This is a genomic window from Mesorhizobium sp. CNPSo 4689 (genome assembly GCF_057784325.1).
Genome location: NZ_JBWLUZ010000014.1, coordinates 1 through 56,326 on the forward strand (window position 1 = coordinate 1; position 56,326 = coordinate 56,326).

53 protein-coding genes and 1 tRNA gene (1 of these 54 cut by a window edge) are annotated in these 56,326 nt (G+C 62.6%); 24 read left to right on the plus strand and 30 right to left on the minus strand.

Annotated elements, in window-relative coordinates; genetic code table 11:
• Positions 1-1,095: 1,095 nt before the first annotated feature.
• Positions 1,096-1,632, minus strand: coding sequence for a hypothetical protein (locus AC04SI_RS18715; RefSeq protein WP_404276746.1), 537 nt, complete (start codon positions 1,630-1,632; stop codon positions 1,096-1,098).
• Between the two features lie 115 nt (positions 1,633-1,747).
• Between AC04SI_RS18715 and dusA the strand changes: the two genes are divergently transcribed.
• Complete coding sequence (gene dusA / locus AC04SI_RS18720; RefSeq protein WP_488474639.1) at positions 1,748-2,749, plus strand: tRNA dihydrouridine(20/20a) synthase DusA; 1,002 nt, start codon at positions 1,748-1,750, stop codon at positions 2,747-2,749.
• 6 nt (positions 2,750-2,755) lie between these two features.
• Here dusA and AC04SI_RS18725 read toward each other — a convergent pair whose 3' ends face one another.
• Both AC04SI_RS18725 and AC04SI_RS18730 read right to left on the minus strand, forming a co-directional pair.
• A complete protein-coding gene (locus tag AC04SI_RS18725; RefSeq protein WP_488474640.1) occupies positions 2,756-3,460 on the minus strand; it encodes a TIGR02281 family clan AA aspartic protease in 705 nt (234 codons plus the stop codon).
• A 13-nt stretch (positions 3,461-3,473) separates the two neighbouring features.
• The gene (locus tag AC04SI_RS18730) at positions 3,474-3,707 is read right to left on the minus strand and encodes a DUF1289 domain-containing protein (RefSeq protein ID WP_404276740.1); all 234 of its coding nucleotides are present in this window, start codon (positions 3,705-3,707) and stop codon (positions 3,474-3,476) included.
• A gap of 160 nt (positions 3,708-3,867) precedes the next feature.
• Between AC04SI_RS18730 and AC04SI_RS18735 the strand changes: the two genes are divergently transcribed.
• The gene (locus AC04SI_RS18735; RefSeq protein WP_404276738.1) at positions 3,868-4,866 is read left to right on the plus strand and encodes a nicotinate-nucleotide--dimethylbenzimidazole phosphoribosyltransferase; all 999 of its coding nucleotides are present in this window, start codon (positions 3,868-3,870) and stop codon (positions 4,864-4,866) included.
• A 1-nt stretch (position 4,867) separates the two neighbouring features.
• On the opposite strand, the gene AC04SI_RS18740 is transcribed toward AC04SI_RS18735, so the two are convergent.
• A complete protein-coding gene (locus tag AC04SI_RS18740; protein ID WP_404276736.1) occupies positions 4,868-6,388 on the minus strand; it encodes a sensor histidine kinase in 1,521 nt (506 codons plus the stop codon).
• A 75-nt stretch (positions 6,389-6,463) separates the two neighbouring features.
• Here AC04SI_RS18740 and AC04SI_RS18745 point away from each other — a divergent pair, with 75 nt between their 5' ends.
• The 4 genes from AC04SI_RS18745 (at position 6,464) to AC04SI_RS18760 (ending at position 8,989) form a co-directional block, all read left to right on the plus strand.
• Positions 6,464-7,087, plus strand: coding sequence for a thermonuclease family protein (locus AC04SI_RS18745; RefSeq protein WP_404276734.1), 624 nt, complete (start codon positions 6,464-6,466; stop codon positions 7,085-7,087).
• Positions 7,088-7,142: 55 nt separating this feature from the next.
• A complete protein-coding gene (locus AC04SI_RS18750; protein WP_404276732.1) occupies positions 7,143-7,754 on the plus strand; it encodes a glutathione S-transferase in 612 nt (203 codons plus the stop codon).
• An 8-nt stretch (positions 7,755-7,762) separates the two neighbouring features.
• Entirely contained in the window at positions 7,763-8,389 is a 627-nt protein-coding gene (locus AC04SI_RS18755) for a uracil-DNA glycosylase family protein (protein WP_404276730.1), read from the plus strand.
• Positions 8,390-8,497: 108 nt separating this feature from the next.
• Positions 8,498-8,989, plus strand: a complete 492-nt coding sequence (locus tag AC04SI_RS18760; RefSeq protein WP_006205209.1) for an Lrp/AsnC family transcriptional regulator — start codon at positions 8,498-8,500, stop codon at positions 8,987-8,989.
• An 11-nt stretch (positions 8,990-9,000) separates the two neighbouring features.
• On the opposite strand, the gene AC04SI_RS18765 is transcribed toward AC04SI_RS18760, so the two are convergent.
• The 13 genes from AC04SI_RS18765 to moaA form a co-directional block, all read right to left on the minus strand.
• On the minus strand, positions 9,001-9,573 hold the full coding sequence (locus tag AC04SI_RS18765; protein ID WP_488474641.1) for a DUF3299 domain-containing protein: 573 nt from the start codon (positions 9,571-9,573) through the stop codon (positions 9,001-9,003).
• A 47-nt stretch (positions 9,574-9,620) separates the two neighbouring features.
• Entirely contained in the window at positions 9,621-9,968 is a 348-nt protein-coding gene (locus AC04SI_RS18770; RefSeq protein ID WP_404277124.1) for a GNAT family N-acetyltransferase, read from the minus strand.
• A 204-nt stretch (positions 9,969-10,172) separates the two neighbouring features.
• The gene (locus AC04SI_RS18775) at positions 10,173-10,877 is read right to left on the minus strand and encodes a DNA alkylation repair protein (RefSeq protein ID WP_488474642.1); all 705 of its coding nucleotides are present in this window, start codon (positions 10,875-10,877) and stop codon (positions 10,173-10,175) included.
• Positions 10,878-10,886: 9 nt separating this feature from the next.
• Positions 10,887-11,756, minus strand: coding sequence for an NAD(P)-dependent oxidoreductase (locus tag AC04SI_RS18780; protein WP_404276717.1), 870 nt, complete (start codon positions 11,754-11,756; stop codon positions 10,887-10,889).
• A gap of 111 nt (positions 11,757-11,867) precedes the next feature.
• Positions 11,868-12,698, minus strand: a complete 831-nt coding sequence (locus AC04SI_RS18785) for an ABC transporter permease (RefSeq protein WP_404276715.1) — start codon at positions 12,696-12,698, stop codon at positions 11,868-11,870.
• Positions 12,695-13,408: an ABC transporter permease gene (locus tag AC04SI_RS18790; RefSeq protein ID WP_120016227.1), complete on the minus strand. Its 714-nt coding sequence runs from the start codon at positions 13,406-13,408 to the stop codon at positions 12,695-12,697. Before AC04SI_RS18790 ends, AC04SI_RS18785 begins: the two co-directional genes overlap by 4 nt.
• Positions 13,409-13,524: 116 nt before the next feature.
• Positions 13,525-14,307, minus strand: coding sequence for an ABC transporter substrate-binding protein (locus AC04SI_RS18795; RefSeq protein ID WP_404276712.1), 783 nt, complete (start codon positions 14,305-14,307; stop codon positions 13,525-13,527).
• 214 nt (positions 14,308-14,521) lie between these two features.
• Positions 14,522-15,028, minus strand: a complete 507-nt coding sequence (gene mobB, locus AC04SI_RS18800; RefSeq protein ID WP_404276710.1) for a molybdopterin-guanine dinucleotide biosynthesis protein B — start codon at positions 15,026-15,028, stop codon at positions 14,522-14,524.
• Positions 15,025-15,651 carry a molybdenum cofactor guanylyltransferase MobA gene (mobA, locus tag AC04SI_RS18805; RefSeq protein ID WP_404276708.1) on the minus strand — a complete coding sequence of 209 codons (627 nt, stop codon included), beginning with the start codon at positions 15,649-15,651 and terminating at the stop codon, positions 15,025-15,027. Before mobA ends, mobB begins: the two co-directional genes overlap by 4 nt.
• Before the next feature lie 50 nt (positions 15,652-15,701).
• Positions 15,702-16,622 (minus strand): DMT family transporter, encoded by a 921-nt coding sequence (locus AC04SI_RS18810; RefSeq protein ID WP_404276706.1) that lies wholly within the window; start codon positions 16,620-16,622, stop codon positions 15,702-15,704.
• Positions 16,623-16,739: 117 nt separating this feature from the next.
• The gene (locus AC04SI_RS18815; protein WP_404276704.1) at positions 16,740-17,099 is read right to left on the minus strand and encodes a hypothetical protein; all 360 of its coding nucleotides are present in this window, start codon (positions 17,097-17,099) and stop codon (positions 16,740-16,742) included.
• A 120-nt stretch (positions 17,100-17,219) separates the two neighbouring features.
• Positions 17,220-17,693: a hypothetical protein gene (locus tag AC04SI_RS18820; protein ID WP_404276702.1), complete on the minus strand. Its 474-nt coding sequence runs from the start codon at positions 17,691-17,693 to the stop codon at positions 17,220-17,222.
• Between the two features lie 55 nt (positions 17,694-17,748).
• Entirely contained in the window at positions 17,749-18,744 is a 996-nt protein-coding gene (gene moaA, locus AC04SI_RS18825; protein WP_404276700.1) for a GTP 3',8-cyclase MoaA, read from the minus strand.
• Between the two features lie 199 nt (positions 18,745-18,943).
• Between moaA and AC04SI_RS18830 the strand changes: the two genes are divergently transcribed.
• Both AC04SI_RS18830 and AC04SI_RS18835 read left to right on the plus strand, forming a co-directional pair.
• Complete coding sequence (locus AC04SI_RS18830; RefSeq protein WP_404276698.1) at positions 18,944-19,297, plus strand: gamma-butyrobetaine hydroxylase family protein; 354 nt, start codon at positions 18,944-18,946, stop codon at positions 19,295-19,297.
• Positions 19,298-19,366: 69 nt separating this feature from the next.
• Positions 19,367-19,978: a pyridoxamine 5'-phosphate oxidase family protein gene (locus AC04SI_RS18835; RefSeq protein ID WP_404276696.1), complete on the plus strand. Its 612-nt coding sequence runs from the start codon at positions 19,367-19,369 to the stop codon at positions 19,976-19,978.
• Positions 19,979-20,129: 151 nt separating this feature from the next.
• Here AC04SI_RS18835 and AC04SI_RS18840 read toward each other — a convergent pair whose 3' ends face one another.
• Positions 20,130-20,582: a MarR family winged helix-turn-helix transcriptional regulator gene (locus AC04SI_RS18840; RefSeq protein ID WP_404276694.1), complete on the minus strand. Its 453-nt coding sequence runs from the start codon at positions 20,580-20,582 to the stop codon at positions 20,130-20,132.
• A gap of 47 nt (positions 20,583-20,629) precedes the next feature.
• Between AC04SI_RS18840 and AC04SI_RS18845 the strand changes: the two genes are divergently transcribed.
• Positions 20,630-21,541: an alpha/beta hydrolase gene (locus AC04SI_RS18845; RefSeq protein WP_404276692.1), complete on the plus strand. Its 912-nt coding sequence runs from the start codon at positions 20,630-20,632 to the stop codon at positions 21,539-21,541.
• Between the two features lie 3 nt (positions 21,542-21,544).
• On the opposite strand, the gene AC04SI_RS18850 is transcribed toward AC04SI_RS18845, so the two are convergent.
• Entirely contained in the window at positions 21,545-21,940 is a 396-nt protein-coding gene (locus AC04SI_RS18850; RefSeq protein WP_404276691.1) for a rhodanese-like domain-containing protein, read from the minus strand.
• A 480-nt stretch (positions 21,941-22,420) separates the two neighbouring features.
• Between AC04SI_RS18850 and AC04SI_RS18855 the strand changes: the two genes are divergently transcribed.
• Positions 22,421-24,304 (plus strand): L,D-transpeptidase family protein, encoded by a 1,884-nt coding sequence (locus tag AC04SI_RS18855; RefSeq protein WP_404276689.1) that lies wholly within the window; start codon positions 22,421-22,423, stop codon positions 24,302-24,304.
• A 36-nt stretch (positions 24,305-24,340) separates the two neighbouring features.
• Here the strand turns inward: AC04SI_RS18855 and AC04SI_RS18860 are convergent, their stop codons facing one another.
• Both AC04SI_RS18860 and AC04SI_RS18865 read right to left on the minus strand, forming a co-directional pair.
• The gene (locus AC04SI_RS18860) at positions 24,341-24,814 is read right to left on the minus strand and encodes a hypothetical protein (RefSeq protein WP_404276687.1); all 474 of its coding nucleotides are present in this window, start codon (positions 24,812-24,814) and stop codon (positions 24,341-24,343) included.
• 103 nt (positions 24,815-24,917) lie between these two features.
• Positions 24,918-25,175, minus strand: a complete 258-nt coding sequence (locus tag AC04SI_RS18865; protein ID WP_192181213.1) for a PepSY domain-containing protein — start codon at positions 25,173-25,175, stop codon at positions 24,918-24,920.
• Positions 25,176-25,606: 431 nt separating this feature from the next.
• On the opposite strand from AC04SI_RS18865, the gene AC04SI_RS18870 reads away from it, so the two are divergent.
• Both AC04SI_RS18870 and AC04SI_RS18875 read left to right on the plus strand, forming a co-directional pair.
• On the plus strand, positions 25,607-27,388 hold the full coding sequence (locus AC04SI_RS18870; RefSeq protein ID WP_488474643.1) for an adenylate/guanylate cyclase domain-containing protein: 1,782 nt from the start codon (positions 25,607-25,609) through the stop codon (positions 27,386-27,388).
• 130 nt (positions 27,389-27,518) lie between these two features.
• Positions 27,519-31,850 (plus strand): cytochrome P450, encoded by a 4,332-nt coding sequence (locus AC04SI_RS18875; protein WP_488474644.1) that lies wholly within the window; start codon positions 27,519-27,521, stop codon positions 31,848-31,850.
• 16 nt (positions 31,851-31,866) lie between these two features.
• On the opposite strand, the gene AC04SI_RS18880 is transcribed toward AC04SI_RS18875, so the two are convergent.
• A complete protein-coding gene (locus AC04SI_RS18880) occupies positions 31,867-32,553 on the minus strand; it encodes a Crp/Fnr family transcriptional regulator (protein ID WP_404277123.1) in 687 nt (228 codons plus the stop codon).
• Between the two features lie 482 nt (positions 32,554-33,035).
• Here AC04SI_RS18880 and AC04SI_RS18885 point away from each other — a divergent pair, with 482 nt between their 5' ends.
• The 3 genes from AC04SI_RS18885 (at position 33,036) to AC04SI_RS18895 (ending at position 39,259) form a co-directional block, all read left to right on the plus strand.
• Positions 33,036-36,713, plus strand: a complete 3,678-nt coding sequence (locus AC04SI_RS18885) for a S8 family serine peptidase (RefSeq protein WP_488474645.1) — start codon at positions 33,036-33,038, stop codon at positions 36,711-36,713.
• On the plus strand, positions 36,706-38,241 hold the full coding sequence (locus AC04SI_RS18890; protein ID WP_404276680.1) for an MBL fold metallo-hydrolase: 1,536 nt from the start codon (positions 36,706-36,708) through the stop codon (positions 38,239-38,241). The genes AC04SI_RS18885 and AC04SI_RS18890 overlap by 8 nt, the downstream gene beginning before the upstream one ends.
• Before the next feature lie 445 nt (positions 38,242-38,686).
• The gene (locus AC04SI_RS18895; RefSeq protein WP_404276678.1) at positions 38,687-39,259 is read left to right on the plus strand and encodes a hypothetical protein; all 573 of its coding nucleotides are present in this window, start codon (positions 38,687-38,689) and stop codon (positions 39,257-39,259) included.
• Between the two features lie 148 nt (positions 39,260-39,407).
• Here the strand turns inward: AC04SI_RS18895 and AC04SI_RS18900 are convergent.
• Both AC04SI_RS18900 and AC04SI_RS18905 read right to left on the minus strand, forming a co-directional pair.
• Positions 39,408-39,482 (minus strand) — tRNA-Val (locus AC04SI_RS18900).
• A 136-nt stretch (positions 39,483-39,618) separates the two neighbouring features.
• A complete protein-coding gene (locus AC04SI_RS18905; RefSeq protein ID WP_488474646.1) occupies positions 39,619-40,302 on the minus strand; it encodes a phosphoglycolate phosphatase in 684 nt (227 codons plus the stop codon).
• A 462-nt stretch (positions 40,303-40,764) separates the two neighbouring features.
• Between AC04SI_RS18905 and rpiA the strand changes: the two genes are divergently transcribed.
• The 3 genes from rpiA (at position 40,765) to gor (ending at position 43,608) form a co-directional block, all read left to right on the plus strand.
• Entirely contained in the window at positions 40,765-41,496 is a 732-nt protein-coding gene (gene rpiA, locus AC04SI_RS18910; RefSeq protein WP_404276674.1) for a ribose-5-phosphate isomerase RpiA, read from the plus strand.
• Positions 41,483-42,097: a DUF2059 domain-containing protein gene (locus AC04SI_RS18915; RefSeq protein ID WP_488474647.1), complete on the plus strand. Its 615-nt coding sequence runs from the start codon at positions 41,483-41,485 to the stop codon at positions 42,095-42,097. The genes rpiA and AC04SI_RS18915 overlap by 14 nt, the downstream gene beginning before the upstream one ends.
• A 119-nt stretch (positions 42,098-42,216) precedes the next feature.
• Positions 42,217-43,608, plus strand: coding sequence for a glutathione-disulfide reductase (gene gor, locus AC04SI_RS18920; RefSeq protein WP_488474648.1), 1,392 nt, complete (start codon positions 42,217-42,219; stop codon positions 43,606-43,608).
• Between the two features lie 63 nt (positions 43,609-43,671).
• On the opposite strand, the gene mgtE is transcribed toward gor, so the two are convergent.
• Together mgtE and AC04SI_RS18930 are read right to left on the minus strand one after the other, a co-directional pair.
• Positions 43,672-45,036 (minus strand): magnesium transporter, encoded by a 1,365-nt coding sequence (gene mgtE, locus AC04SI_RS18925; protein ID WP_404276668.1) that lies wholly within the window; start codon positions 45,034-45,036, stop codon positions 43,672-43,674.
• Between the two features lie 387 nt (positions 45,037-45,423).
• On the minus strand, positions 45,424-47,322 hold the full coding sequence (locus tag AC04SI_RS18930; RefSeq protein ID WP_404276666.1) for an ABC transporter ATP-binding protein/permease: 1,899 nt from the start codon (positions 47,320-47,322) through the stop codon (positions 45,424-45,426).
• A gap of 582 nt (positions 47,323-47,904) precedes the next feature.
• On the opposite strand from AC04SI_RS18930, the gene AC04SI_RS18935 reads away from it, so the two are divergent.
• Complete coding sequence (locus tag AC04SI_RS18935) at positions 47,905-48,339, plus strand: hypothetical protein (RefSeq protein WP_404276664.1); 435 nt, start codon at positions 47,905-47,907, stop codon at positions 48,337-48,339.
• A 1-nt stretch (position 48,340) separates the two neighbouring features.
• On the opposite strand, the gene AC04SI_RS18940 is transcribed toward AC04SI_RS18935, so the two are convergent.
• Together AC04SI_RS18940 and AC04SI_RS18945 are read right to left on the minus strand one after the other, a co-directional pair.
• The gene (locus AC04SI_RS18940; RefSeq protein WP_488474649.1) at positions 48,341-49,021 is read right to left on the minus strand and encodes a DsbA family oxidoreductase; all 681 of its coding nucleotides are present in this window, start codon (positions 49,019-49,021) and stop codon (positions 48,341-48,343) included.
• Between the two features lie 24 nt (positions 49,022-49,045).
• On the minus strand, positions 49,046-50,866 hold the full coding sequence (locus AC04SI_RS18945; protein ID WP_488474650.1) for an extracellular solute-binding protein: 1,821 nt from the start codon (positions 50,864-50,866) through the stop codon (positions 49,046-49,048).
• A gap of 290 nt (positions 50,867-51,156) precedes the next feature.
• Here AC04SI_RS18945 and AC04SI_RS18950 point away from each other — a divergent pair, with 290 nt between their 5' ends.
• Positions 51,157-51,786, plus strand: coding sequence for an invasion associated locus B family protein (locus tag AC04SI_RS18950; RefSeq protein WP_006199773.1), 630 nt, complete (start codon positions 51,157-51,159; stop codon positions 51,784-51,786).
• A 62-nt stretch (positions 51,787-51,848) separates the two neighbouring features.
• On the opposite strand, the gene hspQ is transcribed toward AC04SI_RS18950, so the two are convergent.
• Together hspQ and AC04SI_RS18960 are read right to left on the minus strand one after the other, a co-directional pair.
• Positions 51,849-52,172: a heat shock protein HspQ gene (gene hspQ, locus AC04SI_RS18955; protein WP_192181119.1), complete on the minus strand. Its 324-nt coding sequence runs from the start codon at positions 52,170-52,172 to the stop codon at positions 51,849-51,851.
• A gap of 218 nt (positions 52,173-52,390) precedes the next feature.
• Positions 52,391-53,602, minus strand: a complete 1,212-nt coding sequence (locus tag AC04SI_RS18960) for a UbiH/UbiF family hydroxylase (protein WP_488474651.1) — start codon at positions 53,600-53,602, stop codon at positions 52,391-52,393.
• Positions 53,603-53,704: 102 nt separating this feature from the next.
• Here AC04SI_RS18960 and AC04SI_RS18965 point away from each other — a divergent pair, with 102 nt between their 5' ends.
• The 4 genes in view from AC04SI_RS18965 to AC04SI_RS18980 are tightly spaced (at most 41 nt apart) and all read left to right on the plus strand, a layout consistent with a single transcriptional unit that may run on beyond the window.
• On the plus strand, positions 53,705-54,592 hold the full coding sequence (locus AC04SI_RS18965) for a DUF2182 domain-containing protein (RefSeq protein WP_488474652.1): 888 nt from the start codon (positions 53,705-53,707) through the stop codon (positions 54,590-54,592).
• Between the two features lie 15 nt (positions 54,593-54,607).
• Positions 54,608-55,222, plus strand: coding sequence for a DUF1326 domain-containing protein (locus AC04SI_RS18970; RefSeq protein WP_488474653.1), 615 nt, complete (start codon positions 54,608-54,610; stop codon positions 55,220-55,222).
• Positions 55,219-56,061 (plus strand): phosphatidylcholine synthase, encoded by an 843-nt coding sequence (gene pcsA / locus AC04SI_RS18975; RefSeq protein ID WP_404276652.1) that lies wholly within the window; start codon positions 55,219-55,221, stop codon positions 56,059-56,061. Before AC04SI_RS18970 ends, pcsA begins: the two co-directional genes overlap by 4 nt.
• A gap of 41 nt (positions 56,062-56,102) precedes the next feature.
• Positions 56,103-56,326: the start of a quinone oxidoreductase family protein gene (locus tag AC04SI_RS18980; protein WP_488474654.1), read on the plus strand. Its footprint extends 754 nt past the window's final position; 224 of the gene's 978 nt are visible here — the first part of the coding sequence; it begins with the start codon at positions 56,103-56,105; its stop codon lies off the right edge, out of view.

Sequence of the window (56,326 nt, forward strand, 5' to 3'; positions counted from 1 at the left end):
GGAAGTGGCTGGCGCCTAAGGGGAACGTCGGCGAGCGACGTTCGGATCGGCTTGACGGCAGCAGTGGATTGAGCGGCGGCCACACGCCTGGTGAGCAGCGCCGCCGACATTTTGGCGAGCTTCGATTTTATACCCAAGGACTCCTCCCGAGAGACCTACTCCAGCAGTTCATTTCTACCACAGGTGGCGCTGCGCTCGCATTTAGATTTGCTAATTCAGGAACGATGGCAGTGGCGGGGGTCGATCCTCATGAGTTGCGCTCTGGCTTCGCCCTGGTCGGTCGACATGGGTGAGCGAAACAACCCCGCCGACACCATGCGCGCAATAGCCCCGCGCCTGGAGCGCTCGCGATTGGATGCAAGATGAGGTGATCGAGAACGCACCGGCGAGGGCTGCGACAAGGCCAGGGACTTGCTCCGCAGCAACGGCCGGCGTCTACGACCGGAAGGCTAGTTGACGATCGTCGGGCCGGCATTCCCGATGTTCTGGCGCTGCAGATTTGCAGCATTGGCCCGCTGCTCGGTGGCGGGCATTCTTTATCTTGTGGCAGAAAAGTCACGCAGCTTGAATATGCGGAGCTTCAACCGGCGCGAGCTTATTATCCAGATAAGCGAGGCGTACCGTTGTTCACGGGCAAAGGGACTCTCCTCCCGAACTAGCGCCCGCTGCCTATCCCTGGGTGGCGGGCTTTTTGTTGGGAACATGGCGGGAACAAACTGGCTCGTCCGTGTTGCAGTCATGTTGCACGGACAGCGAGGGACGGGACGGGACAGGCCCAGAAAGTGACGGTTTGAGCGTTACAGGACGTGAAAACCCATGCAACTCGCTTCCGTCACTACCGGGCCAACTAACTGCATGATTTCATTGCGTAAATAGCTGGCTGGGGTTTCTGGAAGCTTTTCGAACTTTCTGGGTCGCGCCTCAGCCGGAATTGCGTGTGATTATGGGACAAATTGGGACATTAGATGCGGTTTTAGAAAAAAAGTTGATGAGGCATCGACTTTCTGACGCGTGCCCTCTTTGGTCGTGAGTCAGCGCGCCGAGCCGGTTAGGAACGAGCGAAGTGCCCTGAACTACGAAGCTTCGCGAGCAAAGTTACGGCCGTGCCGTGGTAGTCAACGCGCGCTTGATGGCCTTTCCCAACGAGGCCAGCCTCTTCAGGGCGATACGCGCCAGATCAACCGGTTCGACCTTGACAGGCAGGTCGTGAACGGCGGCAGCATGAGACAGGATAAGTTTTACCAAGCCGATGTCGATGCCGAGAGTCATCGGTCCGGCACCTTGGGCGGCGCAGTCGCGACCAAAACGAATGAGCCGTTCGCGATCAAGCGCCGCTATGTTGCACTTCCCAGATGTCTTTGGAGCATATCGAGGGCCTGCAGCCTTGGAGCGGCGAGGGGACTTGCCTACATCGCACATGTCGTCGATATGAAGGTCGATGAGTTCGCCGAAAGTTTTCAGGCGCGCTATACGGGACTTGGTCGGAGTTTCACCGCGATCGACTTGGCGCTCGGTTTCGGTTGCCCAGCGCCGTGCGTCGTCTCGGCGCAGGAAGGTCTCGCTGATGTAGCGACCTTTGCGACGGACTTGGACACGCCAGGAACCGGATGAGAGCTTTGTATAGGTGGCCATTTTTTCGTGTGCGCTCCGTGTGCACTGAGAGATCGGAACGTGGCGAAAAGGGTCGTATTCTGGCGTAAATTCGCGTGCACTCGGCAGGTTCTAACGATTTGATGTCAAAGAAAAAATGCTGAAAAATCAAAAGCATAGAGTGGCCATTGCGCCCATGATGGACTGGACGGACCGGCATTGCCGGTTCTTCCACCGTCAGTTGACGCGTCGTGCGCTGCTCTACACCGAGATGGTGGTGGCCGATGCGATCATCCAGGGCGCGCGTGAGCGGCTGCTCGGCTTCGATGAGACGGAGCACCCGGTGGCGCTGCAACTCGGCGGCTCCGATCCCCAGAAGCTGGCCGAGGCGGCGCGCATTGGCGAGGCCTTCGGCTATGACGAGATAAACCTCAATGTCGGCTGCCCGTCGGATCGCGTCCAGTCGGGCACGTTCGGCGCGTGCCTGATGAAGACGCCGGCACTGGTCGCCGATTGCGTCGCCGTGATGAAAGCCGTCGTCAAGATTCCCGTTACCGTCAAATGCCGCATCGGCGTCGACGAGCAAGACCCCGAGCCGGCGCTCGATGCGCTGGCGGACGGCGTTTTGGCGGCCGGCGCCGACGCGCTGTGGGTGCATGCCCGCAAGGCGTGGCTGGAGGGGCTGAGCCCGAAGGAAAACCGCGACATCCCGCCGCTCGACTATGACAGGGTCTATCGGCTCAAGGCCAGAAAACCGAATGAATTCATCGGCATCAATGGTGGCATTCAATCATTGGACGTGGCACGTCTCCATCTCGACCATGTCGACGGCGTCATGCTAGGCCGCGCTGCCTACCACACGCCGGGTATCCTGACCGGAGCCGATGCCATGTTCTACGGCGGCGATGCGTCGGGCGCGTTCGACCATGCGGCGCTGATCGACGCGATGGCGACCTACGCTGCCCGCCATATCGAGAAGGGCGGACGGCTCGGCCATGTCACCCGCCACATGGTCGGCCTGTTTCACGGCCTGCCTGGCGCGCGCCGCTACCGGCAGATCCTGTCGACCGACGCGACGAGGCCGGGCGCTGGACCGGATGTGCTGAAGAAGGCCTTTGCCGCCGTCGATTTCAGCGGTGCTGCCGCGGAAGCAGCCTGACGGGTTTCAGTCCCTGAGGATCATCCGGTCGCCGCGCACGTCGAAGCCCGACAGCGAGCCAATGAAGTTCATGCCGAGCAGGCTCTGGCCGAGCATGCCGGGCGCCGCGATCATCACCGGCATGTCCTTGCGCACGATGCCGCCGATCGCCACTTCGTCGGTCTTCACGGCGGCGGCGCGTGCCATGCCGTTAGCGGTCGAGACCGGTATGGTGAAGTTGAGGGTGGCAGGGTTGAAGCCCGCGGCCTGAGCGTCTTCCGCCGTCAGCACGATGCTGGTCGCGCCGGTGTCGACGACGGCGCGGATCGGCGCGCCATTGATCATGATGCGGGCTTCGAAATGGCCATTGTCGGCCTTGTCCAGTGTCACCGTCGCGTGGCCGTCTTCCACGCCCAGCGCCAGGGGGCTGCCGGGAACGAGACCGGCGGTCACCCGGCTGGCGATATCCTGCAACTCGTAGCGGTACTGATAGCCGGCGACCAGCGCCAGCGCGATGGCGGCCCAGGTGCCGAGATTGCGGGCCATGTCACCCAGTGGCCGGCCTGAGCGAATGAGGCTGGCGCCGATCAGCGCAGCGATCGCGCCAAGCCAGATCAGCCGGCTGAAATCATAGTTTTCGACACCGAAAGTGCTGCCAGCCGAATCGTTGATCATCAGCAGGATCAGTCCCGCGCCGATCACGACCATCACTATCCAGAACAGTCGGCTCATTGGCTTTGCCGTTTCACGAAAGCACATCGCGCTCGCGCGCCATGCGCGTGCGGCGCGTTTCCCGGCGCGGCCGCCGCTCGACCGTTTCCAGCCTTGCCTGCAATTCGGCCATGACGCTGCGGCGCGTTTCCGGGGTCATGCCGATCCAGGCGCCAATCTCCTCGCGCGTGCGGCCACAGCCGAAACAGAATCCGGTTTTCATGTCTATCGAACAAACCAGGATGCACGGGGATTCGATGGCCGTCATGACATTCTCTTGCCTAGCTTCCACATGGTGCAACGCCGGGGCCAATGCAAGCCCTCCAGATTCCGCCGTCGGCAAACGCGTTCGCGTCAACGCTGGCGGTTGTGCCGGCCAGGGAAGGCGGCTATGCCGCTGACCAACTCCAGCAACGATCGCCACCGACATGACCAGCGCACTGCCTTTCGACGATTTTCGCAACCTGCTGGCAAACCTGCCGTCGGCCGATGCGCAGGCCGAGGCGCGTGTCCGCACACTGTTTGCCAAGGCCGACAAGCCCAGAGGATCGCTTGGCCGCGTCGAGGACATCGCCGCCTGGCTCGCAACCTGGAGTGGGCGCGCCCCGCCGGCAGTGAACCGGCCTTTGGTCGCGATCTTTGCCGGCAACCATGGCGTCACCCGTCACGGCATTTCGCCGCGGCCGGTGGCGGCCACAGCCAATGCCGTCGAGCTTTGCGCGGCCGGGGGTGCTGCGATCAACCAGGTCTGCATCGCCAATGATCTCGGCCTGAAGGTTTTCGACCTCGCGCTCCATATGCCGACCGAGGACATCACCGACGACGCCGCACTCGACGAGCGCGGCTGCGCCGCCACCATGGCCTTCGGCATGGAGGCGATTGCCGGCGGCAGCGACCTGCTTTGCCTCGGCGATCTCGGCGTCGGCAATTCCACCGTCGCCGCCGCCCTGTGCGCCGCGCTGTTCGGCGGCGGCGGCGCCGACTGGGTTGGAGCGGGATCGGGCGCCGATGCCGCGATGCTGGCGCGCAAGGCCGAGGTGGTCGACACGGCACTTGCTTTCCATGCCGACGCCTTGCGCGATCCTCTCGAGGCCTTGCGCCGGGTTGGCGGCCGAGAGTTCGCGGCAATAGCCGGCGCCATCCTGGCTGCCCGCATGCAGAACATCCCGGTGCTGCTCGACGGCTTTGCCGCGACCGCCGCGGCGGCGGTGCTGTATGCCGCGAACGAGGCTGCGCTCGACCATTGTCTTCTTGCTGGCCTGTCACCGGAGACAGGGCACGCAAAGGCCGCCGAACGGCTAGGCCTTCGGCCGCTGTTCGACCTTGGCGTCAGCCACGGCGAAGGGGTAGGGGCCGCACTTGCCGCCGGTCTGGTCAAGGCCGCCGCACTCACCAGCTCGGGCATGGCGGCGGCTGTTCGAAACTGATTCAGCGCCTGCGCGCGGCAACCGCCTTGGTGGGCAGGGCCGGCAGTTCCTCCATCACCCGACTGAGCGGGAAGATGGCGATCGCCTCGGTGCCTTCGCGCAGCTTGGAATGAAGCTCGAACTCGCCGCCATGCATGGCCAGCAGGCCCTGCACGATCGGCAGACCGAGCCCGGTTCCCTGTTCGGCGCTCTTGATGGCGATCGAACCCTGGCCGAAGGCGGAAAGCACCACCGGAATCTCCTCTTCCGGTATGCCCGGGCCGTTGTCCTTGACCGAGATGTATTGCCCGCCGCCGGCCGTCCAGCCGACCCGCACGCGGACCTCGCCGCCAGATGCGGTGAACTTGATGGCGTTGGACAAAAGGTTGAGCGTGATCTGCCTCACCGCGCGCTCGTCGGCAAATAGCCGCGGCAAGGTGGTTTCGAAATCCTGGACGACGCGGATGTCTTTGTTGCGCGCCTTCAGCTCCATCATGTGGCAGCAATCCTCGACGACGCTGAGCAGCATCACCGGCTCCTCGTTGATCTGGTAGCGACCCGCCTCGATGCGAGAGAGGTCGAGGATCTCGTTGATCAGATCGAGCAGATGCTGGCCGGACTCGTGCACGTCATGAGCGTAGTCGCGGTAGGTCGGGTTGCTCATCGGTCCGAGCACCTCGTTGGCCATCACCTCGGAAAAGCCGAGAATAGCGTTGAGCGGGGTCCGGAGCTCATGGCTCATCGAGGCAAGAAAGCGCGACTTGGCCAGATTGGCATCCTCGGCCCGCCGCCGCGCTTCGTCGGACATCGATTTCGCCGTCTCGACCTCGGCGATCAAAGCGTCCTTTTCGGACCGAAACGACAAAAGCATCACTGACGAACGGTTGAGATTACGCGCGACGTAGATGAAGAAGGGCAAGGCTGCGACCAGCAGCGCGGCCATGATCACCTCGATCGGCATCCAGAACCGCGCGCCGGCATAGGCATAGACCGCCACCGGAACGGCAAAGGTCGCCAGCAGGGCGCCACCCAGCGACGAGGCCATGACGGAAGTCGCCGCCATCGCAACCAGCAGCACCATCGCCTTGACCACCTGGAGCTGGTCGATCTGGCAGGTTGCGCAACCGAGCCAGGCGAACCAGGCCCAGCCGAGGCCGCACAGCGAGTGGCCGATAAGGAAATCCCTTTGCGTTCGCGACGGGTCGAGTTCGGAAGCTTCGGTGCGATCGACGCGCCGCGCCATGAATGAAACGACGGTGTAGCAGATGAGCATGAACAGCGCCCAGACGGCGATCTGCTTGTCCATTCCGGCAAGCAGGCCTGCTGCCGCGATCGCCAGCACAAGCAGCGGAATGGCGATCACTCCACCCATCATCGAGCGAGCGTGCAGCTTCAGGAGTTCGCGGTCGAAGTCGAGATTGCCGGCCTGCTGCGAGAGACGGTCACGCGTCCTGCGCACCGCGCGCGCCACATCGCTGTTGCGATGCGGTTTCCTGCGGTCCACAATGAATTTGTCCGCTGTGTTCGAGCGTAGCAAAGGCATGATAACTTCGATTTATGCGCGCAGCGATTTCAATTCGTTAAGCTACGTTCGAATGATTAAGAGACTGTTTGCCATATGAGCCGTTCGTGGTCGCCGAGGCCGCGTCGGCGCTATGCTCCGCCGCCGCCGCGAAGCCTGTGGCGCAGGCTGCTGGACTACGGACTGACGGTCATCCTCCTTGGCTTGCTGATCCTGCTTGCGGCGCGCCTCGACCGGTTCGAGACCCGCAAGGCCGAAGGTGCCGCCATCGTCAACGATGGCGATTCGATCACGCTCGGCAGCGAGCGCATCCGCATGCGCGGCATCGACGCCCCGGAATACCAGCAGGTCTGCCGCAAGGATGGCGCCGACTACCCTTGCGGCAAGCTCGCGCGCCAGTCGCTGGTGCGGCTGATCGGCGGCCGGCCCGTCTCCTGCAGTGGCTGGCAGCGCGATCGCTACGGCCGGCTGCTTGGCGACTGCAAGGCCGGCAGCACGGATCTCAACCGCGCCCAGGTCGAGGCCGGTTGGGCGGTCGCCTTTGGCGATTTCGAGACCGAGGAGGCCGGCGCCCGCGCCGGCAAGTCCGGCATCTGGGCCGGCAGCTTCGACGAACCGCAGGACTGGCGCCACACCCACGGCCACGATCTGGTCGAAAGCAAGCACGGCACCCTCGCCTCGATCGGCGACGCCATGCGTGAGTTTTTCCGCTTCCGGTGATGGCGAACAGCTGCATGAACCCTATAGTCTGTCAGAACAAATCGGGAGGGATGGGATGAAACTGTTCGACGGCGGCCGCGCGCCCAATCCGCGGCGGGTCCGCGTTTTCCTCGCCGAGAAAGAGATCGAGGTTCCCTTGGTGCCCGTCGATATGGGCGCGCTTGGGCACAAACAAGAGCCGGTCAGCTCACGCAACCCGCTGCGGCGCCTGCCTGTGCTCGAACTCGACGACGGCACCATCATCACCGAATCCGTCGCCATCTGCCGCTATTTCGAGGAGCTGCATCCCGAGCCCGCTCTGTTCGGGCGCGGCGCGCTCGGCAAGGCCAGGGTCGAGATGTGGCAACGGCGCATGGAGTTCAATCTGCTCAGTTGCGTAGCGCAGGCCTTTCGCCACATCCACCCGGCGATGAAGGAATGGGAGATCCCGCAAATCCCGGAATGGGGCGAGGCCAACAAACCGAAAGCGCTCGAATTCCTGAAGCTGCTCGACGGCGAACTGGCACAACGGGAATTCGCCGCCGGCGACGCTTACTCGATCGCCGACATCACCGGCCTGATCGCCATCGACTTCATGAAGCCGGCACGCATCAAGGTGCCGGAAGAGTGCTCCAACGTGCTGCGCTGGCATCAGGCGATCTCCAGCCGGCCAAGTGCTGCTGCGTAGGTTCTGTCATGGATCTGGTGAGCGAAGACCTGGAACGCTTCACGGCCAAGGTCCGCGCCTGCCGCATCTGCGTCGAGCACCCGCTCGGCCGGCCGCTGCCGCACGAGCCGCGCCCGGTGCTGCGGCCGTCGTCGAGCGCCCGCATCCTGCTTGCCAGCCAGGCACCGGGCACCAAGGTTCACATCACAGGCATGCCCTTCACCGACGCCTCCGGCGACCGGCTGCGCAGTTGGCTCGGCGTCACCAGCGAGGAGTTCTACGACACGGAAAAATTCGCCATCGTGCCGATGGGCTTCTGCTTTCCCGGCCAGGACGCCAAGGGCGCGGACCTGCCGCCGCGCCGCGAATGCGCGCCGGCATGGCGCGCGCCGCTGATGGCGCTGATGCCGCGCATCGATCTCGTGCTGACGATCGGCATCTACGCGCAATCCTGGCACATGGGCGCCACGCGCCGTTCCTCGCTGACCGAAACGGTGAAGGACTGGCGCGCCATATGGGAGGCGCCGGCCGGCCCAAAAGTGCTGCCGCTGCCGCATCCGTCCTGGCGCAACTCTGGCTGGCTGAAGCAGAATCCATGGTTCGAAATGGATTTGCTGCCGTTCCTGAGGTCGGAAATCCGCTATCGCCTTGTTTAGCCATCCTGCAAGAAATCACTCGCTTTTGCGGCGGTTGGGAGAATTTTGTTCTTGTGAAAGCCTCGGATAAAAGGGAATATAGCCAAACTATTCCTCTGGGAGCATCCAATGGACCGCCTTGACAGAAAAATCCTTCGCCTCCTGCAGGAGGACGCGACGCTCGCGGTCGCCGATGTCGCCAAGAAAGTCGGGCTGTCGACGACGCCGTGCTGGCGGCGCATCCAGAAGCTCGAGGAAGAGGGCGTCATCAAGCGGCGCGTCGCCATCCTCGACCACGAGAAGGTCAATGTGCGCGTCACCGTCTTCGTGTCGATCCGCACCAATTCGCACAGCCACGAGTGGCTGCGGCGCTTCTCCGAGGTCATCCAGGAATTTCCGGAAGTGGTCGAGTTCTACCGCATGAGCGGCGACGTCGACTATCTGCTGCGCGTCGTCGTGCCCGACATCGCCGCCTACGACGCCTTCTACAAGCGGCTGATCGCCAAGATCGAGATCCGCGACGTGTCGTCTTCTTTCGCCATGGAGCAGATCAAGTACACAACCGAAATCCCGCTCGACTATATGGTGCTGGACAAGGAATCGGGCGCCAACGCCGCCTGAGGCTCAATGAGTTAGTTCTTCTTTTTGTTGAGGAAACTCCAGGGCGAATTCACAGGCAGCGTGATCGTGTCCGGCACGCTGTCGACACTTGCCACCTCGGCCTTGTGCACGGTGTAACCCGACTGGATGACACTGACGCCGTCGAGGATGAACAGTTGGCTCTTCTCCAACCCCGGTTGCAGCGTGCCGGTGACGGAAACCGGCTGGTAGGCCTCGGCCATCTTGTAGGGATGTGCCGGCGTCACCAGCACGATCTGGTTGGGCGGTGGCGTCGGCATGTGGCTGCAGGCGCCGGTCCACGGCACCAGCAGGAACTGGTAGACGAGGTCACCCTCGCGATCGACCGGAAGTGCATAGCCGGCTAACTGAATAGTCTTGTCCTGCAGATTGATGGACAACGTCTCGCCGTGGTCGGGCAATTTTGCCGCGATCATCGGCAGGCCGGCGTCTTCGGCGATCGCTTGCGTCGCCGGACGCAGGTCCTTCCAGAATATGTGCGCGGTTTCAGGGGACGCGTTTGCCGACGCAATGGGCAGGAGCAGCACGATTGCCAGAGCCACGGTCGATCTTAGGCAAATGCGCATTGGTTGCTTCCCTTTGACATCAAGTAAAGCCGCCGTCGTCGGTAGCGTCAACGCTCCAGCCGCATCACATGTCTGCGAGAGCCGGCCATGCCGGTCTCGTGGAAGCCGCGGGCGACGAACATGTCGCGAAAGCCCATGAATCGGTAGGTCGGCGATGCCTCGTCGACCGGGTAGGCCTCGATCGTGTCCGCACCTTTGGTCAAGGCGTGATCGATGGCCGCGTCGAGCAATGCCGAGGCAAAACCGTCGCCGCGCAGCGCCCTCGGCACGTAGAAGCAGACGATCGACCAGACACCGGCCTCGCTGTCGTCCTGCTGTTGCGAGAGCTTGCGATAGGTCTGGCGCGGCGCGACCGAGCACCAGCCGACGGACTTGCCTTCGAGTTCGGCGAGAATGCCGACCGGCGTGCCGCCTCGATGAGCGCCATCATCGCCCGCTTCATCTCATCGTTCTGGACATGCTCGCGGCTGCGCACATGGCGCCAGGCCGTGCACCAGCAATATTTCGGTCCGCCCGGCGCTTCGAACAGGTTCTCGAAATCCGCGCGCGTTTCCTTCGTCACCTCGATGAACCGCAGTTTGGCGAGATCAGGCTTGACTTCAGCCTTTCCTGGCAGCGATCCGCTCGAGCGTCTTGGCATTACTCAGTTCCCTCACTGCGTCCTTGCCGATCCAGCGCGCCGTTTTGTCGGTTGACTGCGCCAGCCGTTCAGCGACGGCAAAGGCAGCGCCGTGCATCTCCATCGATCGCTTGCCGATCGAACGAAGCGCCCAGTTCACAGCCTTCTTCACGAAGTTGCGGCCGTCGGTGGCATGCGCTTCGATGACCGGCAGGAAGCCGAGGAACGTCGCTGCTGGCTCTTGCTTCCGGTGGACGACCGACCAGGCCATCATGGCAAAGGCCGTTCGTCGAACGAACTCCCGTTCGTCGGCCGCGAAATCGTCGATCAGATCCCTCCAGGACTCCGTGTCGACAAAGAGATCGGAGACGCCGTCGACGATATCCCACGAATCGAAAGACGCCGCCCATTGCCTCGCATCCGCAGCTGAAAACCGCTTCGGGTCGGCCGTGACGGAAGCGATGAACTGCGCCTCCATGATACCGGTCTGCCATAGTTCGAAGGCGCGTTCATGGTTGCGCTTGATTTTCCTGGCAATCTGCCGCTGCACGCCGTGCGGAATGCCGAGCGCACGTTCGATCTTGATGCCGTAGCGCAGCATGCCACGGCGATTTTCCTCCGACCCGATCGAGCGCAGATACGCGACGATTTCGTCGGCACTGGATTGGGGCGAAAGCTCGGCCACCGCGCTATCCTACTTCTCCAGGCGCGCCAGCAGCGAGGACGTATCCCAGCGCCGGCCGCCCATCGCCTGCACATCCTTGTAGAACTGGTCGACAAGCGCCGTCACCGGCAGCTTGGCGCCATTTCGATCGGCCTCGGTGAGGCAGATGCCGAGATCCTTGCGCATCCAGTCCACGGCGAAGCCGAAATCATATTTGCCGGCATTCATGGTCTTGTGCCGGTTCTCCATCTGCCACGAGCCGGCGGCGCCCTTGGAGATCACCTCGATGACCTTCTCGATGTCGAGCCCGGCCTTCTTGCCGAAATGGATACCCTCGGCCAAGCCCTGCACCAGCCCGGCAATGGTGATCTGGTTGATCATCTTGGTGAGCTGGCCGGCACCTGCCGGCCCCATCAGCCCGACCATGCGGGCGAAGGCATCGATGACGGGCTTGGCCTTGTCGAAGGCTGCCTGCTCGCCGCCGACCATGACGGTCAGCACGCCGTTCTCGGCGCCGGCTTGGCCGCCGGAGACCGGCGCGTCGAGGAAAGAGAAGCCAAGTGCGCTCGCCTTCTCGGCCAGTTCGCGCGCGACCTCGGCCGATGCGGTGGTGTTGTCGATATAGACCGCGCCTTTCTTCATCGCCTTGAAGGCGCCATTGGCACCAATCGTCACCGAACGCAAATCGTCGTCATTGCCGACGCAGGAGAAGACGAAATCCTTGCCCTCGGCCGCTTCGGTCGGCGTCGCGGCAAAACGACCGCCATGCTGGCCGACCCATTGCTCGGCCTTCGCCGTGGTGCGGTTGTAGACGGTGACGTCGTGGCCGCCCTTGTTCCTGAGGTGCCCGGCCATCGGATAACCCATGACGCCAAGACCGAGAAATGCCACCGATGCCATAGGCCTACCTTCCAGCGGAAACGAGAATTTGCCGTGGAACGTCTAGGCCTTGCGGCGGATTCGTCAAGATGCCGACGCAGGTGGTGCCTTGGGCCTAAATCCGGAAACGCGTCAGCGCTTGAGGTGGATGGTGATCCGGCGTTCGATCCATTCGATGCCATGACGCAATATCTCGACAATCACCAGATACACGACGGCGACCCAGATATAGGCCTGGATATCGAAGGTGCGGGAGTAGGTAAGCTTTGCCATGCCCATGAGATCGTACACGGTGATGATGGCGACGATCGCGGACGCCTTGATCATCAGGATAAGCTCGTTGCCATAGGGCCGCAGCGCGACGACCAGCGCTTGCGGCAGGATGATCTTCCACAACGTCTGCAATTTATGCAGGCCGAGCGAAGCAGCACCCTCCCACTGGCCTTTCGGCACGCTTTCGATGGCGCCGCGCAGGATTTCGGCCTGATAGGCAGCCGTATTCAGGGCAAAGGCAAAGACACCACAGTTGAACGCCTCACGGAAAAAGCCCCACAGCCCAACCATCTCGAGTTGCGGCCTGAACGAGCCGACACCGTAATAGACCAGGAAAGTCTGGACGAGCAGCGGCGTTCCGCGGAAGAAATAGACATAGCAATAGGCAAGACCGGACAGGATCCGGTTCTTCGACATGCGCGCATAGGCGACCGGAAGCGACAGGATGGCGCCCAGCACAATCGAAATGCCGACGAGCGAAAGCGTGACGCCGAGGCCTTCTACGTAGCTCGGACCATATTTGGCAAAGAGTTCGCCGTTCCAGGCCCAAGCCAGATAGGCGACGATGCCGCCGCCGGCGGCAATCCAGATGCCTATCAGCACATAGCCGATGATGCGTGAACGCGGCCAACCACGTGCACGCGGGGGAGGCCGTTCTACAGCGGTCTTGGCGTCGGCCGCAACGCTCATCGCCGTGCCTCCCGCCGGCTAAGCGAGCGCTGTATGGCGCCGGTTGCCAAGGATGAAACGACCGCCAGGATAAGAAACACCACCGCGGCCACGCTGAAGAACAGGAAAGTGTGTTTGGTGACGCGTGCTGCCACGCCGGCTTGACGCAGTGTCTCAGCCAGGCCGACCACCGACACCAGCGAGGTGTCCTTGAGCAGGCTCAGCCAGCAATTCTCCAGGCCTGGAAACGCGATGCGGACCAACTGCGGCAAGATCACCTTGCGCATCGTTTGCGCATAGGAAAGGCCGACAGCGTAGCCGCCTTCATATTGGCCCTTGGGGATGGCCCGGAAAGCCGAAAGGAATACCTCGCTGGCATAGGCCGAAAAGATAATGGCTAGCACGATCATGCCGGCAACGAAGGCGTTGACGTCGATGGTCGCTTCGGGCCTTACCAATCTGATGAGATATTGCAGGATCAGCGGGCCGCCGAAAAAAAACAGAAACAGCGTCACCAGTTCGGGCAATCCACGGAAGATCGTCGTGTAGATGTTGGCCGCGATGCGCAGCGAAGGCTCCTCGGACTGTTTGCCCAGCGCTATGAAAAAGCCGATCGTCAGACCGATTGGAAGGGTTGCCAGCGCCAGAAGAACCGTGACTGCGGCACCAGAGACGATGTCGTCGAGCCAGCCATCGGGTCCCCAACTGAGAAGCGTCCAAACGCTCAGCATCCGCTCGCCTGTTCTCCCAAATGCCTTTGGAGAGTCACGCCGCTGCGCCCTGGTGCGCGGCATCCTTATGAGAACGGCGGGACTATCCCGCCGTTCTCTCGATCAGAAGGCCGCGATCAGGAATCGCCGCCGTAGACGTCGAATTTGAAATACTTGTCGTTGATTTCCTTGTATTTTCCATTTGCGCGAATGGCGTCGATCGCTGCGTTGAACTGGTTGACCAGGTCGGTCTCGCCCTTGCGTACCGCAATGCCGGCGCCCGGACCGTGGATTTCAACAACCGGCTTGATCGCACCGATCAGCTTGCAGCAGGCGCCGTCAGGCGAGTCCAGCCACTGCTGCAGCACGACAATGTCGTCATTGGCGGCATCGAGGCGGCCATTGGCGAGATCGAGCTGGTATTCCTGCGCGGTCGGATAGGGCTTGACCGTGCTGTCGGTGTAGATCTTGGTCGAATAGTTGAAATGCGTGGTCGAAGCCTGCACGCCGATCGTCTTGCCGGCCAGGTCTTCCTTGGTCACGCCCTTGATGTCGCTGTCCTTGGGCGCGACGATCGCCGGTGGCGTGTTGTAGTATTTGTGGGTGAAGTCGACCTTTTCGGCGCGCTCCGGCGTGATCGACATCGACGCGACGATGGCGTCGAACTTGCCCGCCTGCAGCGCCGGAATGATGCCGTCCCAATCCTGGGCGACGAAGGTGCACTTCACCTTCATCTCATCGCAGAGAGCCTTGGCGATGTCGATGTCGAAGCCGACGAGCTGCCCGTCGGAAGTCAGGTTGTTGAATGGCGGATAGGCGCCCTCCGTGCCGATCTTCAGGGTTTTTTCCTGAGCCTGGGCGACGCCCAAAGTCAGCAGCGCAGCCGATGCGGCGAGCGCGATACGCAATGCAATACGCATGATGATCCTCTCATATTGTCCCGGCCGCTGTTCCATGCGGCTCTGAGGGCGGCGCGTTTTTGACCGCCCGCTGGCGGCGATACTCCCACTCTTTCTCCGAAAAAAGCAACTGCAAAACAGTGGCCTCGGGGATTTGCATTCCCGGCCAAAGATGACGCAAGGTTAGAACCTGGAAACACGTTTGGCCGCGGTGAAAGATGTTTCGCCGGCTCGCTCAGCGCTTCAGGCCTGAGACGCCTTCAACGAAGTCGGCTATCGACTTCACGTCGTCGAGATCGAACGCCGGCAGACCTTCTCCATCGGCCGCGAAGTCGGCGGCGATGGCGACGATGTTGGGATCGCTGGCTGCGAGCGGCGTGCGGTCCTTCGCCTCAAGCCGCCGCGTTTCGATCTTCTTGTGCGCCTCGCGCTTGTACCCTTCGACCAGCACGATATCGGACGGCGCCAGCCGCGACAGGATGGCGTCCAGCGTCGGCTCGTCCTCGCCGCGCAATTCGTGCATCAGCGCCCAGCGTCGGCCGGACACGATCGCAACCTCCATCGCTCCAGCCTGGCGGTGGCGAAAGGAGTCGGCACCCTCCTTGTCGATGTCGAAATCATGATGGGCGTGCTTCACCGTCGACACGCTCCAGCCTCGCCGCACCAGCTCGGCGACCAGCTTTTCGGTCAGGGTGGTCTTGCCGGAATTCTTCCAGCCGGTGATGCCGAAGACGCGTCTCATGGTTTGATGCTCCGCAACAGACGCTCGGCCGCCGCAAGGTCATCGGGCGTGTTGATGTTGAAGAACGGATCGATCTCGTGCTCGCCGGAACTCCACATCGGAAACTCGACCTCGACAAAGCCATGCCGTTCGATGAAGGCGGAAACCCGTCGATTGTCCTCATCGACCAGGAACCGGCGTAAGGCGTCATGCAGGCCAAGCGGCCAGAGCGCGAATGTCGGATGCCGCTTGCCGTCCGAACTGGCAACGGCGATGGCCCCGGGCTGTTCGGCTGCTGTCGCAGCAAGCCGTTCGACCAGGTCCTCGGGAAGGAACGGCGTATCGCCGGCGGCGGTGACCACCCCGCTGCAAGCCATGGACGCCCATTCCAGACCGGTCAGGATCCCGGCAAGCGGTCCCGCGTAACCTTCCACCGTATCGGCAAGCACCGGCAGCCCGAACCTGGCAAAGCGCATCGGATCACCATTGGCGCTCAGCGCCATCGGTCCGACCTGCGGAGCAAGGCGGGCGACGACATGGTCGAGCAGCCTGCGACCACCCAGCACAAGCAGCGTCTTGTCGCCGCCGCCCATGCGCCGCGATTGGCCGCCGGCCAGAATGATCCCTGCAATGTCCCGGTCCATGGTCCGCCGTCTTCTCTTCAGCCCGTAAAATCGCGGGGTCTCGGGACGATCTATATGCCGTCCGGCGCCATGTCAGGTCCAGCGCTTTCGGCGGCGGTTTGCCGCTTGCCGACGACCCGTTCGCGGTAGAGCGCATAGAGCCCGGAGCCGACGATAATCGACGCGCCGGCGATCATCGGCAGGTCTGGGATGTCGCCGAAGACGACCAGGCCGAGCAGGATCGCCCAGAGCAGGGCGGTGTAGCGAAACGGCGCGATGAAGGCGATGTCGCCCGAGCGCATCGCCATGATGATGAACTGGTAGCCGATGAGCACCAGCACCGCCGCCAACGCCAGCAGCGCCGTGGCTTCGCCGCTCATCGGCGTCCAGCCGCCCATCGGCGAAAGCAGTGCCGCGCCCAGCACCGTCATGGCCAACGCCGTGGCGGTCGAGACAAGCAAGGTCGGGATTGCCTGCGGGACGCGCTTGGTAGCAAGGTCGCGCACCGCACAGCAGGCAACGCTCGCCAGCGCCAGCAGCGAATAGACGCTGAACCCTTCGAAGCCCGGCCGCACGATGATCAGCACGCCGGCAAAACCGACGGTAATCGCCAGCCAGCGCCGCCAGCCGACGCCCTCGTTGAACACAAGTGCTGCCCCCATCGTCACCGCCAGCGGCAGTGCCTGCAGCACGGCCGAGACATTGGCGATCGGCAGGTGGGCAAGCGCAAGGAGGAACGACACCGTGGCGCCGGCCTCGCCGGTGACGCGCAGAGCCACCATCGGCTGCAGCATCGAGGCAGGCCGGGCCAGCGCGCCACGCTGCCAGGCAAGCAGGCCGACGAACAGAGAAGCGAAGGCGCCCCGGATCAGCATGACCTGCGCCATGTTCATCGATTCCGAGGAGAATTTCGTGATCGCATCATTGAGGGTGAAGCCGACCATGGCCACCACCATGAACAGCGCGCCGCGAAGATTTGGCGAAAGAGGCAAGGGCGGTCACCGGTGTGCTTTGCGTCAGCCTGTATCAGCCCGCCGCAAAACAGCAACGTCAAAGGAATGGGCCACGGCTTTCCATTGTGGCCCATTCCGCAGAGGATCGGTGGAGCCTTACTTCTTGGGCGTCAGCACTTCGGTGCCGTTGCCGTCCTTGCCGGCGATCGTCCACAGGCCGTGCAGAGAGCCATCCTTCTCAACCTTGTAGACGACAAGGCCGATTTCCTTGCCCATCGCGTAGCCGGCGGAAAAGGCATTGTCGTTGCGCATGCAGATGCCGTCCGAGGATGAGCCGCCGGTTTCCCAATGGATGGTGCAGGTCGTCTCGCTGGTCAAAGTGATGGTTGCCTCGCCACCATAGGCCGAGCCGTCGAAATTGGTGCCGGCCACCGTGTACTTGCCGCCGATCGACTGCGCCGTTGCCGGCGCCGCCGCGAGGCCGAGCAATGCAAGAGAAAGAATAAGTTTGCGCATGTTGTATTCCCCCTGTGAGTGAAGAACCACTCCGGGCGAAGGCTTAGGCCGGAACATCGAGTCGGTAAATCCGATGCAACTTGGCGGATAAGGATTATTTCGTGGTGTGGCGCAAAATGCTCACGGCCCCTTGAGGCTGCCCGCAATAGCGCCCACCAGCGGATCGTATTTAGACTTCAGGGCTGGCGGATAATCGATCCAGACGGTGCGGATGACGCCGTCTTTTCCAAACAGACGGCGCTCGTAGAAAATGGCCTCGCCCTTGATGCCCGACAGCACCGCCCAGTCCTTGCCACTCTTGCTGTAGGTAATCTTGTAGCTCGGCTCCTTGCTCGCTTTCTCAGCGGCGACAAAGCTCTTCGGCGTGTCGTCATCGATATTGAGGATGCCCGAACAGATCAGGCTGGCGCCGTCGGCGCTGAGCCATTGCTGCCCGTCGCCATTCTCCGGCTCGGGCTGGGGCAAGGTGAAAATCTCGTCGGGAAAGGTGCAGACGGTGCCGAAGCGCGCATTGGTATAGGTGAATGGAGCCGCGATCGCTGCGGTTGTCACAAACGACGCCAAGGCGATCGAGATGAGCTGAAAGTGCCTCACGGTGCCTCCCGCGGCCTGTTGCCGGAGGCGATCTTGCACCAATCCCGAGAAAAAATCAGCCGCCGGTGACGCTCATATGACGCGAGACCGAGGGGCGGCTGGTGCGGCGGTCGATGATGAAATCATGGCCCTTCGGCTTGCGGCCGATCGCCTCGTCGATTGCCGCGCTGACCAGTTCGTTGCCTTCGGATGCGCGCAGCGGCGCGCGCAGGTCGGCGGCATCCTCCTGCCCGAGGCACATATAGAGCGTACCGGTGCAGGTCAGCCGGACGCGATTGCAGCTCTCGCAGAAATTATGCGTCATCGGCGTGATGAAGCCGAGCCTGCCGCCGGTCTCGGCGACATTGACATAGCGCGCCGGGCCGCCGGTTTTGTAGGGGATGTCGCTCAGCGTGAACTGCCGCTCGAGCGAGGCGCGCAGCAGCGACAACGGCAGGTACTGGTCGGTGCGATCGGCGTCGATTTCGCCCATCGGCATGGTTTCGATGACCGTCAGGTCCATGCCGCGGCCATGCGCCCAGCGCATCATGTCGGGCAGCTCGGCGTCGTTGAAATCCTTCAGCGCCACCGCGTTGAGTTTGACCTTCAAGCCGGCGGCCTGCGCGGCGTCGATGCCTTCCATGACCTTGCCGAGATGGCCCCAGCGAGTAATCTGGTGGAACTTGTCGGCATCGAGCGTGTCCAGCGAGACGTTGATGCGCCTGACCCCGCAATCGGCGAGCTCCTGGGCGAAGCGCGACAGCTGCGAACCGTTGGTGGTCAGCGTCAGTTCTTCCAGCGCGCCGCTGTCGAGGTGGCGCGAAAGCTGGCGCACCAGATGCATGATGTTCTTGCGCACCAGCGGCTCGCCGCCGGTCAGCCGCAGCTTCCGTACACCCTTTTCGATGAAGACGGTGCAGAGCCGATCGAGTTCTTCCAGCGACAACAAATCCTTCTTGGGCAGGAAGGTCATGTCCTCGGCCATGCAATAGGTGCAGCGGAAATCGCAGCGGTCGGTGACCGACACGCGCAAATAGCTGATCGTGCGACCGAATGGGTCGATCATGTCCATGTTCAAGCGCTTCCGTGGCCGTGAGCGGCGTCGTTATATACGGCTATGTGATACGATCCGCTCCAGCATTCAAGATAGCCGGTCTTGATCTTTGGTAACATTCCCTCACCGACATTGCGTGTCGGCTGGCCTGCAACGGCCTTTTCGCGTGTGGCGAAGCAGCGTAGGGAAGGGGGGACGCAACGCAGGAATGATCAGCATGACGGCGCCGAAGGAACTCCGGGTCTCGAAGGACCGCAAGCTGCTCACCGTCACCTTTCCGGATCACCGGCCGTTCGAACTGCCGGCGGAATTGCTGCGCGTAGCCTCGCCCTCGGCCGAAGTGCAGGGCCATTCGCCGGACCAGCGGGTGACCGTTCCCGGCAAGCGCAACGTCGCCATCCTCAAGATCGAGCCGGTCGGCAATTATGCCGTGCGCATCACCTTCGACGATTTCCACGACACCGGCATCTTCACCTGGAACTATCTGCATACGCTCGGTCATGAGAAGGACGAGCGCTGGAACGCCTATCTCGCCGAGCTGGCGGAAAAGGGGCTCAGCCGCGACCGCTAGTTTCATGCCGCTGTCGTCATGGCGTCATCGATCTGGAGTAGCGCCGGCAAAGGTTCGGAGACGAAAAACATGTCCGTCATCACCACGGTCGAACAGCTCGAAGCCCTCTATGGCCTGCCCGGCGAGGCGTCGGTGGTCAAGGAACTCGACCACGTCATCCCCGAATACGCGGCTTTTATCGAGGCCTCGCCTTTCGTCTCCCTGGCGACCAGCGGGCCGGAGGGGCTGGACTGCTCGCCGCGCGGCGATCTCGCCGGCTTCGTGCGCATCCATGATCCGAAGACGCTGATGATGCCGGACCGGCGTGGCAACAACCGTGCCGACTCGCTGAAGAACATCATCCGCGATCCGCGCGTCGGCCTGCTGTTCCTGGTGCCGGGCTCCGGCACGACGCTGCGTGTCAACGGCCGCGCCCACATCACCACCGATGCCGCGCTCTGCGCTTCGTTCAGCGTCGACGGAAAGCCGGCTCGCTCGGTCACCGTAATCGATATCGATTCGGTCTATTTCCAATGCGCCCGCGCCACCGTCCGCTCCGAACTGTGGAACCCGGCAAGGCATGTCGACCCGAAATCGCTGCCGACGCCTGGCCAGATCCTCGAAATCACCAGCCGCAAGAACATCGACGGCGAAGCCTATGACAAGGAATGGCCGGAGCGGGCGAAGAAGACGATGTGGTGAACTCCCCTGACGTGTGTTGGGATTCAGGTTCAGGCCGAGGCGAAAGCGGTGGGTTACGAGAACCGAAGCGGAGCGTACTTGAAGTACGTGAGCACCGGAAGCGCAGGAAACCGCCGTTTGCAGGCCGGCCTCACCTGAATACCGACACGCGTCACGCGTCCTTCAGCACTTCGTAAATCTTGCGCATCTGCTCGCCGATCAGGTCGCACTGCTCCGGCGTCGACTGGCTCATCGCCTTCTCGATCAGCGCCATATGGATCTTCAGCGCCTGCATCAGCAGGGCCTCGCCGTCATTGGTCAGCGTCAGCCGCAGCACCCGCTTGTCCTTCTCGTCGCCTTCGCGGCGCAGCAGGCCGCGCGTTTCGAGCTGCGGCAACAGCATGGTGATGTTGGAACGGCCGACCAGGAGCTTGCGGGCAAGATCGTGCTGCGACATGCCTGGATGGCGATAGAGGTTCATCAGCACGTCGAGCTGCGCAGGCTTGAGATCCAGCGGCGCCAGCTTCACCGCCAGCGTGCGCTCCAGCACATGGCAGGCGCGCGCCACCGCGACCCAGTTGCGAAAGCGCGGGTTGTCCCAGGGCAGGTCTTGCTTAATGTTCATGTTTGAACTATTATGTTCACGCTTGAACGAATGGATGGATCGCCACTATGGCATCATTTGGATTGAAGGTCATCCGAGGTGTGTTCGGCGCCGCCGAGCATGTGGCGCCGCGTCTGAGCGGCCGCGCCGCGTTCGAATTGTTCTGCCGCACGCCCAACGTCAAAGCCCTCAGCGACGGCGAGCGCCGCGCCGTCGACCGTGCGGCAGCCTTCATGACCGAGGCGCGCCATCACCGGCTGAAGACCAGGACGGGGTGCGTCATGGCGCATGAATTCCGGCCCGAGCCGGGCAGGGCGGCCCAAGGCACCGTGCTTGTCATCCACGGCTGGCGCTCACGCACGGAATATATGCGCGCGCTGATCGAAGGCTATCGCGGCGCCGGCTACAGGGTCGTCTCGCTCGACCTGCCGGGCCACGGCCAATCGCAAGGCCGCCGCCTGAACATGGTCAACGCGGTCGACGCTGCAAGGGTGGTAGGCGAATGGTTCGGGCCGTTCGCGGTAATCGTCGGCCATTCCTTCGGCGGTGCCGTCGCTGCCAACGCCGTCGCCGGTTCCGTCAAAGGCATCCAGCCGGTGGCGGCCGATCGGCTGGTGCTGATCGCAGCGCCGAGCTCGCTGCCGGCGATCTTCGACGACTTCAGCCGCATGCTCAATGTCGGCCCGCGTTCGCAGGTTGCCATGGCCGACCGGGTCGAAAAACTATCCGGCCGGCCGTTGCGCGAATTCACCGGTGATCGTCAGCTTGCCCAGGCGCCGGTGCCGACGCTGGTCATCCATGCACCCGACGACCGCGAGGTTTCCGCCGATCATGCCAGGCGCTATGCCGGCGCCGGCGATCATGTCAGGCTGCACTGGGCCGAGGGCCTTGGCCACCGTCGCATCCTCGCCGACAAGGGCGTGGTCGAGCACGCCGTCGGCTTCGTTGCCGGCGAGCGCGAGCCGGTAGCTCTGCACTAAATTCTATTTCTTCCTCAGCCCGGGCTCGACCGGCAGCCCGGCCGCCTTCCAGGCGGTGTAGCCGCCCAAGATGTGTTTGACCGGCGCAAGTCCCATGTCCTGCGCTGTCTTGGTGGCCAGCGCCGAGCGCCAGCCGCCGGCGCAGAAGAAGACAAAGTTTCTGCCCGACGCAAAGAACGGCTTATGGTAAGGGCTTTCCGGATCGATCCAGAATTCCAGCATGCCGCGCGTGACATGTTTCGCACCCGGGATCCTGCCGTCGCGCTCCACCTCGCGCGGATCGCGCAGGTCGACGAAGACAGTGCCCTCATCGTCGAGCAGCCCTGCCGCTTCCTCCGGCGACATCACCTCGATCGCGGCATTGGCCTCGTCGAGCAGCTCGCGATATCCTTTTTTCACCCGCACATCCTTCCCGACCGCTCGTTTTCGGCCGACGGATCTCCAGCACAATGACCGGCGTTTGTCACGCAGGGTCGGAGCCGGCCATTGCCTTCCATGCCGCCATTGCCCCGGCCACAGTCCGCATACCGAGCCCTGCGGCGGAAGATGGCGACTCCCCGATTCGGCAAGGCCGAGGAGATCGCCGGCATGGTCGCCTGGCTGGCGGGCCCGAGGCCGATTCGTCACCGGCGCCGCGCTGACCATCGACGGCGGCGCCAACGCCTGACGCAACCCGGTTTCAACCGGCCGGAGCAGAAACGAATTCGCTCAGACCGTCACAAACTTGTGAAACCGTTCTGCAACAGACCCTTCGAAATTTATGGAAGCTTAACGAAATCGGTATGAATCGGTATAGTCGCGCCTTACATCCGCCATGCGGTTGGCAAGATCGTCTAGCGGCGCGGAACGGGAACCGGTTGCAACCGGAGCGGGTGATCCATGAATATCTTCGGAAACAGAGCCGCCGTATTGCCGCTTGCGGTCGCGGCCACGCTGGTCATCGCCGTACCGCAGGCCAGCGCGCAGGGTCTGTTTGACATGCTTTTCGGCGGCGGTGTTCGACATAACCCGCAAGGCGAGTTCCCGCCGCCACCCAAATACAAGCCGCAGCCAAACCCCGGTACCGGTGGCGGTGGCGGCACCAGGATCAGCAGCCCGTCCTATTATACCTACAAGGCCGACCGGCTGGTGCGTGTCGACTTCGCCGCGCTGATGCCGAAACCGCAGCCCGCGGCACCGCAGGATGCCGCTTTCGTGCCGTCCGTCACCGGCAATGCTTTCACTGAGGCGATTGCCGGTCTCGGCGACTATGAGCTTTATGCCGAACCGGATGTCGCCAAGGCGCTGATCGCCTATTACTCGGCCAATCCGGATTTCATCTGGGTCAGCGGAACCGCTCCCAACAGCCGCGCGCAGGATGCGGTGCGGGTGCTTGGCGAGGCCGCGAGCTACGGCCTGACGCCGGCCGACTATACGGTCGACGTTCCGGCCACCGCCATGTCGTCAGCTACCCCCGACGAGCGCCTGAAAGAACTCGTCCGCTTCGAGATGTCGCTGTCGGCACGCGTGCTGCGCTACGCCCATGACGCCCAGAGCGGTCGCGTCGACCCCAACCGCATGACCGGTTACTATGATTTTCCACCAAAGCCGCTCGACATGGAAGGCGTGCTGAAAACGCTGGCGCATACGCAGGAAGTCCGCACCTATCTCGAATCGCGGCATCCGCAGAACCCTGAATACCAGGCACTGCGCGTCGAACTGGAAGCGCTCCAGGCCAGCGAGGAGAACGAGATCGTCGTCGATCCCAAGCTCTTGCTGAAACCCGGCGAGACCAGTCCCGAACTGCCCAAGCTGCTGACGCTGATCGCTCGCAATCTCGACGACGAGATGGGCGGCGACTATGGCGAGGTGCTGGCGAGACTCGGCAAGAGCGAGATCTATGACCCCGAGCTGGTGCCGGTCATCAAGGCGGTGCAGAAGCGGGCCGGCATGAAAGGCGACGGCGTCATCGGCCCGCGTACGGTCGCCTCGCTGGCCGGCACGTCCAAGGCCGACAAGATCGGGAAGGTGGAGGTAGCACTCGAGGAACTGCGCTGGTTGCCTTCCGACCTCGGCAGTCCACGCGTGTTCATCAACCAGCCGGCCTTCACCGCAAGCTATATCGACAATGGCGAGGTGAAGCTGAAGACCCGCGTGGTCATCGGCCGGACGACCAACCAGACCGCCTTCTTCTACAAGGAGATCAAGCAGGTCGATTTCCATCCCTATTGGGGCGTGCCGCAGTCGATCATCGTCAACGAGATGCTGCCGAGGCTGCGCAACGATCCGGGCTATCTCGACCGCGCCGGCTACGAAGTCACCGATTCGCGTGGCAAGCGCGTCCCGTCATCGGCGGTCAATTGGGGTGGCTACGGCGCCAACATCCCGTACAGCGTGCGCCAGCTGCCAAGCGAGGCCAACGCGCTGGGCGAGCTGAAGATACTGTTCCCGAACAAGCACGCCATCTACATGCATGATACGCCGCAGAAGTCCTTCTTCGAGCGCGACATGCGCGCGCTCAGCCACGGCTGCATCCGGCTGCAGGATCCGCGCGGCATGGCGGCGGCGGTGCTCGGCACCTCGGTCGACTATGTCGTCGAGAAGCTGAAGCACGGGCATTCGACCGAGAATGTGACGCGGACCATCCCGGTCTATGTCGCCTATTTCACCGCCTGGCCCGACATGTCCGGCAATGTCGAATATTTCGGCGACATCTACGACCGCGACACAAGGCTGATGCAGGCGCTCGACGCCACCGAAGCGGTCCGCTCGCCGGCGAGCTGAAGCCCCAAAGCCCGGCCGGAGGGTGCGCGACGCGACTTAGGCTCGCTCGAAGAGCGGCCGCTGGAAACCGGCGTCGCGGCCGGCAATCAGCCAATAGACCAGGCCGGCCACGACACCTGCCGCGCCGATGATACCCATATCGGCCCAGCGCTCCGGATTTTCCGATGCGCCCGGCCAGATCAGGGCGAATCCCGCGACCGCCGCGATGGCGCCGAACATCATGTGCAGCAGGGCATTGCGCAGCGAGAAGAACTCGGCGATCAGGGCAAAGACAAGCGTCTGCATCCCGGTCAATATGATCGTCAGGAAATAGATGAACATGCCGAGCGGCGGCACCAGCAGTGCCGCGATCGGGCTAACGCCCACGACGCTGAAATATTCTGGCGCGTTGGGCAGCGAACTCACCATGGCGTAGATCGCCACCACCGCGAACAGCCCCACCAGAACCGCCACCAGATAGCCGGCGAGCATCATCAGGACGCGCTTCGATACGTGCTTTACCACTGCCATGCACCCCCGTGCCCGCAATTATAGAGCCGCAGTCAGCCATCAAAGATGTGCCGGCGCAAGAGCATAGGGCGCCGTGCCATAGGTCTGCAGCGCGTTGGCGATCCTATTTCGTCTCGCCGGTCACGGGATCGTAGGAGATTTCGACTTTCGCCTTGTCGCTCGTATAGTAGGTGATGGTATAGACGCCGCTATCCCAGTCCACCTCCTTCACATAGTGGAAGTCGTTGCGCTGTTCGACCTTGGCGATGATCTCCGACAGCTTCTTGGCATTGGGCGGGGGCAGTGGTTTTTCGTCGGCCGCGAAAGCCGATCCACTCACGAGAAGAACCGCCAGGCTGGTCGCCAGAACAACGATGCGCATGAGTGCCCTCATTTCATGTTGGCGTGATGTGGGTTGGAAACTCGCTTCCAGGCCGGTTTGTTCCGGTGCGCCAAAGGTAGGATCGGATCGTTGCACCACCATTGTTTGCAATTGCGATCCGAGATCATCAAAAACCGTTCCCAATCGCTGCAGCTGCAATCTACGAATGCCATTGAATTTCAATGCGTAAGGACAAATGCCCTATCCGAGATCTCAGATAGCCAGCAGCTAACCATGGCGGAGCCGCGCTCTGCGATACATTAGCTGATCATGGTGGAGCTTTTGCCGTGACCCTGCTAGACTTCCTGCCATGACAGGTCGGTATCTGCGCGCCGGCCTGTCTGAATCTTCATTCAGCAACGCGGCGAAGCGCCCAAGAGCGGGCAATCGCCTGTGTTGGACAGGACCAGAAGGGACCGGGGGGCTCCATTATGGCTGAACGGAACTACACCCGTCAGCTGGCGACAATCATTTCCATCGATGCCGTTGGATTTTCACGGCTGATGGGTATCGACGACGAGTTGGCCGTCGCCGCCTTCGAGGAACGGCGCGACATCATCGCCGATAGCTGTGGGGCGTTTGGTGGCCGCACCTTCGGCGATGCCGGCGACAGCGTCATGGCCGAATTCGGCAGTCCGATCGAAGCCTTGCGTGCGGCCTTCGATTTCCAGGGCCGGATCGTGACGCTCAATGCATCGGCAGCGCAAGACATGCGCATGCCCTTTCGTGCCGGCATCAACACCGGCGACGTCATCGTGCGCGAAGGCCGCCTTTATGGCGACGACGTCAACATCGCCGCCAGGCTGCAGGAACTCGCTCCGCATGACGGGCTCGCCATCTCCGAGACCACCTGGCACCACGTGAAGGACAAGACAACGGCCGAATTCACCGACCTTGGCGAATTCATGCTGAAGAACATCGCGCTGCCGGTGCGCGTCCTGATCGCCGGCCGGGGCGGCAACGGCTCCGCGCCCATGGCCCAACTGGTCGCCATATCCTCGCCCCTTGGCCAGCAGAAACTCGCCCCCAAGGGCCCGCCGGCGATCGCTGTGTTGCCGTTTGCCGGCGACGGCGGCGAGCACGATGTCGGCTACATGGCAGACGGCATTGCCGAGGACATAATCTACGGCCTGTCCAACACCAGATGGCTTTCGGTGATCGCCAAGAGTTCCAGCTTCCAGTTCCGTGACGACAGCCTGGGGACGCGGGTGATCGGCAACGCGCTCGGCGCGCGCTACATCGTCAGCGGCACGCTGACGCGCAATGGCGGGCAAATCCGGCTCAACACGTCGCTTGCCGACACCTCGAACGGGCGGCTGGTGTGGTCGCAGCGCTTTGATCGCGACCTCGTCGACATCTTCAACCTGCGCGACCAGATCGGCAGCGAGATCGTCTCCATTCTCGACAAGGAGGTCGACCGGGCCGAGCAGGCGCGAACCTTCCAGGTGCCCTGGGAAAGCCTGGAGACCTGGCAATTGGTGCGGCGTGGCCGCTGGCACATGAACCGGCGCACCCGCGGCGACACCGAAATCGCGCTGGATTTCTTCGAAAAGGCCTATCGGGAAGACCCCAATTCGAGCGCCGTGCTGAATGAGCTCGCATGGTGGTATTTCTGGCGGGCGTGGCTGCGTTTCGGCGACAATGACGATCTGGAAAAGGTCGAGCAATATGCTCGCAAGGCCTTGCTCATGGACAGCCTGGACGCACGCCCGCACGCCCATCTCGGCGCGATCGACATCATGAGGGGAGAGCCGCGGGCCGCGGTCGAGCATCTGGAGGAGGCGATCCATATCAATCCGAGCTTTGCCTTCGCAAGCTCGGCGATGGGCAGCGCCCGCCTGCTGCTCGGCGATGCCGCCGGCGCGATACCGTTCTTTCTCGGCGCCGAGCGATTGAGCCCCTTCGATCTCTACAGGTTCCACAATCTAGGGGAACTGGCGGTCGCCTACAGTTTCGTCGAGGACTGGCAGGCCGCCATCGCCATCGCGGATCGCTCGCTCAACCTGTCGCCTGGCTACTTCTACGCCAGGTTCCTCAAGATCGGTGCCTTGGCGCGCAGCGGCCGCACGGAAGAAGCCCGACGGGAGCTGGCCATTTTCACGACAAGGCACCCGGATTTCTCCGACCAGCGGGTGCGCTGGATACCTTTCGTCGACAAGGCGGCGAACGAATTCCTTATCGGCAATTTCGACGCGGCCAGGTCGGGCAAATGATTTGGCCGCTGACAAGTGGTAGAACAAGGGTGACTGTGAAGAACTTAACATACGCAGAGCCGAAGCAAACCTAGGCCATGGGGTTAGCCGGTATCGCAATGACGTGGACAGCCGGGGGGCTTGAACGCGCATGATCAAGATCAAGTATTTCACCGCCATTCTCGCCGCCCAGAAAAGCCAGCGTCCGGTGTCGGAAATGCCGCCCTTTGATCTCGAGCGGCTCCGTTCCAAGGACGGCCTGGCATCTCGCATCGCCGGCTATCTGTTCAGCGATCCCCGCTGGATGCTGGGGCTGCTGCGCCGCTTCTGGCCAAACCTTGCTTTCGGCAATTTCCTGCTGGTGACCAGGAATGCCGACGTTCGCGACATCCTTGAGCGCGGCGACGAATTCGAGACGCCCTATGGCCCCGAAATGGCGGAGCTGGCGCGGGGGTCGAACTTCATTCTCGGCATGCAGGACGGCGCCGCCTACCGGCAGATGAAATCGTCGGTGCTCAGCGCCTTCCCGCCGGCGGAGGTCGAGGCCATGGTCCGGCCGATCGCCGCACATCATTCCAAGGACATCATGACCCGGGCCAACCCCGGCTTTGACGCCATCTCCGGGCTGATGAAGATCGTTCCGGTGCGCATCTGCCGCGACTATTTTGGTCTCGAGATCGACGACGAATCGGAATTCGCCGACTGGGCGATCGCATTGAGCGCGCTGTTCTTTTCCGATCCGACGGCAAGCCCCACCACGCGCCAGCTTGCCGTGGTCGCGGGAGATCGGCTGATCAAGGTCATCGACCGCTCCATCGACGCGATCAGGCAGAGGGGAGGAAAGGACGAGCGGCCGCTGCCCAGGCTCGTCGCCCTTCTCGATCAAGGCCGCCTGTCGAAGCCCGATCTCCATTCGGTCATGCTCGGCATGATCGCCGGCTTTGTCCCGACCAACGTGCTGGCCGGCAGCAACTGCCTCGATGTCATCCTGTCCCGGCCGGACGCGCGGCGGGCGGTCGATGCGGCGCTAGCCGATGACGATACCGGCAAGCTTGACCGGGCGATCATGGAAGCCATGCGCTTCAAGCCGATCTGGGTCGGTCCCTGGCGCTATACCTCGCGTGACGCGACCATCGCCAGGGGCACGCCGCGCGAGCGCCTGGTGAAGGCGGGAACGGTGGTGATGCCGGCCACGCTGTCGGCGATGTTCGATCCCGAAGCGGTGCAAAACCCGAACGACTTCGACACCTCGCGTCCGCTTCGCGATTACATGGTGTTCGGCCACGGCATCCATTTGTGCATCGGCGCCGAGATCGCCAGGATTCAGATCGGCGAAAGCATTCGCGCCCTGCTCCAAAAGGACAGGCTGCGCCGGGCGCCCGGCAAGGCCGGGTGGATGACGAACCTCGGCGCTTATCCGGAAAGCCTCAAGGTCGATTTCGACCGGCCGGCGCTGTGCCGCACGGTCGATCATTCGATGGTGACGGTAGTCTGTCCGATCACACGGGGCGCATCGCTGGATGCCATTCGCAAAAGGGTCGCGACATTAGGCAATCCGGCCACGCAGGCAGTCGGCGAGGAACTCGACATTGCCGGCACCATTCATTTCACCAGCCTGGCCGTTGCCGGCACCGGCGAGACAGATGAGGCGTCAGGCCTTGAGAAAGGCGCCCTCGTTCTCGAAATCTCCGGCGACGGCAGCGCCGATGAGGTGATCGATGCCCTGGCGCAGGCCATTGGCCACCAGTTGCGGCCGATTTTCAAGGATTTCTGCGGTCTGCCCGAAGGCAGCGCGCTGAACGACTTCCTGCGCAAGCACAACGTCGCGATATCACCATCATTCGGCAGCGCCGCCGGTCTGGTGTTTTCGGGCACGCCCGGACATTCGGTCCGACGCATCCTGGCCGAAGCCGACCTCGCCGACGCGGTACGCGACATCGTCGAACGTCCGCGTGCAGGCAATGGTGACGCCGCCGCGGTGCTTGCCGAGGCCCGCCAGCATGTCCGGTCGCTCGGAAAGTTCAGCTGGGCATTCGAGCCCGCCGAAAGCCAGCTGGAAAGGCCTCCGGGTCATTGGGGCCGTGCCCTCATGACGACCCTGCTGGTGCCACCGGTTTTTGCGACAGTGGCGGTCATCTGGGCTGCGTGCTGGTACATGACTTACAGTGTGGTGTTCGGCAGATCCATTGACATCAGTTCCCACGAAATCTCCTTCACCGCCATAGCCATAGCAGTCACTTCGCTTCTGTTGTCGGCGCTTGGACTGTTGGCAGCGGTGGCGCTGCTGTTGTTCTTGTGCTTGCTGGCGTTGCGGCGCATCGAGGACAAGGATCGGCCGGAAAACGCATCGATCGGAATATCTGCCTTGAACGAGATACTCGCCAAGGAGGACCATGCGGCGCAGAACCATCTGACCGCGATCTCGACGATGAAGGCCGGTATCTTGCGGACGCTAGCGCTCAGGTTTTCCTTCTACCTGATCTCGATAGCTGCGCAGAAGGTGTTCAAGCCAGGCTTTCTCAACACCATCAACACCATCCATTTCGCCCGCTGGGTGCTGCTGCCGGGCTCCAACAGACTGATGTTCTTCTCCAACTACGGCGGCAGCTGGGAGAGCTATCTCGAAGACTTCATTGCCAAGGCATCCGCCGGGCTGACCGGCGTGTGGAGCAACACCGTGGGCTATCCTCGCACACGCTGGCTATTCCTCGACGGCGCGCGCGACGGCGACCGTTTCAAGCGCTGGGCGCGGCGCCAGCAGGTGCCGACCCTGTTCTGGTATTCCGCCTATCCCCATCTCAACACCACGCGCATCCGCATGAATTCCCGGATCAGGCGCGGCATCGCTTCCGCCGTCGGCAACGAGGCGCGCGACTGGCTGAGCCTGTTCGGTTCGCTACCGCGTCCGATGAGCGAAAGAACCACCGTTCAAAAGACCACCTCGCTGCTGGCCAACATCAGCTCAGCCTTTCCGGCGCCTCTCGAGCAGCAACTGGAAACCGGCGAGATCCAGTCCCTCTTCTTCGGCCCGTTCGGCCCGCTTGGCTATGCGCATATGATTGCGATCGGAGTGCCGGACAAATTGCCGGCGTCCAAACGCCGGGCCTGGCTCGATTTCGTCATCGAACAGACGAGTTTCGGCGAAGGCAGGCCCGCCGGGCGAGCCATGACGGTGGCCTTTGGTCCCGGCGGTCTGCGGCAGCTTGGGCTCGACGCCGGCGCCGACGACGACGACGATCCGCTGAAAACATTCCCGATTGCCTTTCGCCATGGCATGGGCAATCCCGAGCGTGGGCGCATCCTGGACGACCGAAGCCGCGAAGCACCCGACGAATGGGAGTGGGGGTCGTTGAAGAAGCCCGTGGACGTGGTCATCGTCTGCTATGCGGAAAAACCGGAAAAGTTGGCGACCGAGATTGCCATCGTGAAACGAAAGACGACCGGCGCGGGGATGAAGGTCGTCGCTGAACTGCCGCTCGCCGTAAAGCGGGACCCGACCAACACGAACACGAAATCGTCGAATACGGCAAAACCTGACGACAAGTCGCAGCGCGGGCCTGCTTATGAGCACTTCGGCTTCGCTGATGGGATTTCGCAGCCGATCGTGCGGGGCACGACGCGCGCCAGCAGGGGCGCCGCGCCCATGCATCTGGTCGCACCCGGCGAGTTCCTGTTCGGCTACCGCGACGAGCACGGCTTCTATCCGGCCTCGCCCTCTGTAAGCGCCTCGCGCGATCGGAGCGGAATCCTGTCGCAGGTGCGTCGTAGTCGGCAGATTCCGGGCCTGCCTCCACCCCCGCGGGATTTCGGCCGCAACGGCTCGTTCCTGGTCGTTCGCCAGTTCGAGCAGCATGTCGACATTTTCAACGACTATTGCAAAAGGGCAGCGGCGAAGGTTGCTCACGAAACCGGCAATCAGTCCATGACATCGGAGTGGGTTGCAGCCAAGATGCTCGGCCGCTGGCAGAACGGCAGTTCGCTGGTGCGCAATCCCGATCATCCCGGTCGCGTAGTTGACAACAATTTCGCCATCGGCGCCGAGGATCCGCAAGGGCATCGCTGCCCGCTCGGAGCCCACATACGCCGTTCCAACCCGCGCGACTCGCTTGGTGAGGACCGCGAGACGGAGATCACTATCGGCAAGCGCCACCGCATCCTGCGCGTCGGGCGCACCTATGAGAAACAGGACAGTGAGAGTGGAAAGGCCGAAAAGGGGCTGCTCTTCATGTGCCTGAACGCCGACATCGAGCGCCAGTACGAATTCATCCAGCAGACCTGGGTATCGTCGACTTCCTTTCAGGGCCTGGTTGGCGAAAAGGATCCGACGATTGGTGCGCGCGACCAAGACGGGCACTTCACCATCCCGTCGTGGGAGAAGGTCACGATCCTCCGGGAAATCCCGCAATTCGTCACCACGAAGGGCGGGGGCTACTTCTTCATGCCGAGCCGATCGTCGCTGCGCTACCTGATATCGCGGCTCTGATTCGGCCCGGAATCGCTCAGTCGTCGTCCTGCGTTTCGGCGATATGGTTGAGCGCCTTGCTATCGGTTATGCGCAGGCCGCCACGCTTGATGGCGATGATCTGCCGGTTGCGCCAGTCGTTCAGTGTCTTGTTGACCGACTCGCGAGTGGCGCCGAGGAAATCGCCGAGCTCCGATTGCGAGATCGGTATCCAGCCTGCTCCGTCGGCCATGACGCCGGCAAGAAACACCAGGCGCTTCGCCAGCCTGGCCTCGATGCCGAAGAAGGCCTGGTCCCCGAGCTCGCCGCTGACCCAGCGCAGCCGCGCGCACAATAACTCAATCATCGCGCGCGCCAGAGGCGGGTTTTTCTCAATTCGGTCAAAGAGTTGCGTCCGGCTGAGCGAGACCAGCTCGCAAGCCGTGAGACAGATGGCGGTTGCCGTGCGCGGGCGCCCGTCAAGCGCGCCGATCTCTCCGACCAGGCTGCGCTGGAGCTCGATGTTGGCCACCAGCTTCTGGCCGCCGGGCGAGTAGATCGAAATCTCCACCGTGCCGCTCATCACGCCGTAGATGCGGTCGGCGGCATCTTCCTGGACGAACAGGTGCTGGCCGGCTGCGTAGCGTTCCAGCTTGCAGCCGCTGAACAGCAGGTCGAACTGGCGCGGGTCGATCCGTGCGAGGCGCGGCAGATCGTTCCTGTCGTTCGCGCTGGCGAAAGCCATATCGATTTTCCAATTACCCCAACTGCTAAAGTTTACGGCAAGAGAGCGCATCATCAAAGCCCGGCGTTCATGTAAGGCCGCAGCCGAAGCACGGAAGGTCGTCTGCACGCGCGGCGGGAGGTAGCCGAGAGCGCGCAGACGGCAGCCGTGCAAATGCTTAGGTGCTCAAAAAAACCCGCCTTGGAGCGGCTGCCTTTTTTCGAAGTCTGGGAAACTGGGGTCGAAGCAGCCGGCCGAAGTGGAACCCCTGGCCACATTCGTGCGGAAGCTGCCGAGCATCTGTGAAGTCCGTCACAGAGACACCTGTCGAATGGCGCGATTGTCATGCAGCCGGCAATCGGCAATATTTGAATGACGAACGATCCTGGAACATAAGCCGGCGCAGCATCAGTTGTTTGGCGGTTTTTCCACCCACACTTGCCAGGATCTGACAGTCGAGACTACGATTTCTACTTCAACCGATTGGGAAAGTGGAGCATGCCATGGCGACGGCAGCGGGACTCCTGATCAAGGTGCGCGGCGATGGTGCCGGTTTTGCCGCGGGCAGCCGGTCATTGCGCCTCGGGGCGGTCGACGTCGAGCCAATCCTGCGCGTGCCACCGGGCGCTTCGGGCGGCAATCTCGGCGCCGCTGCCGATCCAGGCGCGACCTGGCTCAGGCTGAGCGCCAAGGCCAGTTCGGGAAATCCCTGGAACGATGCCCATGCCCTTGTCGGCCAAGGCCAGGCATTCGCGGCGGCAGGCGGCCCTGAAGTCCTGGCCGTGGAGCCGGACATCGTCGAGCACTGGGACTACAAGGACGCCAATGGCGACCGCGGCATGGCAGCGAGCGCCAGTCCGGTCTGCACCTTCGACGACCAGGATCCGTCAGGCGGGCAGGCCACCAAGCCGGGCGTCGTCGCCTGGAATGCCGGAGCGGCCTTCAGCCAGTTCGCCACCGCCCGCGCCAAGGTCGGCGCCAAGCAGGCCAAGATCACCATCGCCCATCTCGATACCGGCTTCGATCCGGGGCATCGCACCTTGCCCGCCGGACTGCTCACCGCGCAGCAGCGCAATTTCGTCAATGACGGTGCCGGCCCGAACGACGCCACCGATCATGCTCCGCCAGGCGGCCTCGCCAGCAATCGCGGCCACGGTACCGGCACGCTCAGCCTGCTCGCCGGCAACAAGCTCGACGGCACCTCGCCGAACTGGCCAGGCTTCAAGGATTTCGTCGGCGCCGCCCCCCAGACAAACATCATCCCGGTGCGCATCGCCGACTGGGTGGTGCGGCTCACCACCGGCACCATGGTGCAAGGCATCGACTATGCTCGCGCGAAAGGCGCGCAGGTGCTGTCGATGAGCATGGGCGGCCTGACCTCGCAGGCGCTGGTCGATGCGGTCAACCTTGCCTATGACAACGGCGTCGTGATGGTCACCGCCGCCGGCAACAATTTCACGATCACGCCACGAAGCATCGTCTTTCCGGCCCGCTACAATCGCGTTCTGGCGGCCTGCGGCGTGATGGCCGACGGCCGCGCCTATTCCGGCCTGAGCTTCGGCACCATGCAAGGCAATTACGGGCCGCAATCGAAGATGAAGACGGCGCTTGGCGCCTATACGCCGAACGTGCCGTGGGCCGAGATCGACTGCGCCAAGATCGTCGACATGGATGGCAGCGGCACATCGGCGGCAACGCCGCAGATCGCCGCCGCGGCAGCACTCTGGCTGGCCGAGCACTGGAACGTCGTGAAGAATTACTCGCAAGCCTGGATGCGCATCGAAGCAGTCCGCTTCGCGCTGTTTTCAGCGGCGTCGAAGACCACGGCCAAGATGGGGGCGGCAGAGACGTTGGAAAAGATCGGCCAGGGCGTGGTCCGGGCGGATGCCGCGCTTTCCATCATGCCCCCGGCGGAGAACAAGCTCCGCAGATTGCCGCCGGCCGAATATTCCTGGGCCTGGCTCGATTTCATCACCGGTGGCGGCAACTCCGTGGCGGCGATGTCGCCCGCCGACATCTTACATCGGAAAATGCTGGCGTTGGAACTGACCCAGATGGCACAGCGCGTCGCGTCGGTCGACCAGGCGATCGCCGATCCGGATGTCGACCCCAGCAAGATCTCGGCCGCCGCGCGCAACCGCTACCTGGAAGCCGCGCTCGATGACGGCAATCCGTCCGGGCCGCTGCGGACCTTTCTCGAAGGCGCGCTGGGACGGCCGGGCGCCAGCCCTCCTGCGCCGGCGGCGACGAAACCGGCACCGCAGATCAAGCGCAAGCCGCGCGCGCTGCCGCCGCCCAAGCGCCGCCTGCGCATCTATGCGCTCGATCCTTCCATCGCCAAGCAGCTGGATTCAATATCCGTCTTTCAGGCGACCCTTTCCGTTCCCTGGGACGACGAGCCGTCGACGGCCAAGGCGTTGCTGCGCGGTCCGGTCGGCGAATATCTCGAGGTCATCGACATCGATCCGGCATCCAACCGCGTCTACGACCCGGTCGACCTCAACGACAAGATCCTGCTCGCTCAGGACGGTCTGCCGCCCTCGGAAGGCAATCCGCAATTCCATCAGCAGATGGTCTATGCCGTCGCCATGACCACGATCGGGCATTTCGAGCGCGCCCTGGGCCGCCGCGCGCTGTGGGCCCCGCACTATACCGGCAAGGTCGGCAGCCGTGGCAGCATGGCCATGAAGGCGCATGAAGTGCCGCGCCTGCGCATCTATCCGCACGCGCTGCGCACTGCGAACGCCTACTACAGCCCCGACAAGAAGGCGTTGCTGTTCGGCTATTTTCCGGCCGAGAGCAAGGACGGCGACGTCACCACGCCGGGCACGACGGTGTTTTCCTGCCTGTCGAGCGACATTGTCGCGCATGAGATGTCGCATGCGCTGCTCGACGGGTTGCACCGTCTTTTCGAAGAAGCATCCAACCCTGACGTGCCGGCCTTCCATGAGGCCTTTGCCGATATCGTGGCGCTATTCCAGCATTTCACCCTCAAGGAGCTGGTCAGCTTTGCGATCGCCAAGGCGAAGGGTGATGTGTCCGTTGCCACGCTTTTGTCCGGCATCGCCGCGCAGTTCGGCGAGGGCAGCGGCCGCGCCGGGCCACTGCGCGACTATGGCGGCCCCGGCATGGCCGCGCTCGACTACGCCAAGACCTTCGAGCCGCATGACCGGGGCTCGATCCTGGTCTTTGCCGTCTATCAGGCGTTCCTGGCGATCGCCGACCGCCGCACCGACGATCTGGTCCAGCTGGCGACCGGCGGCACCGGCGTGCTGCCGGTCGGCACCTTGCATCCCAGCCTGGTCGAGCGCCTGACCGACGAGACCGCCAAGATCGCCCGGCAGATGCTGACCATGTGCATTCGCGCGCTCGACTACTGCCCCGCCGTCGACATCACCTTCGGCGAATATTTGCGCGCCCTGATCACGGCCGACATCGATGCCTTCCCCGACGACCCGCTCCACTATCGCCTGGCTTTCATCGAATCCTTCCGCAGATGGAAGCTTCTGCCGCGCGACGTGCGTACCATCTCGGAAGAGACGCTTGCCTGGAGCGAGCCCGACGATCCGTCACCTCCCTGGCTGCAGGGGCTGCTGGACGAAATCGACCTCGGCTGGAACCAGCAACTCGATCGCTCCGAGATCTTCTCCCTCAATGAGAAGAACCGCTATGCGATGTGGCAGGCGATGCACCGAACCTTTACCGCCCATCCGACCCTTCACAAGGAGTTCGGACTTCTGCCCGACCTGCCGCGCTATCGCGACGACGGCACCCTTTTGGCCAAGGCAAAAAAGGGCGAGACCACCTTCAGTATCCTCGGCGTGCGTCCGACCCGACGTGTCGAACCCAACGGCTCGTTCCGTACCGAGGTCATCGCCGTCATCCAGCAGCGCATTCCGATCGATTTCGAAGGCAAGCCCATACCGAACGGCGTGAAGGCGGGCGACGGCTTCATCTGGTTCCGCGGCGGAGCGACGCTCATCATCGACCCGCGCAAAGGCAAGGAAAGCATCCGCTATTCGATCATCAAGAACACCGGCAGCCCCGAACGGCGCAAGCGCCAGGCCGAGACCGCGACCGCGAACTACCTGTCGCCGCTGCGAGCGCTTTATTTCGGCAACGAGGTTTCCGAGCCCTTCGCCCTCCTGCATGCCAGCGATGGAGATGACGATCATGTCTAGGAAGCCGGCAACAAGAACCAGGCGGCAAGAAGCGGCGGATGCGGCAGTGGCAAGGGCGATAAAGCCCGCCGTGACGGTCCGGCACTATTGCCAGGGCATCGGCGACTGCCACCTGCTGAGCTTTCCAACGCCCGACGGCTCACTGTTCCGCATGCTGATCGACTGCGGCGTTCATGTGTCGATCAAGGGTGGCCCGGCGCTGGTGGCGGACATAGTCGCCGACATCGAGAAGGCGACGGATGGCGGCAAGATCGACGTCCTCGTCGTCACCCATGAGCATTGGGACCATGTTTCGGGCTTCCTGACCTCGAAGGACCTGTTCGCGGGCTTTGAGGTCAAAGAGGTATGGATGGCATGGACGGAAAACCCGGCCGACCAGCAGGCCGTCGAGCTCGACAAGTTCAAGGCCTCGGCCCTGACGGCGCTGCAAGGTGTGAGCCAGAGGCTCGATGCCGCCCAGGAGCCGACCGCTCATCTGGCAGGCATTCGTGACGGGCTGCGGTCGGTGCTCGGCTTCCAGTTCGGCGCCGCCGGCGAAAGAGTGCGCTCGGCGCGAGACGCAGCGGCCGGTCTTTCGAAGACCAGGCCGACCTATCTCGAACCAGGCAAGCCGCCGCTCTCGATCAAGGAACTGCCCAATCTGCGCATCTACGTGCTTGGTCCGCCTCGCGACAAGGCGGCACTTCGGCTCGAGGAGAGGGCGGGCGAAATGTTTCCGCTTGCCAGCGGCGGTCCGTTCGCTCGGGCGCTTGCCGCGGGGCTGAAGATGAACGACGGAACCGGCGATGCAGACTATATCGATGAGCTCAGCCCGTTCGAGCGCCACGTCGGCACGGAACTGTCAGCGGCGCTGAACGGCGACAAGGGCAGTGATCCCAGGATCGATATCGGCGCCTTTGTCCGCGAGCACTATGCGGGGCCGGTCTCCCATCCGGCGCCAACGGAGGACCCCGACCAGTCGTGGCGCCGCATCGACGCCGACTGGATGGGGATTGCCGCCGACCTTGCCCTGCAGCTCGATCGGGGCGTCAACAACACCAGCCTGGTCCTGGCGTTCGAGTTCACCGACAGCAACAACGTGTTCCTGTTCCCGGGCGACGCGCAGATCGGCAACTGGCTGAGCTGGAAGGATTTGAAATGGCAACTGGAGCAGACGACGGTGACGACAGCCGACCTCATGGCACGCACGGTCTATCTGAAGGTCGCCCATCACGGCAGCCAGAACGCCATGCCGCAAAAACAGGGCATCGACCTTTTGACCAACGCCGATCTTTCGGCCTTCATCCCGACCAACCAGGATGACGCCAAGAAAGTCCGCTGGCACGAAATGCCCTACGACCCCATCCTGACCGCGCTAGCCGCCAAGGCCAACGGCCGCGTCATCCGCTCCGACGACAAGTGGCTGGCCGACAAGAACGGCAAGCCGCCCTTCGCCACGCCGTCCGGATCGATCCGTGCGGTGCGACACGCGCCACGCGATAAGGCTCGCGGGGAGGGTGGGCTGTGGGTGGAGGTTGATCTCGTTTGAGGCGGTATTATTTGGCGTGAGCGACCGCTGCGCCTTTGATTTCTGAAGGCGCATTACCACATGCGCAACGTGTGGCTAGCCTAGTAGCGCTAGGCCTAGATAGCACCTCTACCCTAACCATGTGTCTCTTCGGTCTACCATTTCTCCTGATTACGCTTGTCAGTCAGCGCCTTGCATTCGCTGAAACCAGAAAGGAAGCTCTAATGGATACATCGACCAAACGTGCCAAACCGAGCCTGCTCAAAACTTCGATACTAGCGGCAGTCGCAAACGTGGGGGCATCATTGGTTGGGGGTGTCGTGCTACTACGCTAGCCACACGCGATGTTTTCATCGAGTATACCCCGCTTCGGCGGGGTTTTTCGTTGCGGAGGTCAAGACCGGCAATCGGCGGGTGCTGGAATACCTGCTCGACCCGCTGATGGAGATGACGGATGAGGCGTTCCATGAACGGTAAAAACGCGTTCTTGAAAATCTTGCATGTCTCCACTCTGACCCTGGCGCTCGGCTGCGATGTTTTCGGACAACAGTGTCTGGCGCGAAATCGCGAGGCAAATTATTCGGATTTCGACGAAAAGGCATTCGAAAACATGGTTCTATCAGATAAATGCGACGAGGCATTTCGCTTTATTTGGCATAGGGTGGCCACAGGTGAGGTTCGACCGACAGAAATACTTGAAAATTATATAGAGAATGGAATAATTATTCTACCTAATTTGAAAAATTACAATATGTCTAGTGCAAAAGTCTCTTTGATGCTTCAAATGAAGGTTTTTGGCCGCAGCAGTCGTGGAAGAGATGATAGATTGATGCATCGCTTGTCGTCACCGGAGATTACGCAACCTGAGGGCAAAAAAGTAGGAGCGTGCCTGGCCGCCTCTAAAGGCTCTGGCGAAGCCGTGCAGGAATGCATCGAGAGCGCAGAAACCGTGGGCGTAATCGACGATTTCATGAATTTCTACTTCTATGCCGACAAAGCAATGGACAATGCCGTTACGGTGCAGTGCGGGAGGAATTAAATATGTCTGATCTGCTCCCATCAAGAAAAATGACTCGCGGGCTACGACGGCGAAGCTGCGGACGAGGTTTTTGGGGCACGCCGACGCCCTGGCGGAAGCCGATAGTTGTGCGGAAGGGAAAACGATCACTGCTAAGTGCTTGAAAAGATGGTGGGCGATGCAGGGATTGAACCTGCGACCCCACCCGTGTGAAGGGTGTGCTCTCCCGCTGAGCTAATCGCCCGCTCGTTGCCCGAAGGCCAAGCGAGCCGCGATATAAGGGAGGCTGCCTCGTGAAGTCAAGGCGATGTGCCACCATTCCGCACGGACTGAAACGTGGCAAGGCCGGGCAGGCGCCGGAGGCTGGTTGCGTTTGTCGCTCAGCCCTCGGCTGCGGCGATCAGCCGTTCCGCCAGATCGAGCGTCAGCGTGTCGAAATGCGAAATCACCGCCGACGGCTCGAATTCGCGCACATGGCGGTCGGTGTAGCCGAAATCGACGGCGACGACCGGAATGCCGGCGGCCTTGGCGGTGTCGATGTCGGTCTGCGAATCACCGACCATCAGCGCCCGATGCGGGTCGCCGCCGGCCAGCTTGATGGTTTCAGTGAGATGGCGCGGATCGGGCTTGCGGAAGGCAAACGTGTCCTGGCCGGCGATCGCCGCGAAATGCTTCGCCAGGCCGAGCGCCTCGATCAGGGCAACCGAATTCGCCTCGTATTTGTTGGTGCACACGGCAAGCAGATAGCCGGCCTTCTCGAACCGGGCGATCGCCTCGACGACGCCGGGGTAGGGGCGCGACTTGCCGGGGATGTTGTCGGTGTAGTGGTCGAGGAACAGTTTCAGCAACCGGTCATGCTCGTCCGCCGCCAGCGATCGCCGCTGTGCTGCATGGGCGCGCTCGATCATCACCCGGCCGCCATGGCCGACGTAGCGCTTGAAGCCGGCCTCATCGACGGCCGCCAGTTCGCTGGCGGCGAGACTGTGGTTGAGGCTGTCGAGCAGATCCGGCGCCGTGTCGACCAGCGTCCCGTCGAGGTCGAACACGATGATCGGTCTGGTCATGGCCTGTCCTGTGGCGATTGCATGCCGGCAGGCGATAGCGGCTGCGGCGCGTCAAGGCAAGCGGGCTGGCAAGCAGTCGAGGCATGCAGACCCACCGGATTCGCGGCGAGCCGCCAGAAATGAAAAAACCCGCCACGGCGGCGGGTCGTTGGCGCAAATCAGCACCATGGACAGATATGTAGCATACCTGCTGTCACCGTGTCAACGATTTCAAGGAAGATATTCCTATGAAGGCTGCCCACGCATCGCTCCCTGCGCGTCGCCAGGCGTTACGCTGCTGCCAAGGGCTTTGACCAGACGGGGGCTTTGACCAGACTGGCAAAAATGTTAGGAGCCCGAGACGCTAGAGCAGTTCACCGTTTCATGGAAACGCCGAACCGCTCTATCTCTTTGTTCTACGCAATTCCGGACGGAAAACCGTTTCACACTTTTCCTGGAATTGCTCTAGGGGGCAGCAGCAGCATGGATGCGAGGCAATTGAAGGTCGAGGCCGCGCGGGCAGCCCTTGCTCATGTGAGCGAAGGCATGCGGCTCGGCATCGGCACCGGCTCGACCGCCGAGGAGTTCGTGCGGCTGCTCGCCGAAAAGGTCGCCACCGGCCTCACCATCGTCGGCGTGCCGACGTCGGAGCGCACCGCCGCGCTCTGCCATGAGCTCGGCGTGCCGCTGTCGACGCTCGAGGAAACGCCTGAGCTCGACCTCACCGTCGACGGCGCCGACGAGGTCGACCCGGCGCTGACCCTGATCAAGGGCGGCGGCGGCGCGCTGCTGCGCGAGAAGATCGTCGCGGCGGCATCCGGGCGCATGATCGTCATTGCCGACCGTTCGAAAATGGTCGAGACCCTCGGCCGTTTCCCGCTGCCGATCGAGATCAATCAATTCGGCCTGCGGGCGACCGAAATTGCGGTTCGTGCAGCGGCCAAAAGTCTCGGTCTTTCCGGTCCGATTACATTGAGGATGACGGGGAGCCAGCCTTTTGTTACAGACGGCGGCCATTTTATCCTCGATGCATCTTTTGGCCGCATTCCGGATACAAGAGCGCTTTCGAATGCTCTCCACGCCATACCGGGCGTCGTCGAGCACGGTCTTTTCATCGGGCTGGCGTCAGCGGCCATCATCGCCGGCGGCGACGGCATCCAAACCGTCCATGCCGCCCGAAAACCAGGGAGTTCTACCGACCATGATGTTGCATAACCGGGTTCGCAGCCTTTCGGCCATTCTGGTGGCTTCGGCCGTTTTCGCGTTTTCTTCGCCTGTCTTCGCGCAGGACGTGACCGAATCGCACCTGAAGGCAGCGCGCGCCGCCGTCGCCGCGATCCACGCCACCGACCCGTTCGACAACATCCTGCCGCAGGCCGCTGCCGCTCTCGAACAGCAGCTGATCCAGAAGAACCCGGACATGCAGGAACTGATCGGCAAGACCATCACCGACAAGGCGGTGGCATTGGCCTCGCGCCGCGCCGACCTCGAGAAGGAAGCAGCGCTGGCCTATGCCAAGGTCTTCTCCGAGAAGGAACTCAACGACATCGCCGCTTTCTACAGCTCCGACTCCGGCAAGAAGCTGCTTGACAGCGGCCCGACCGTGACGCGCGACCTGGTGAAGGCCGCCGACATCTGGCAGAACGGCCTTGCCCGCGATCTCGCCCAGCAGGTCGGCGAAACGCTGGCCGCGGCGGCGAAGGCCAATGCACCGGCAGCGCCCGCTGCTCCCGCAGATGCCAAGGCCCCTGCGGCTCCTGCTGACGGCGCTGCCCCAGCCGATGGCGACGCGCCCGCCGACAACACGCAGAACTGATTTGCCTTTCCAGGCGGCCGGATGGCCGCTGGACCAGAAAGCCCGGCTTTGTCCGGGCTTTTCTTTTGGTGGTTGGCGGCATACCTGTCTCAAACATTTTTGAATGCAAGGATCTGCGCATGGCCGGCTACGACTACGATCTTTTCGTCATCGGCGGCGGCTCCGGCGGGGTGAGGGCGGCGCGTGTCGCGGCCGCACTTGGCAAGCGCGTCGGCATCGCCGAGGAATACCGCTATGGCGGCACCTGCGTCATCCGCGGCTGCGTGCCGAAGAAGCTCTTCGTCTATGCCTCGCAATTTCCCGAGCATTTCGCAGATGCCGCCGGCTATGGCTGGACGGTGCCCGAGGCCAGCTTCGACTGGCCGACGCTGGTCGCCAACAAGGACCGCGAGATCGCCCGGCTCGAGGCCATCTACGAGAAGAACGTGAAAGGCGCCGGCGGCGAGACCTTCCATTCGCGCGCCATGCTGCTCGACCCGCATGTGGTGCATCTTCTCGGCGAGGATCGCACCGTCACCGCCGACCAGATCCTGATCGCCACCGGCGGTCGCCCGGCGCCACATCCGGCACTCCCCGGTCACGAGCATTGCATCTTTTCAAACGAAGCCTTCGACCTCAAGAAACTGCCGAAGGCGATCATGATCGAGGGCGGCGGCTATATCGCCGTCGAATTCGCCAACATCTTCCATGGGCTCGGCGTCGACACCACGCTGGTCTATCGCGGCAAGGAGATCCTGTCGCGCTTCGACATGGACCTGCGGCGCGCGCTGCACGAAACCATGGAGAAGAAGGGGATAAAAATCCTCTGTCACGCCGTGTCGGAATGGGTCCGCAAGCGGCCGGACGGGCGGCTGGACGCTTTAGTCACCGGCGGCAAGGTGCTGACGGTCGACCAGGTCATGCTCGCCATCGGCCGCATCCCCAACACCGAGAATATGGGGCTGGAAGGCGTCGGCATCGAGCTCGGCCAAACCGGCGCCATTGTTGTCGACCAATACTCCCGCTCCAACATCGACAACATCTGGGCGATCGGCGATGTCACCAACCGCGTGCAATTGACCCCGGTGGCGATCCACGAGGCGATGTGTTTCATCGAGACCGCCTTCAAGGGCAATCCGACCGCGCCCGACCACGACACCATACCGACGGCGGTGTTCTCACAGCCCGAGATCGGCACCGTCGGCCTGGCCGAGGACGAGGCGGTCAAGCGCTTTTCCGACGTTGAAATCTACCGTGCCTCATTCCGCCCGATGCGGAACACGCTGTCCGGCCGTGACGAGAAGATGCTGATGAAGCTGGTGGTCGACGGCGCTTCGAAGAGAGTGCTCGGGGCCCACATCCTCGGACCCGACGCCGGCGAAATGGCGCAGCTTCTCGGCATCCCGCTGAAGGCCGGGCTCACCAAGGACGACTTCGACCGCACCATGGCCGTGCATCCGACGGCGGCGGAAGAGCTGGTCACCATGTACAAGCCGACCTACCGCGTGAAGGACGGCCAGCGCGTCGATTGACGCCTGTCTGACAACAGCCATCGCGGCAACAGGATTGCCGCGATGGGAGTGCTTGACGTTTGCCTAGAGCAGCGTGCCGCGCAGGATGACCAGCGCCACCGAGAAGTAGATCACCAGGCCGGTGACGTCGACCAGCGTGGCGACGAACGGCGCCGACGCGCTGGCGGGATCGAAGCCGATGCGTTTCAGCGCGAATGGCAGCATCGATCCCGACAGCGAGCCGAAGGTGACGATGCCGACCAGCGCCGCGCCGACGGTCGCCGCGATCAGCTCCCAGTGCGGGCCGTAGTCGTAGAAGCCGAAATACTGCCACAGCGTGATGCGGCAGACGCCGACGACGCCGAGGATCGATCCCAGCACAAGCCCGGTCGGCAGTTCGCGCAAGGCCACCCGCCACCAGTCGCCAAGGCCGATCTCGCGCAGCGCCAGTGCGCGGATGACCAGCGAGGTCGCCTGCGAGCCGGAATTGCCGCCCGAACTCATGATCAGCGGGATGAACAGCGTGAGCACGATTGCCTTTTCCAGCTCGCCTTCATAACTCTGCATCGCATTGGCGGTCAGCATCTCGCTGATGAACAGCGCGCAGAGCCAGCCCGCACGTTTCTGGATCATGGCGAGAAAGCTCATCTTCATATACGGCTCGTCGAGAGCCTCCATGCCGCCGAAACGATGCACGTCCTCGGTCGTCCCCTCGACCATCGTGTCGATGATGTCGTCGATGGTGACGATGCCGAGGATCTTGCCGTGGTCCACGACCGGAACGGCGAGCAAATCGTATTTGGAGATCAGCTGCGCCACCTTTTCGCTGTCGGTGAGCGGCGAGACCGTCACCGGCACGCGATCCAGCGCGACATCCATCACCAGATCTTCCGGCTCGCCGGTGATCAGCCGGCGCAGGCCCGTCGAGCGCACCAGGACATGCGTCTCGGGATCGACGATGTAGATCGCGTAGATGGTCTCGCGCGTCCGCTCGACCTTGCGGATGTAGTCCAGCGTGCGGGCCACGGTCCAATCCGAGGGCACGCTGACGAACTCCGTCGTCATCAGCGACGCCGCGCTGCCTTCGGGATAGCCCAGAATGGCAAGCAGCGTGGCGCGCAGCGGCGGCGCGAGTTCGACGAGCAGTTCGGAACGCGCCGGTTCTTCCAGCTCGCGCAGGATATCGGCGGCGCGGTCGACTGACATGGCGGTGAGCAGCTTGCCGGCCTTGGCGCGCGGCAGCGCCTCGACAAGCTCGGATGCGCCGTCGAGTTCCGGCTGGTCGAAGATCTCGACCAGCCGCTCGAACGGCACTTCGCAAAGCAGCTCGATCGCCGTTTCGCGCGGCTCGTGGTTGAGCGCCTCGACAACGTCGGCGACGTGATCGTTTGCAAGGATACGGGCGATAGCGACGGCCTCGTCGCCCGCTACGGGGGAAAGTTCGTTCATTGGTTCACTCCTTGCCGTCCGGCAGGACGTGAACCGCTCAGGTCACGTCTAGGCGGACGGCGGTTGCGTTCGACTACTGTCGCCAGGCATGGCGCGGTGACCTTTCTGCTCGCGGGCTAGCGCATGACCCCGAAAATCGGTTTCGATTTTCGGAAAGGATCATGCGCAAATTCTAGGTTTCTACAGCGTCCTTTGCGCGTCCGAAGTGACGCGCGGCGCTGTAGGTTGAATTCTGCGAGCCGGCGCAACATAGGAGCGCCTCTTGCCGAGTCAATCGCGGCAAAGGGCAAAAACGACACCGGAGGGCGAGATCGCGAGACTGTGATCGCCGCGCGAGGTCGAACTACCGCGGCTGATGCCGGCGGGCAAGGATGCGCGGTGGCGGGGCTATTTCTGCTTCAGCCGGCGCGGGAAGCGCAGCCATTTGTCCTCGACCGGCCTTGGGACCGGCCTTGGCTGTGCGAGGATGGTGGTGAGTTCGCGCGGCAGGCTTGGAGCCAGCGGCTTCTTGGTCGCGACGCCGTCCGAGATCGCGACCACGCTGTGATAGAACTCGGCGCCGGACAGCGAGCGCGGCGGCGTGGCCTCGTGCATGACGCTGATCACCGTGACGTCTGGGCAATTGTCCTTGATCGCCTGGTGGAAGGCGATCTTGCCTTCGGGATCGAGCGCGCCGGTTGCCTCGTCGAGGAACAGCAGCCCAGGCTGCTGCAGGATGATGCGGGCGACCACCAGCTTCTGCTTCTGGCCACCTGAAAGAACCTGGTCCCAGTTCTTCCCTTCGCGGCTTTCATCGGCCAGGTGCTCGATGAAGTCGCCAAGGCCGGCCTTGTGCAAGGCCGATGCGACCTGCGCATCGCCATGATCTTGCTCGGAGCCGGGCAGGCAGACCAGCTGCTTCAGCGTGACCTGCTGCAGCTTGACCTCCTGGGCGGCATAGAAACTCCTGATCCCTTCCGGGAAGACGATGGTGCCGCGGCCATAGGGCCACAGGCCGTTGATCGCCTTGATCAGCGAGGTCTTGCCGCAGCCCGATTCGCCTTTGAGGAACGTCCATTCGCCACGCCGGAAGCGCAGGTTCGCCACGCTCAGGAATGGTGTCGCGTCCTCGCCCTGATGTGCCAGTTCCAGCTTCTGGATGGTCAGGCCGAAAACCGGGTTCTGGCGGTCGTAGCGGAAGTCGGAACGGCCGGTCTGGCTGTAGAACTCCTGCGGCTGCTGGACGTTCTCGATGGCGTTCGCCAGTTCGGTCACACGCTGGCTGTTGGCCCGCAATGTCGCGATATTAGGCATGACATGGATGAACCATGAACACTGGCTGATCAGCGAATTGACCAATTCGGAGCCGGTAATGTAGCCCTTGAGATCGAAGCCGTTGTGGATGAACGGAACAAGGCCCGGCCCATAGGCGACAATGCGGGCACCTATGAAATTGTAGATCAGCTCGAACGAATTATAGCTGGTGTTGACGATGTTCAGTCGCGCCCAGGTGCGGTCGATATCGACATAGAGCCGGCTGTGCATCGACTTCTGCACATTCTCGCCTTGCGAGGCGGCGACATGGAAACTGCGGCGCAGGAAGGTCGTCAGTTCGCCGCGATAGCTGCCTTCGGACTGCTGCATCCTGACGTTGAGACGTTCCAGCAATCTGCCCAGCTTCACCGCGATCCAGGTGTTCAGCGGCACATAGGTGGCGACGGCCAGGAAGGCCAGGATCGCGCTGCCGTAGCTGCCGAGGAACTCCAGTCCTCTCACTTCCACCGAGGTCTCAAGCAGCTTCTGGCCGACGAAATAGAGTGACGTGGCAACAGCCAGGACGCCCATGGCGAGGCCGATGGCTCCGCCGGTCATGTCCTTGATCGATTCCTGGATGCGCTGGTCGATGTTGTCGGGAGCCGCGTTGCCGGACGAACCATGCTGGGCGTGGAAATGCGTGTGATTGGTGTCGAGCAGCGCTTCGTTGAAGCGGCTGTCCAGCCAGCCGCGCCATTTGCGATGCAGCGTCGCCGAAACGAGGCTGCGGATGCCGGTAAAGCCCGCATCCTTGAGGATGACCAACAGGACCAGGATGCCGGCGTTGGTCAGCAGCGACTTCAGGGGTGCGGTATTTGCGGCATCGTGGAAAAAAGCGATCGAATTGACCAGTTCACCCGACGCTTCGGCGAACCACACGCCCGATTTGCTGGACAGCGCCGTGAGCAACGCGATGACGAGGGTGAGTGTCCAGGCTTCCTTCCAGCGGTCGGAGAACCAGTAGGCCCGCATCAGCCCCCAGAAGGTACGCATCGACGACACCGGCGTCAGGGGCGAAGGCCTTGCGGCCTCGCTAGGTAGTTCTGCCGGTACTGTACGTCGTGGTCTGCCGACCCGAATCACGATCCCGCCTAAACCTTTTTTAGTTTTGTTACGGATAGTAACACCAATTGATCATTTTCTATTAATTTTCTCCCACCCTCTGTGAACACGCGCACGCAACGTTGCCATGGAGCAACAGGTCGAGCTGCGGAAGCAGCGCACAAAAACCGGATTATTGGTAGTTATTCCAATAGGTTGAGCAGCCATGGCGGCGGCCGTATTTACCTTCCCCAAGGGAAGCTTCTCACACGATTTTGTGAACCTTTTCGCCTTGCCGAGCGGCCGATTTTCCTACGAAGGACTGACTGGCAGGTCCCCCAATCGGCTATCCCCGACCACTCCAGCAATACTCTCGTGATGACTCGCGGGCAGCCGAGCCTGCATCGATTCGTCTCGCACGAAGCGTTTTAGGGCGCGGGCAGTTCGCGCCTTCCCAGATGCACGGCAAGCCGCGTTTGACAATGCAGCCGTGCGGATTGAACCTGATCCACACATTTGGCTTAGGGGTCTTCCATGTCTGCACGTACATTTTCAGTCGCGATGCTCGTGGCCTTCGCCTGGATGCCTCTGGCGCATGCGGGTAGCCAGACCATTCCGGCGAGCGCCGAAGGTCAGATCGAGTTCAACACGCCATCAGGCAATATCGGTTGCATCTACACGCCGAAGGGCGGCACCAGCACCTACCAGCCGCAGGACGGCGGGCCGGAACTGAGCTGCTCGCGCGTCGAGCCGAGTTACGTCACCGTCATTCTTGGGCCAAAGGGACCGGCGACGCTGATCAAGAACCCCGGCGAGCAGGGCTGCTGCAGCGACGTCGCCAAGCTGGCCTACGGGAACAGCTGGAAGAAGGGACCGTTCTCCTGCCAGTCATCGACCAAGGGGCTTACCTGCGGCAGCAGCAATGGCCATGGTTTCTTCGTCAGCAAGGCCAAGGTGACGGTCAAGTAGGCTAGCTCGCCGTTTCCAACTCGCCCCGCGCCTTGGCCGCTGCGACCTGGCGGATGGCGTCGGCAAGCGTCTCGGCGTCCTGTGCGCCCATCACAGCATATTTGCCTTCGAGCAGGAAGCACGGCACGCCGGTGATGCCCATGCGCGAAGCAGTTGCGATTTCGGTGCGCACCGCCTCGACATCGGCGTCGGTCGGCAGCAGCGTTTCGACCACGGAGGCGTCCATGCCGGCTTCGCGTGCGGCTTCGACCAGCACGCCATGGTTGCCGATGTTGGCGCCTTCCTCGAAATTCAACTGGAACAGCCGGCGCACCAACCGGTTCTGCACGGCATCGCCGGCAGCACCTGCCCAGCGGATGACGCGGTGGGCGTCGAGTGTATTGGGCGCTACCTTGATGGCACTGAAGGCAAATCTAATCCCTTCCGCTTCGCCGAGAGGCTCGATGCGGGCATGGATCTCGCGGATACGTTCCTCGCTGCCGAATTTGGCCAGCATGTAGGCGCGGCGATCCTTGCCTTCGGGCGGGATGGTCGGGTCGAGCTGGAACGGCCGCCAGCGCACATTGACGTCGATGTCGCTGGCGGCAGCGATCGCCTTGTCGAGACGCTTCTGGCCGATGAAGCACCACGGGCAAACGACATCGGACACAACGTCGACCGTGATCGAGTTCCCGTCGCTCATCTTCATCTCCTGTCTGGAAGGATCTCAGTTCGCCTTGCGCCACCAGGTCGGCAGTTGATAACCGAATATGGGCGTCTTTTGCGGATGTTCCAGGTAATTCCAGTAGGCAATCCACTGCTGGTCGTTGTGCTGCATCGGCACCATGTAGTTGCCGGAGATCAGCAGCCGGTCGAGAACGCGCACCGCCGCGACATAGTCTTCCCTCGAACGAGCCCTCAGCATCGCATCGATCGCCGCGTCCACGGCCGGATCGGCGACGCCGGCAAGGTTGAACGAGCCTTCCGCTTTGGCGGCGGCAGAGCCCCAGCGCCCGATCTGTTCGATACCCGGCGACAGCGAGTTGTTGAAGCCGCTCGAGCCGATCAGCACCTCGAAATCGAAGCGCTGCTTGCGCGACTGGATCTGGTCGCCATCGAGGCTGCGGATGGTGACGTTGATGCCGATCTTCTCCAGCGTGCGCTGGTAGATCGCGGCGAGGCGCTCTTCATCTTGCGATGAAGTCATGATCTCGAAACCGAAGGGTTTTCCCTCGGGATCGAGCATGGTCCCGTCCTTGACGCTGTAGCCTGCGGACTTCAGCAGGTCGAATGCCGCCTTCAGTTCCTTGCGGTCCTGGCCCGAACCGTCGGTGACCGGCGGTCGCCAGCTGCCGTCCATGACGTCGGCCGGCACGCGGCCGGGGTAGGGCGCCAGCAGCGCCTTCTCCCTGTCGTCGGCGGGATGACCGAGCGCCGAAAGCTCGGAATTCTGCCAGTAGCTCATGGTGCGGTTGTATTTGCCGGCGAACAGGTTCTTGTTGGCCCATTCGAAGTCGTAGAGCATTCCCAGGGCGCGCCGCAGGACCGGATTGGAAAATTTCTGCAACCTCGTGTTGAACAGGAAGCCCGTCACCACCGGCGGGATGCCGGTGTCGAAGGTTTCGGCCACCACATCGCCCTTGCGAAAGGCCGGAAAGTCCATGTCGCGCTCGCGCTTGACCGGATCGGTCTCGTCGTCAATGGCGCAGATGCCTTTCTTGAAGGCCTCGGTCTTGGCATTGGCGTTCAGGAAATACTCGATGGTAATCTGGTCGTAATTGTCGAAGCCGCGCTTGGCGGGGACATCCTTGCCCCAATAGTCGGGATTGCGCTTGAACACGATGCGCTGGCCGGGCTGCACCTTATCCACCGTATAGGGTCCGCTGCCGATCACCGGCTTCAGCGTCGTCCTGTCGAACGTCTCCTTGTCGAAGGCGTGCTTCGGGATGATCGGCGTCAGCGCGATGATCAGCGGAAACTCGCGGTCGGCTTTGTCGTTGAAGGTGAAGCGCACGCTGTGGTCGCCCGTCTTTTCGAGCTTGGCGGTCTTGGCCATGCGGTCGCTGTAGGGCGGCCGTCCCTTGTCGGTGAAGACATCGTAGGTGAACAGCACGTCTTCCGGCGTCACCGGCTCGCCGTCCGACCATTTTGCATTCGGGTTGAGATGGAATTCGATCGACTTGCGCTCCGGATCCATGTCGGCGCTGTCGGCGAGCAGGCCGTAGAGGCTGAACGGCTCGTCGAAATTGCGCTGCATCAACGGCTCGAAGACGAGGTTGCCGTAGATCGTGTCCATCATGCCGCGTGCCGTGGTGCGCAGGCTTTTCAGGATGAACGGGTTGAGATTGTCGAAGCTGCCGACCACGCAATAGGTGATGCTGCCGCCCTTCGGCGCATCGGGATTGACGTAGTCGAAATGCTGATAGTCAGCCGGCAGCGCCGGCTCACCCTGCATGGCGAGGGCATGCCTCGGTTCTGACACGGCCGGCCGGAGCGAAACGGTCAGAAACGAGATCGCGGCGATCAGCCAAACGAGAACGCGGCCCATGACCGTCTCCTTGCAGGCGGCTTTGTGATTCGCTGTGCACCCTAGAGCATTTCAAGCAGGGATTGAATCGCTCTGCGGGAGAAGAGTTCGGCCTGCGGCGAGCGCTCCGACACAGGGGCTGCCCGTGTCATCTTCGCACCAAGAATCGCGGAGAACGGGCTGGATTCGACATCGCTGGCAGTGTAACACGCGCACCGAAGTCATGCTGTTGCCTCATTTCGGCAACAGGTAGCTGGGACCACGCGGCACGAAGCGGCCGGTTCCGGGATCATTGAGAGGAAGTACACCATATGAAGAGCCTGAACAGCAACGCATACCGCCTTTCGGTCATGGCCGCGGGCGTGGTCGGCTTTCTGGGCGCTGAGCTTCCCGCTGCTTCGGCACAGCAGCAACAGCAGATTCCGCAGGGCTGGTTCAAGGCCTGCACCAAGCAGGAAGATGTCGATATCTGCAACGTCCAGAACATCGTCACCGCCGGCAACGGGCAGCTGGTCACCGGCGTCAGTCTGATCGAGCTGAAAGGCAAGGTAAACCGCAAGGTGTTCCAGGTGACGGTTCCGACCGGCCGTCTGGTGCCTCCGGGCATCGGCCTGCAGATCGACACCGGCAAGGCGCAGAAGCTCGACTACGTGATCTGCTTCCCGGACCGTTGCGTGGCCGAAGTGCCGCTCACCGACCAGCTCGTCTCGTCCTTCAAGAAGGGCCAGGCAATCACGCTTACCTCGGTCAATTTCCAGAACCAGCCGAACCCGATCAAGGTTGCGCTGACCGGCTTCAGCGGCGCCTATGACGGCCCGCCGCTGCAGCAGTCGGACATCGAGGACCGGCAGAAGAAGCTGCAGGACTTCGTGGCCAAGAACAACCAGGACTTCGCCAAGAAGCTCAAGGAAGAGCAGGACAAGGCCAAAGCCGCCAACTGATCGCCGGGACAATCTCGAGTCATGAAAAAAGCGGGGCATGCCCCGCTTTTTTGTTGCCCGCGTCAGTGTCTCAACTGACGTTTCGGCTGGTAGCGGCCGTCGGGCCGCTTGTCGAACATCTCGCCGATCTGCGGATGCCGGACCGGTTCGCCCGACTGGTCCTCAAGCAGGTTCTGCTCGGACACATAGGCGATGTATTCCGTCTCCGAGTTTTCGGCCAGCAGATGGTAGAAAGGCTGGTCCTTGCGCGGCCGCACGTCGGCCGGGATCGCCTCGTACCACTCCTCGGTGTTGGCGAATTGCGGATCGACATCGAAGATCACGCCGCGGAACGGAAACAGCCGGTGGCGGACCACTTGTCCGATCGAGAATTTGGCCGTTTTCATCGTACTCACCACTTAAGTCTTCAAAGCGCCGCAAGGACGCCCTAAGACCTTGAATCTACACATCCCGCCACCAAAATCGAGCCCGACTTTAGGGTGGGTGCTTATTTGGCGCAGACGCCCGGTCAATTCAATCCCGAAGCGCTTGACGTCCGATCAAGCAACGGTCCTGCCGGCAAAGAGGTTTCGGGACGGGGCAAGAATGTCCGATGTCGGCCTGGTTACCGGCGGACCTGTTTCCTGAAGCCCCCAGTGAGCGCCTGGAAACCACTGCCCGGCCGCAGCCCCTCACGCATGAAGAAGGCGCGCAGCGGTGCGAAGCTGCCAAGCACGCTGAGACCGGCACTGCGCGCCATCTGCGCCGGCAGCATGTCCGACAGCAGCGACCTGTTGAGCAGATTGACCGCACCGCTGCGCGCCAATATGTCGGGCCGCCGCCTGGAATCATAGGCCGCAAGGCTCATCCTGGAGCCTGGATCGGTTCGATTTTCGCAAGCGATTCCAATCAGGTCGTCGATATCCCTGATACCGAGATTGAGACCTTGTGCGCCGATCGGCGGGAAAACATGCGCGGCTTCACCGACCAGCGCGACGCGGTTCTGCGCGAAACGCCCAGGTGACGCCGCCGACAGAGGGTAGACCTGCCGGCCAGGCTCGACGGAGACCCGGCCCAGCATCGACTGCATCTGCTCTTCGACGCGCTGCGAAAGCGTGTCGTCATCGAGTGCTGCAAGCTCTTTCGCCGTCTCCGGTTTCACCACCCAGACAAGACTGGAACGATTGCCGGGCAGGGGAACCTGCGTGAACGGACCGGTTTCGGTATGGAATTCGGTCGAGGTGAAGGCATGCTCGCTGCGATGGCCGAAATTGAGGACGAGCGCTGCCTGCGGATAGGGCCGCACGGAGGCCGGGATGCCTGCCGCCTCGCGCGCCGGCGATAGGCGCCCATCGGCGGCAACCGCCAGCGATGCCGAAATCTCGCTGCCATCAGCCAATGTCGCGTGCGCATGGCCGGCGTCGAGGCGCCAGTTGTCTACCATCGACTTCCGCCAGTCGATGCCGGAATGCGCGACAACCGCTTTGGCAAGGGCGGGGAGAAGAACACTGTTGGGCAGGTTGAGGCCGAACTGCTCCTCGCCGATTTCCGTCGCGCGGAAGGTGACCGTCGGACTACGGATCAGTCGGCTGGTCGCATCGACGATGCGCATCACCTTCAGCGGCGCCGCCTTCGGCTTGAGGTCGGCGAGCACGCCCAATCGCTCGAGCACCGCAAGGGCAGGGTTCATCAGGGCGGTGGTGCGACCATCGGCACCGGCTGCTTCCGGGCCGACCAGCGTCACCGGAAAACCTGCTTCGGCAAAGCCGAGCGCGGCGATCAGGCCGGCCGGGCCGCTGCCGGCTACCAGTACCCGCGCTGTTTCCTGATGGTCCAATTTCGGCTTCCGGATCGCAATTGAGGCCCAACCGGCCGCCAATCTGTATAGGCCCGATCATGCGGCTTGATCAACGCGGCGATTCGGCCCATTTCGATTGCCATGAGCGACGACTTCAGCCATCTCGACCGGGCCGGCCGCGCCGCGGCAAGCGTCGCGCGCGATTCCCGGCTGGCGGTGACCGTCAGCGTCGGCATGGGCATCGCCCTTGCCTGGGCCATTCTCGGCGCGATGGCGATCCGCGGCGCCGAAAGCCGCTTTGCCGGCGCCGATGCGCCCGGCGATACGGTGCTCAGATATCTGCCGCGGCTGCCGCTGCCGGATTTTCTCGACCGGTTCTTTGCTCTTTGCCTTGCGCCTGCACCGCTTGCCGGAGCGGCAGCGATACAAGCCCTGGCGCTGACGTCGATGTGGTTCCTGATGGCGGTGGCGACGATGCTGCCCTCGGCGGCACCCATGATCCGCACCTATTGCGAGATCGCCGACACGGCGCGGATCAAGGGCGAGCCGGTCGTCCAACCGCTTGTTCTGGTCGCCGGCTATCTCGGCATATGGCTGGTTGCGTCGACGCTGTTTGCCGCGCTGACGCTCGGCCTCCACGCATTCGCCGCGTCCGGGCAGATGCTCGATCCGGCGGTTGGAATTGCCGGCGCGCTCGCCCTGCTGATTGCCGGCCTCTACCAGTTCAGCGGCCTGAAGGACGCCTGTCTGACAAAGTGCCGGAACCCGTTCTCGATCCTGTTTGCCAACTGGAGCGCAAAACCCTTGCGCATCTTCAGGCTCGGCATGCAGCAAGGCGTATGGTGCCTTGGCTGCTGCTGGGCACTGATGCTGGCGATGTTCGCCGTGGGCGCCATGAACGTCTTCTGGATGGCGCTGATCAGCCTGTTCACCCTGATCGAAAAACAGACAGCGGGCAGGATGCCAAGCCGGGTTGCCGGTGCGATACTGCTTGTGTGGGCAACCGCGCTGCTATTAGTCTCGGCCTGAGGGGGAGAGAATTCGATGAGCGACCAGGGCTGGGCAATGAAGGGAGAGCTCGTACTCTCCTGCAATTGCACGGTTTTTTGCCCTTGCGTCTTATCTCTCGGCGGGCATCCGCCGACGGAGGGCTATTGCCAGACCTGGGCCGGATTCCGCATCGACGCCGGCCATTTCGGCGACGTCGACCTCTCCGGCCTCAATCTCGGGCTGATCATGGAAATTCCCGGCTATATGAGCCGTGGCAACTGGACCGCCGGCCTGTTCATCGACAAACGCGCCTCGGTCTACGCGGTCAAGGCGCTGACCAGGATATTCACCGGCAAGGCCGGCGGAACCACGTCGCTGCTCTCCATCCTGGTCGGAAAATTCCTCGGTGTCGAACAGGTGCCGATCAGCTATGAGACGCGTGACAAGACGCGCATCTTCCAGATACCGAAGATCATCGACGGGGCGGTGACGCCGGTTCCCGGCAAGGATCGCGAGAAGGATACGGTGATCAGCAACTCCGAATACTGGATCGCGCCGGAAATCATCGTGGCGAAGTCCGACAAGAGCAAGATGCGGGCCTTCGGCCGCAACTGGAACTTTGCCGGCCGCTCGGCCGAAATCTGCAAGCTGGACTGGCGCGGCCCGTGAGCAAGAACACATCGGCAAGGAAAACGGCCAAGAAAATCGCGGACCGAATCCCGCGGCCGAAGAAGAAAGTCACCTGGCCGCAGGCTCGCGCGTTTTCGGTCCATCTCTTGACCGCGTCGGGTTCGTTCCTGGCGTTCCTGTCGCTGGTCGCGGCAAGCGAGCAGCGCTGGACGGCGATGTTCTGGTGGCTCGGCCTGGCACTGTTCGTCGATGGCATCGACGGCCCGATCGCCAGGAAGCTCGAAGTCAAGGAAATCCTGCCGACCTGGTCGGGCGAAATGCTCGACAACATCATTGACTACGTCACTTATGTGCTGATCCCGGCCTTCGCGCTCTATCAGCGCGGCTTCATGGGCGAAAAGCTGTCGTTCCTGTCGGCGGCCATCATCGTCGTATCCAGCGCCATCTACTATGCCGACACCGGCATGAAGACGAAGGAGAATTTCTTCAAGGGCTTCCCGGTCGTCTGGAACATGGTGGTGTTCACGCTGTTCGTCATCGAACCGGGACAATGGGTTTCCTTCGGCGTGGTCGTGGCGGCCGGCATTCTCACCTTCGTGCCGATCAACTTCATCCATCCGGTGCGCGTGGTGCGGCTGCGGCCGATCAATCTCGGCATGACGCTGCTGTGGTGTGCCTTTGGCGCGCTGGCGCTGGCGCAGGCCGCACTTGCCGCCTTCTACGACCAGATCGGCGTGCTTGGCGAACAGGTCAGCGACTTCACCAAGATCGGCATCACCGTGACCGGACTTTACCTGGCAAGCATCGGCGCTATCATGCAGTTCTTTCCAAATCTCGGCGCCAAGCCAGGCGCCGGAAAGACTGACCCCAAAGCCTGACAGCCGCCCCAGGCGAGCCGTATCCCAAGAGAGACCAATCAATGCCCAAAGCAGTCCGTATCCACGCCCATGGCGGTCCGGAGGTTATGACCTATGAGGACGCCGATCCGGGGCAACCCGGTGCCGGACAGATCCTGATCAGGCACACCGCAATCGGCCTTAATTTCATCGATGTCTACCATCGCTCGGGCCTCTATCCGCCGCCCGGCGGGTTTCCGCTGATCCCCGGCGGCGAGGCGGCCGGCGAGGTGCTGGAAGTCGGTGC

Coding starts and splice junctions, on each gene's coding strand:
- AC04SI_RS18715 (WP_404276746.1), bottom strand. CDS start 1,632: ATGGCCACCTATACAAAGCTCTCATCCGGTTCCTGGCGTGTCCAAGTC.
- dusA (WP_488474639.1), top strand. CDS start 1,748: ATGCTGAAAAATCAAAAGCATAGAGTGGCCATTGCGCCCATGATGGAC.
- AC04SI_RS18725 (WP_488474640.1), bottom strand. CDS start 3,460: ATGAGCCGACTGTTCTGGATAGTGATGGTCGTGATCGGCGCGGGACTG.
- AC04SI_RS18730 (WP_404276740.1), bottom strand. CDS start 3,707: ATGACGGCCATCGAATCCCCGTGCATCCTGGTTTGTTCGATAGACATG.
- AC04SI_RS18735 (WP_404276738.1), top strand. CDS start 3,868: ATGACCAGCGCACTGCCTTTCGACGATTTTCGCAACCTGCTGGCAAAC.
- AC04SI_RS18740 (WP_404276736.1), bottom strand. CDS start 6,388: ATGCCTTTGCTACGCTCGAACACAGCGGACAAATTCATTGTGGACCGC.
- AC04SI_RS18745 (WP_404276734.1), top strand. CDS start 6,464: ATGAGCCGTTCGTGGTCGCCGAGGCCGCGTCGGCGCTATGCTCCGCCG.
- AC04SI_RS18750 (WP_404276732.1), top strand. CDS start 7,143: ATGAAACTGTTCGACGGCGGCCGCGCGCCCAATCCGCGGCGGGTCCGC.
- AC04SI_RS18755 (WP_404276730.1), top strand. CDS start 7,763: ATGGATCTGGTGAGCGAAGACCTGGAACGCTTCACGGCCAAGGTCCGC.
- AC04SI_RS18760 (WP_006205209.1), top strand. CDS start 8,498: ATGGACCGCCTTGACAGAAAAATCCTTCGCCTCCTGCAGGAGGACGCG.
- AC04SI_RS18765 (WP_488474641.1), bottom strand. CDS start 9,573: ATGCGCATTTGCCTAAGATCGACCGTGGCTCTGGCAATCGTGCTGCTC.
- AC04SI_RS18780 (WP_404276717.1), bottom strand. CDS start 11,756: ATGGCATCGGTGGCATTTCTCGGTCTTGGCGTCATGGGTTATCCGATG.
- AC04SI_RS18785 (WP_404276715.1), bottom strand. CDS start 12,698: ATGAGCGTTGCGGCCGACGCCAAGACCGCTGTAGAACGGCCTCCCCCG.
- AC04SI_RS18790 (WP_120016227.1), bottom strand. CDS start 13,408: ATGCTGAGCGTTTGGACGCTTCTCAGTTGGGGACCCGATGGCTGGCTC.
- AC04SI_RS18795 (WP_404276712.1), bottom strand. CDS start 14,307: ATGCGTATTGCATTGCGTATCGCGCTCGCCGCATCGGCTGCGCTGCTG.
- mobB (WP_404276710.1), bottom strand. CDS start 15,028: ATGAGACGCGTCTTCGGCATCACCGGCTGGAAGAATTCCGGCAAGACC.
- mobA (WP_404276708.1), bottom strand. CDS start 15,651: ATGGACCGGGACATTGCAGGGATCATTCTGGCCGGCGGCCAATCGCGG.
- AC04SI_RS18815 (WP_404276704.1), bottom strand. CDS start 17,099: ATGCGCAAACTTATTCTTTCTCTTGCATTGCTCGGCCTCGCGGCGGCG.
- moaA (WP_404276700.1), bottom strand. CDS start 18,744: ATGGACATGATCGACCCATTCGGTCGCACGATCAGCTATTTGCGCGTG.
- AC04SI_RS18830 (WP_404276698.1), top strand. CDS start 18,944: ATGACGGCGCCGAAGGAACTCCGGGTCTCGAAGGACCGCAAGCTGCTC.
- AC04SI_RS18835 (WP_404276696.1), top strand. CDS start 19,367: ATGTCCGTCATCACCACGGTCGAACAGCTCGAAGCCCTCTATGGCCTG.
- AC04SI_RS18840 (WP_404276694.1), bottom strand. CDS start 20,582: ATGAACATTAAGCAAGACCTGCCCTGGGACAACCCGCGCTTTCGCAAC.
- AC04SI_RS18845 (WP_404276692.1), top strand. CDS start 20,630: ATGGCATCATTTGGATTGAAGGTCATCCGAGGTGTGTTCGGCGCCGCC.
- AC04SI_RS18855 (WP_404276689.1), top strand. CDS start 22,421: ATGAATATCTTCGGAAACAGAGCCGCCGTATTGCCGCTTGCGGTCGCG.
- AC04SI_RS18860 (WP_404276687.1), bottom strand. CDS start 24,814: ATGGCAGTGGTAAAGCACGTATCGAAGCGCGTCCTGATGATGCTCGCC.
- AC04SI_RS18865 (WP_192181213.1), bottom strand. CDS start 25,175: ATGCGCATCGTTGTTCTGGCGACCAGCCTGGCGGTTCTTCTCGTGAGT.
- AC04SI_RS18870 (WP_488474643.1), top strand. CDS start 25,607: ATGGCTGAACGGAACTACACCCGTCAGCTGGCGACAATCATTTCCATC.
- AC04SI_RS18875 (WP_488474644.1), top strand. CDS start 27,519: ATGATCAAGATCAAGTATTTCACCGCCATTCTCGCCGCCCAGAAAAGC.
- AC04SI_RS18880 (WP_404277123.1), bottom strand. CDS start 32,553: ATGGCTTTCGCCAGCGCGAACGACAGGAACGATCTGCCGCGCCTCGCA.
- AC04SI_RS18885 (WP_488474645.1), top strand. CDS start 33,036: ATGGCGACGGCAGCGGGACTCCTGATCAAGGTGCGCGGCGATGGTGCC.
- AC04SI_RS18890 (WP_404276680.1), top strand. CDS start 36,706: ATGTCTAGGAAGCCGGCAACAAGAACCAGGCGGCAAGAAGCGGCGGAT.
- AC04SI_RS18895 (WP_404276678.1), top strand. CDS start 38,687: ATGAACGGTAAAAACGCGTTCTTGAAAATCTTGCATGTCTCCACTCTG.
- AC04SI_RS18905 (WP_488474646.1), bottom strand. CDS start 40,302: ATGACCAGACCGATCATCGTGTTCGACCTCGACGGGACGCTGGTCGAC.
- rpiA (WP_404276674.1), top strand. CDS start 40,765: ATGGATGCGAGGCAATTGAAGGTCGAGGCCGCGCGGGCAGCCCTTGCT.
- AC04SI_RS18915 (WP_488474647.1), top strand. CDS start 41,483: ATGATGTTGCATAACCGGGTTCGCAGCCTTTCGGCCATTCTGGTGGCT.
- gor (WP_488474648.1), top strand. CDS start 42,217: ATGGCCGGCTACGACTACGATCTTTTCGTCATCGGCGGCGGCTCCGGC.
- mgtE (WP_404276668.1), bottom strand. CDS start 45,036: ATGAACGAACTTTCCCCCGTAGCGGGCGACGAGGCCGTCGCTATCGCC.
- AC04SI_RS18930 (WP_404276666.1), bottom strand. CDS start 47,322: ATGCGTACCTTCTGGGGGCTGATGCGGGCCTACTGGTTCTCCGACCGC.
- AC04SI_RS18935 (WP_404276664.1), top strand. CDS start 47,905: ATGTCTGCACGTACATTTTCAGTCGCGATGCTCGTGGCCTTCGCCTGG.
- AC04SI_RS18940 (WP_488474649.1), bottom strand. CDS start 49,021: ATGAGCGACGGGAACTCGATCACGGTCGACGTTGTGTCCGATGTCGTT.
- AC04SI_RS18945 (WP_488474650.1), bottom strand. CDS start 50,866: ATGGGCCGCGTTCTCGTTTGGCTGATCGCCGCGATCTCGTTTCTGACC.
- AC04SI_RS18950 (WP_006199773.1), top strand. CDS start 51,157: ATGAAGAGCCTGAACAGCAACGCATACCGCCTTTCGGTCATGGCCGCG.
- hspQ (WP_192181119.1), bottom strand. CDS start 52,172: ATGAAAACGGCCAAATTCTCGATCGGACAAGTGGTCCGCCACCGGCTG.
- AC04SI_RS18965 (WP_488474652.1), top strand. CDS start 53,705: ATGAGCGACGACTTCAGCCATCTCGACCGGGCCGGCCGCGCCGCGGCA.
- AC04SI_RS18970 (WP_488474653.1), top strand. CDS start 54,608: ATGAGCGACCAGGGCTGGGCAATGAAGGGAGAGCTCGTACTCTCCTGC.